Consider the following 57,671-nt stretch of genomic DNA (forward strand, 5'->3'; position numbering starts at 1 on the left):
CAACACTCGCGCGATCGCGGTGCGGAAGGATTAATGCTGAAGGCGATCGACAGTCCATATTTGGTGGGTCGCAAACGCGGGTATTGGTGGAAATATAAAGTCGATCCATTATCATTGGATGCGGTGTTGCTCTATGCTCAGGCGGGAAGCGGCAAGCGGGCGAATCTGTTTACAGACTATACCTTTGCCCTCTGGAACCAGGGTGAATTAGTACCCTTTGCTAAAGCCTACTCTGGGTTAGATAATCAAGAAATTGACGAACTCGACCGCTGGATTCGCAAACATACCATTGAGAAATTTGGCCCGGTGCGATCGGTTGAACCCGTTTATGTTTTTGAAATTGGCTTTGAAGGCATTGCTCAATCGACACGCCACAAATCTGGCATTTCGGTACGCTTTCCGCGCATTTTGCGCTGGCGGAAAGATAAACCCGTTGAAGAGGCTGACACGCTGCAAACGGCCTGTAACCTGCTCAATGCGGGAAATTGACGACTCCCTAGCGGTTAGGGCAGGAGGGCATATCGTCGCCCAGCAGCAGCCTGGCCAAACTGGGTAATGCTTCACCATAGGTTGGGTGAATGTGTACCGATTGTTCTAACACCTGCCAGGTCGCTTTCGTCTCCATCAGAGACAGAAAGACGTGAACCAGTTCGGCAGTTTCATAGCCGACCAGCGTTGCACCAAGAATGCGATCGCTGTCCTGGTCAATGACCATCCGGTAGAAGCCGAGATCGTGTCCCCATTCAATTGCACGCGCAATGCTGGACATGGGTAGCGTCACACAGCGAGCATTGATACCGTGCTGTTTGGCCTGGTCGAACGTCATGCCAACACGCCCAACTTGCGGTTCGGTGTAAACGGCATAGCCCAAGACGCGATCGTCGCGGGTTCGCTGTTCGCCACACAAAATGGCCTTTAAGCGGCGGTAGTCTTCCCAGGACACATGGGTAAATGCAGGCTGTTTGGCAACGTCCCCGATCGCGTAAACACCGGGACAGGTTGTTTGAAACTGCTCATCAATGGTGACGAATCCCTGCCGATCCAATTCCACCCCGGTGGCCGCTACATTCAACGCACTGGTGTTTGGTTTTCGGCCAGTGACAACGAGCAAAGCTTCACCCTGAAGGGATTCACCCGTGCTTAACTCTAGCGTAAACACGCCGCTGGCATGAGTGACCTGTTCGGTTGTGGCGTTGAAGTGAAGCGAGATGCCATCTTGCCCCAATGCCTCTGCCAGGGTTGCGCTAACATCGGGTTCTTCCTGAGACAGAAGGCGATCGCCCCTGACAATGAGATGCGTTTGGCTGCCCAATCGCGCTAACCCCTGCCCCAGCTCCAGCCCGATATAGCCCCCACCAATGACCAACAGGCGAGGCGGTAACTCCTGCAAATCAAAGAAATTTCGGTTCGTTAGATAAGGGGTTTCGGCTAAACCAGGAAGGTTGGGAATGAGTGATGATGTTCCTGTATTGATCACAACAATGGGCGCTTGTACGGTAACATCACCTCCTGTAACAGTATGGCGATCGCTGAACGAGGCTTCGGCACAGACCACCGTGACCCCTGCACCGTCCAACCGTTGTTTAATACCTTGATTAAACTGGTGACGAATGCCCCGAACTCGCTCCATTACAGCCGGAAAATCGACCTCAACCTGAGCATGAACACCAAGATTGGCGGCTCGATGTGCCCGTCCTGCGGCATGAGCGGCGGCTAAAAACGCCTTGGAGGGGGTACAGCCGTAGTTGATACAGCTTCCACCCAGCGCATCCCGCTCAAACAAAACAACCTTGCGTCCTTCTTTGGCAAAGTCAGCCGCTAATGGAATTCCACCCTGTCCGCTACCGATCACAATGACATCTGCTGTTTCCATTGGTCTCCTGATTTGAATGAGTGGGGTGTGGGCGATCGCACTATGACACGATTAGTGTATTGCTGAATAGCACAACTCAAGGATTGTAAATTAAATAACCTGCAAAATTAAGGGGCTGTGTTAAGAGGGTGTCTGAGAATGGCTCAACATTCTAAATTAGCCCCCTAAATCCCCCAATTTTGGGGGACTTTGAAACAGAATTGATTCGGAAGTTCCCGTTCGGCTGAGCGCTCACGTCGAAGCCAATTTTGGGGGATTAGGGGGCGGTTCGAGTTGGAGCTTAGCACTTTTAAGACATCCTCTAAAAGTGCTAAGCCCAAGCCGTGACCTTCAATTCATCTGTTTATTCTGCAACGCCACTTACAGCCATTTTCATTTGCATTCACCACACACCAAACCCCGTCCCAGCTTGGCGAGACTGTGGCTGACTCGATTGAGAACTGCTGTAAAACGCCTGAAGAACAAGCACTGCCATCTCTCTATATGGACTATCACATCGCAATCAATTAGCGGTCTCTGTACGTTTTTGGTGTCATGCCAGTTAACTGCCGAAACTGTTTGCTTAAATGGCTGTGGCTATTGAACCCACACATTAAGGCAATGTCCATAATTGATTGATCGGTTTGTTTCAACAACTGCTTTGCCCGTTCTATGCGTTGTTGAAGCAAATATTGATAAGGAGTCGTGCCGATCGACTGCTTAAACAGATGGCTGAAATGAAATTGACTAATCCCAATCAAGGCGGCTAAGTCGGCAAGCTTGATGTCTTGATGCAAGTACTCATTGATGTATTCCAGGACTTGCAGAACTTGACGCTGAGGCAGGCCACCTTCGTATATGGAAGGGCGAGATGAAGCCGCTGCATATTGTCTGAGCAAATGCACAGCCAACACGTTTGCAAGGGATTCAATGTAGAGCTTGCCGCCCAAGCTTTCGTGTTTTAGCTCAGCCAGAAGCAGCAGTCCAATCGATTCCAGGTGCGGATCGCGAATGCGAAACTCGGGCAGCAATTCGAGCTGATCGAGATTGACATCAATGGTTTCTCTGGCGACGTTCTGAATAAAACGAGAAGCAATGCGAATTTGCAAGTACTGGTCTTCTGCATCCCAACGGGCAAAAAGCGGCATCCTGGCAGGTGTGATAGAAATATGGCCTTTGCCGTATAGCCCGGTGTAAGTTTTACCGCCTTTCACCTGCAACAAACGAACGGGACGAGGTGCCAGCGATAAACAAATCGTGTGTTCATCGCTACAATGACAGTTGCCTTCGCCTGGAGGGTGTTGAAATTGTTCGACCAGGATATTTTCCCAACCCTGATTTTGGCTAGACAAGATGGGTAAGCCCGTTAGTTCTGTGGGCTGGGTAGCTGGATTCATCATGCAAACCCTATCGCTCTAGATCTGATTGTATTCACTTTTGGGTGACTCTTGCTGAGACGCTGGAAAAATTAACCGCAATTTTTTGACAGCGGCGCAGGAATTAGATAGCTGAGGGTTGGGAAGTTTTCTAGGCTGGAAGGGTAATGCAGCCGGAGGAACTATGGCACACATTCTGCATATTGATTCCAGTCCCAGAGGTGAGCGATCGCGCTCTCGTCGCATGACCAGGGAGTTTGTTGAACAGTGGAAGCAAACGCATCCGGATGATATGGTCACCTATCGCGATCTGGGTCGCCATCCTGTTCCCCATCTAGATGAACCGTGGATTGCAGCGGCTTTCACCCCACCAGAGCAGCATACCCCGGAAATGCAGGCAGCAATTCGCGTCAGCGATCAACTGGTGGATGAATTCCTGGCGGCGGATATATATGTCATTGGGCTTCCCATGTACAACTTCAGCGTTCCCACGATGTTTAAGGGGTACATTGACCAGATTGTGCGGATGGGGCGAACGGTGGCGTATGAACCGGAGGACGTGGAAAACCCTTATAAACCGCTGGTGTTGGGTAAAAAAATGTTTGTGATCACAGCACGATGGGATTCTGGTTTTGGCCCCGGTGAGCGCTATGGGTCAATGAACCATCAAGATCCCTACATCGTCTCAGTGTTTGGCTTTATTGGTATCACTGATATTACCTTTGTCCACGTTGAGAATGATCAGGTTGATAGTGAAAGTTTGGCGCGATCGATCGCAGCAGCTCGTACTAAAATTGCTCAACTGGTTTCAGCGTGACGTGATGCAACACCCGTAATTAAAGGGTATTGCTGAATACATGGATGAAGTTTGGAGATGCAATGCAATGTTTTTGGGGCAGGCATTGCATTGCTGCCCTGTCTCTGGTCTATCTCGATCGCCTCTAATAAAGCTTGGATCGCTTTGCCGCAACACTTAAAGCGTTGCGGCAATCATTATGCATAAAACGTTCGAACTAGAATACAGTAAAGAAAATTCTTGAGTTGGCAACCTACTAATCTGGCTGAATCATTAGTTGAATGGCACTGAAATAAGTGCGTTCATTCCGGGCTTCGACTACGCTCAGCCCTCGTTGGTGGGGGCTGAGCGTAGTCGAAGCCCAGTCTATACTAATAGCGCAGCTTTATTTCAGTGCCATTCAACCATTAGTTGGTTCGGCAGCGCGGAGGTTTCACCATGCAGGATGCACCACACAACTCGATTCATCCGCTATCACGGGCTGAATGGCGTGATTGGCTGGCAACACATCACACTCGCACCGAGGGAATCTGGTTGGTTAGCTACAAAAAAGCGACCGGAAAGCCCCGCTTTGATTACAATGATGCGGTTGAAGAAGCGCTTTGTTTTGGATGGGTAGACAGCAAGCCCAATACACTGGATGCAGAGCGATCGCTCCTATGGTTTGCGCCGCGAAAAGCTGGGTCTGGGTGGTCGAAACCGAACAAAGAACGCATTGAAAAGATGATGACTGCGGGATTAATGGCAGAAGCTGGATTGGCAAAGGTCGAAGCGGCGAAACAAGACGGCTCATGGAATGCCCTGGATGCGATCGAGGCATTGGAGATTCCGCCTGATCTGGAAGAGGCGCTGGCATCGTACCCATCAGCACGGATCAACTTTGAAGCCTTTCCCCGTTCGGTTAAACGCGGCATTCTGGAGTGGATTGCGATCGCCAAGAAGCCCGAAACCAGAGCAAAGCGAATTGACGAAACAGCACGGCTAGCCAACGATAATATTCGAGCGAATCAATGGCGACCCTATTAACCCGGCAATAAAAGATTTGGCATAAGGGATTGGGGTTCGACTCCGCTCACCCCACACGGAAGCGAGTGCTGAGCGGAGTCCAAACACGGTTTGCCCTAAGAACAATGGCTGCCAGGTTAATAGCTCACGGGCAATTCCCCCGATGCTGGATTCTGGGAGACAATAGAAGGGAGATTGCATATTACTGGCAGAGTACTGGTATGAATTTGCCTGCTGGCCCCAAACTTCCCCAGTCTTTGAGAATCATTCATTCTCTGTTTCGCCCGACCGAAGCCCTGGAAACCTATCGTCACCGTTTTGGCGATACATTTACCCTGACGGCACCGGGTAATGCGCCGCTGGTTGTGTGCAGCCATCCTGATGATCTTCAGGTCATTTTTGCTAATCCGGCGCGGTTCGATTCGGGTAAAGGGAATCAGATCTTGCGATTTTTGCTGGGAGAGCAGTCGCTCATTTTGCTGGATGGCGATCGCCATCAGCGCCAGCGCCAGTTGTTAACGCCTCCCTTTCATGGTGAGCGAATGCGAACGTATGGTCAGCTCATTGGTGATATCACGCAGCAGGTGATTGAACAATGGACAGTGGGTGAGTCCCTGGTGGTTCGGTTGCCGATGCAGGCAATTACCCTGACCGTGATTTTGCGAGCAGTGTTTGGTTTATCTGAAGGCGATCGCCTGGAGCAACTCAAAGGGCTGTTAACCCAGTTGCTAGATTCGATTAGTTCGCCGCTCAGTGCCAGTGTTCTGTTTTTCGCATCGTTGCAAAAGGACTGGGGGGAATGGAGTCCGTGGGGACGGTTTTTGCGGCTGAAACAGCAGGTCGATCAATTGCTCTATGCCGAAATTCGCGATCGCCGCAGATCTGCCGACCCTAACCGCACCGATATTCTCTCATTGCTGCTGTCTGCCCGGGATGAAGCAGGTCAGCCGATGAGCGATGAAGAGCTGCACGACGAGTTAATGACCCTGTTAGTCGCCGGACATGAGACAACGGCATCGTCCTTAAGCTGGGCACTGTACTGGGTTTATACCCAGCCGGATAGGTACCATCGGCTGCGGCACGAACTGAAAACGGTGGCGGCAGGTGACCCAATGGCAATTACACAACTGCCCTATTTAACAGCCATTTGTCAGGAAACGCTGCGAATTTATCCGATCGCCATGTTTTCGTTTCCACGCATTCTGAAAGCACCAATGCAGTTCAGCACGTATAGCTTAGAGGCTGGAACATGGCTGCTCCCCTGCATTTATCTGACCCATCAACGCCCTGATGTGTACCCCAACCCCAAAGAGTTTCGGCCAGAGCGCTTCCTGGAGCGGCAGTTTTCACCCTATGAATATTTGCCGTTTGGCGGCAGCAACCGTCGCTGCATTGGCATGGCCTTTGCTCAATTTGAAATGAAGCTGGTGTTGGCTACCATTGTTTCGCAGGTTGAGTTAGCACTCAGCCACCCTCGTTCTGTTCGTCCCGTCCGCCGGGGGTTAACCCTTGCCCCTGCTGCCGGATTACGTATGACCGTTGTTAACTCTACCCGGAGTGACACTTAATATACGGTCATCCCGATGATGGAATACAGCATCATGACCTGACCTCATAGAGTTCCCTGATGCAAACCACCATCGACTTGCAGCATCACGCCATTCACATAAGCGGCTGCCGGAGAGCAGAGAAACACAGCAACATTGGCAAATTCGTCTGGGGTTCCCATTCGCCCCAGCGGAATTGCGGCAGAGGCCGCCGCTAACTCGGCATCGAGCGATCGCCCGCTTTTAGCCATTCGTGACTGAATCAACTCTTCTACCCGTTGGGTGTAAGTCCAGCCGGGTAAGATGCTGTTCACCCGAATCCGATCGCTGGCCAGTTCCTGGCTCAATGTTTTGGTTAGCCCCACAACGGCTAAACGGATCGAGTTGGATAAAATCAGGTTTTGAATGGGTTGCTTGGTTGATGATGATGTAATCGTCAAAATGGCCGGAGCAGTAGATTGACGCAGGTAAGGTAGGGCAGCTTGAATCGATCGCACCGTACTCATGAGGAGTAAGTTCACAGCCGACTCCCAGGCCGCCATTGGCAACTCTTCAAACTGCCCGGAGGGAGGGCCGCCGGAGTTGGTCACTAAAATATCTAACCCGCCAAATCGATCGACCGTGGATTGAACCACCCGATCGATATCATTACAATCGGTAACATCTGCTCGTAATGATATTACTTCTGCTCCAGTTTCAGCCACAATTTGAGTTGCAGTGGTTTCAATGAGTTCACTGCGAGCGCAAATGGCAACGTTTGCACCCTCACGGGCAAACTGTAAAGCGGTTGCTCTGCCTAATCCTTTGCTGGCAGCCAGCACAAGCACAACCTTACCTTGAAGCTGTAGATCCATATTGGTAGCAATTGGTGTGATCAATGAGAGCGTTTTAGACTATCGTGAAATGAATCGAATTTTGCTGACTCCATTCAAACCAATCTGACTTAAATTAAATCATTGTTCTGTTCTTTCATTAGAATCAACGATTAAATCATCGTTCAGTTGTGAGGAAATTTAACCATGAGCAACAGCGATCGCACTCAACCCTCTGCCAAGGTATCTGATCCGACCCTTGCCAAACTGTTAGAAATAGAGGCTACTCTTGCGGCTCATGCGGCTGAGCTGCAAGGGCAATTAGAATCCATTCAACAGAAACGAAAAAGCCTTGGGTCGGTGATTACCATGTTCAATGGAAACCATAATCCCGCTGCAATGACATCGGCTGCAGCCGTACTCGGTCACAGTGAAGCACCCACTTCGCCAGCCACCACTACTCCGTCTGCCCTTGCGAGCCCCCCTGCAGACACGGCTGCTACTGAGTCATCCAGTGCGGGAAAATCCAAAGCAGGGAAATCCACCGCCACAGCCACTCCATCACAGAAGTCGCAATCATCTGGTGGCACATCCAGTGCAGCGAAGAAGCCCCGCACGACCAGAGCAGCCAAAAAAGACGAGAATTGGCAGAAATATGTTCGAGAGGAATTTGCTCAAACCTCTCTTCCAGCAGCCGTTTCCACTATTTTGCAAAACCAGCCGAAGGAGATCTTTGGCATTCCTGATTTCTTGGAGACTATTTTTCTGGATGAGATGCCCAAGGAAGCGCGCAATAAAGCTAGCAACCGGATATCAAACATTTTGTCCACTGGCCTAAAAGACAACAAATGGTATCGCGGCAGAATGGGACACTATAGCGCCTCATCTACAGCAGCCATGTCTGACCTGGCATCGTAACGGCTGAACGGCGGCTGTTCGATGTCCTGATCCTCTAAGACAGGTGAGGAATACGAGGTTCAGGTTGTGCGAATGAGTTGAGCAATAGCCATAATCAACGTATCGGGTTCAATGGGTTTGGGCAAATGCTGCTGAAACCCTGCCGAAAGCGCCTGCCGTTGATTGTATTCTCCGGCATAGGCGGTAAGCGCGATCGCCGGAATGTTACCACCCTGGGCGATCGGCAACTTTCTAATTTGTCGCATCAAGGTATAGCCATCCATCATTGGCATACCAATATCGCTGAGTAACAAATCCGGCGTGTGGTTCACCAAAAGCTGCAACGCGTCATGGGCAGAGGTGGCTGTCATCACCGTTGCACCTGCCTGTTGCAGCACAAACGTGGCAAATTCGCGCATATCGGGTTCATCATCAACGACCAATACACACGTTCCCCGTAATGGCTGAACCGCAGCAACTTGAGCAGTGGATGGGGTTTCCTCTAAAGAGTAGGACGTTTGGTTTAACAGCGGTAGCTTAACGGTAAAGGTGGCTCCTAACCCTTCCCCTGGACTGTCAGCCTGAACGGTGCCGCCGTGTAATTCAACCAGATACCGCACAATGGCAAGCCCCAAGCCCAGGCCACCAAATCGGCGGGTAATGGTGCTGTCTGCCTGTCGAAAGTAATCAAACACGTAGGGTAAAAAATCGCGGTGAATGCCCTTGCCCGTATCGGTTACGGTGATCTGCGCGTATCCCGGATGTGGTGCAGCGGCCAGGTCTGCCGTTGGACACTTCTCGTCTGGCTGGATGTCTAGCCGTACCGTAACCGAATCCCCCGCAGACGTGAACTTTACCGCGTTAGATACCAAATTCCAAACGATCTGCTGGAGACGGGTGGGGTCACCTGCCACTCGCCCCACCTGTGGATCAAATACAGTTTGAATTTGGATAGACTTAGCCTCTGCGGCTAACCGAACTGTTTCAATGGCCGACTCAATGACGGGTATTAAGTGAACAGGGCCAATGCTGAGGCTGAGCTTGCCTTGCAAAATGCGAGAGATATCCAACAGATCCTCAATTAATTGGGTTTGCAGTTTGGCATTGCGCTCGATTGTTTCCAGGGCACGATCGGTTGTGGCTTTATCTAACTGGCGCGATCGCAGCAGCCGTGACCAGCCCAAAATGGGGTTTAGGGGCGATCGCAGCTCGTGGGACAACACCGCCAAAAACTCATCTTTCACGCGGTTTGCCGATTCAGCCAGCTCGCGGGCGACTCGTTCTGCCTTGTAGAGCCGCAGCCGTTCTTCGTCTTGCTGTTGTTGGCGGGTCACATCCACGGTCACGCCGTCAAATCGAATAGGCTTACCTTTCTCGTCATAAAAGGCAGAGCCAATTGCTCGAATCCAGCGCACTTGCTGATCGGGAGTGATGACGCGATAGATGGTGTCGAAACTGTTGTGGTTGAGAATCGATTGCTCGATCGCCTGTTGCGTTGTCTCTCGATCATCCGGGTGGAGACATTGATAGAACTGCTCAATAGTGACCTCTAGATCAAGCGGTAGGCCAAAGTGTTCCTTGCAGGTGTTACTCCACTCCAAGTGATCGAACGGCAAATCGCAAAACCAGATTCCCAGCTCAGACGCTCCCAACACCAGTTCCAGCCGCTCACGGCTCGTTTGCAGCGTGTTTTCCATGCGCTTGCGGCTGGTGATGTCCTGGAAATATACGCAAATGCCACCCCCGTCTAACGGATAGGCATGACAATCTAACCAGATATTGAGGGGACGGTAATGCTCTTCCAAGTGAACCGCAACCTGATCATGCATGGCACGATTGAATTCGTTGTAAAACGAGAGAGAGACGGTATCTGGAAATACGTCCCAAATGCTACGGCCTATAATTTCGTCTCGCTTCACTCCTAAAATGGTTTCGCCTCGAAGATTCAAATAGGTGTAGCGCCACTGGTCGTCAAAGGCGCTAAAGCCTTCAGTCATGCTTTCTAAAATATCCAGAGTTCGCTGATTGGCTGCCTGAAGGTTAGCATCTGCCTGCTTCCGCTCGGTTACATCCAGCACCAGACACAGCGCAGACTCAAAGTTTCCCTGCTCATTAAACAGGGCAGAGGTGTACCACTCACAGTGAATCACCGCACCAGATTTCGTAAAGTTACGGGTTTCCAGACGGTTACGCTGGTTCTGTCCACACAGGAGTTGGGCGATCGCCTGATGCACCTGGGGGCGATCGGCAGGATAGACAAAATTCCAGTCGTCAGGACGTTTCCCCAACACCTCCTCAGCCGTCCAGCCAAAAATAGCTTCCGCTTGCGACGACCAGCGCGATACGCGGTATTGGCAGTCCCATTCCACCACGCCTAGCGGTGTATTTTCCACATGAAAGACCAGCCGTTGCATTGCAGCCTGCAACGCTTTTTCCATTTGCCGACGCTGTGTAATGCTTTCGAAGGCTACCCCGACGCAGTGGTTTGGCAACGGAAACGCTTTGATCGAAAACACTCCACTGATCCGTTCGTCATCATAATGCACTTCGTCGATGTCTTTGGTTTGCCCTGTTTTGATGACTTCGGCATACTCTCGCACAAGATTGGAGCCTGCCAGCGATGGAAAGCTTTCCGCGATTGTGCTGCCAACCAACGCTTCAAAATCGGTACCAAGGATTTGATTGGATGCCGGGTTCGCCAGCAGCAATTGTAGTGAATCGGGGTTGTCTAAATCCTGCAACTGCCAAACGGCCAAACCAAGTTGGGTGCTTTTAACGATGTCAGCGTAGCGTTGAATTTGCTCCTCAGCTTGCTTTTGTTCTGTAATATCCAGAAAGTAAATCGACATGCCCTGAGGTGATGGATACAGCCGGACTGAAATCCATTTGTTGAACGTGAGATAAAATTCCTCGTAGGCGATCGCCTTCTGCTCTGCCATCGCCTGTTGAATCAGCGTGTGGCCGCGAGTGCCCACCAGTTCAGGAAATATATCCCAGGCATTGTTACCCAGCAGTTCCGCTTTGGGCTTACCCAGCAAATATTCCGCTTGAGAATTGACGTAGGTATAGCGCCACTGGCGATCTAAACTGACAAAGCCATCGCTAATGCTCTCTAAAATAGTATTGGTTGGTGGCGGCAATGGGTGAGGGTGCTGCTGTGATAAAGCCTGAGCGGTGGCCGTTTCCAAACGAGCCACTTGCTGGCGCAATGCGTTAACTTCGGCTAGAAGCTCTTCCCTAGTCGGTTGCGCCTGTTGTCTATCAGGATTCTCACGTTCCACTCCTGGTGTCTCCGCTGCCACTGCTTGAGGTTATTAGTCCAGTTGTCTAACCTTTACCGCTGCCTCAAGATTGCATAATAGGCTCTCGCTTTAGATCTTTCAAACCTTACACCGAACCATGCTGCTTGCCACTCATCTTCAGGGAGATTATAGAAGGCGATTGCCGCATGGGATGCGAAGAAAGAATAGTCTCCCCGCTTGAAGCAGTATTGCTGGAGATCATGGATACTGAGTTCAAAACAAATGGCAGCGCAGATCAGTTTATAGCGAGTATGAGTCAGTATTTTGCAACGGTTGCTCGGGGATTAGAATCACTTGCGGCTCAGGAATTAGAGCAACTGGGTGCTCGTTCTGTAGAGCCAGGATTTTGCGGTGCCGCTTTTGAGGGCGATCGCACCCTACTGTATCGGGTCAACCTGTGGGCCAGGTTACCGTTCCGCATTCTGATGAAACTTCATCAGTTTCCCTGCCACGATGCCAACGATCTCTATAGCGGCATTCAAACCCTCGACTGGTCGAATTATGTAACCCCCGACCTGACGCTGGCCGTCAATGCGACAGGTAAAAATGAACACCTCAACCACACTCACTTCACGGCGCTCCAGGTAAAAAAGGCGATCGTTGACCAGCAGCAAGACAGGTTGGGCGATCGCTCCAACGTAGAACTGCAAGACCCGGATGTGCGGATTACGGTTCACATCGATCGCGATTTGTGTACGGTGAGCCTCGACAGTTCTGGTAATAGCCTGCACCGCCGAGGGTATCGTCCTGCTGTGGGTTCTGCTCCTTTAAAGGAATCGCTGGCAGCAGCGCTGATTCAACTGGCTGGCTGGCAACCAGAGCAAATGTTTTATGACCCGCTCTGTGGTTCCGGCACATTACCCCTGGAAGCCAGCTTAAAAGCGCTCAACATTGCACCGGGGCTGTTTCGTGAGCGTTTTGGGTTTGAAACCTGGCTCGACTTCGATCTGGATCTGCTAGAACACCTGATTCGAGAGGCAGAAGACAGCCAGCGAGAAACCCTACCCGCCCCCATTTGGGGAAGCGATCGCGATGAAGGCGTGATTGAGCAGGCGATCGCCAATGCCACAAGCTGCGGCGTATTGGATCATGTCTGGTTCTCGCAAATCGACCTGAACGATGTTGTTGCCCCCACCGACAGCGGCGTGTTATTCTGCAACCCACCCTATGGCGAACGGCTGGGGCGAGACAGCGACCTGGGAGCCTTTTACAAGCAGTTAGGCGACGTGCTAAAACAACGCTTCAAAGGCTGGACGGCATTTGTGCTGAGTGGCAACAAGGAACTGTCTCAATTCATTGGACTTAAATCTTCGCAGCGGATTGCAGTCTACAACGGATCGTTGCCCTGTCAGTTAATGAAATATGAGCTGTACTAGAGAATGATGCTGCTATTTTGTTTGCAACCCAGCCCGATTTGAGTATGTTACGACTAACCGAAGTAAAGCTCCCGCTCGATCATCCTGAAGAGGCCATCAAAGCGGCCATTCTCAAAAAGCTGCACCTCGCTCCAGACGATTTGATTGGCTATTCCATCTTCAAGCGCAGCTACGATGCTCGCAAAAAGGACGATATTACCCTGGTTTACATTCTGGATGTAGAAACAACTCAGGATAAGCGTCTGCTTCAGCGCTGCAAAAAAGACCCGCATGTGATGGTTACACCAGACCTGCGCTATCGCCCGGTGGCGCAGGCTCCCAGCCAGTTACCCAGCCGACCCATTGTGATTGGCATGGGGCCTTGCGGCATGTTTGCCGGGTTGTTGCTGGCTCAAATGGGGTTCCGTCCGATCATTTTGGAACGCGGCAAACGGGTGCGCGATCGCACCGCCGATACCTTCGCTTTCTGGCGCAAAAGAGACGAACTTAACCTGGAATCGAACGTCCAGTTTGGTGAAGGCGGTGCGGGTACCTTTTCGGATGGCAAGCTCTACAGCCAGGTGCGAGATCCAAAGCACTATGGGCGTAAGGTACTCGAAGAGCTGGTGAATGCCGGAGCGTCACCTGAGATTTTGTATGTCAACAAACCGCATATTGGCACCTTTAAGCTGGTTGGTATTGTTCAAAGTATCCGCGCCCGGATTGAAGCGCTGGGTGGCGAAATTCGCTTTCAAAGTCGGGTTGAAGACATCCAGATCGAAAACGGACGGGTGCAGGGAGTCATTCTGGACAGTGGAGAACAAATGGACAGCCAGCATGTGATTCTGGCGGTGGGTCACAGTGCCCGTGATACCTTCGAAATGCTGTTCGACCGGGGGGTATACATCGAAGCGAAGCCGTTTTCGATCGGCTTTCGGGTGGAACATCCGCAAACCCTGATCGATCGCTGTCGGTTTGGCGACTATGCAGGGCATCGGCTCCTGGGAGCTGCGGATTACAAACTGGTTCACCATTGCCAAAACGGTCGCTCTGTTTATAGCTTCTGCATGTGTCCGGGTGGACTGGTGGTTGCCGCCGCTTCGGAGCCAGGGCGAGTTGTAACCAACGGCATGAGCCAATATTCGCGCAATGAGCGCAATGCCAACAGCGCGATCGTCGTTGGTATCACGCCAGATGACTACCCAGGCCATGCATTAGCCGGAATGGCTCTGCAACGCCAGCTAGAATCACGGGCGTTTGAGTTGGGTGGCGGCACCTATGAGGCACCGGGGCAACTGGTGGGCGATTTTCTGGCCGATCGCCCCTCTACAGCGCTAGGCAGCGTTAAACCGTCCTACGAACCGGGGGTGCGTCTGGGTGATTTGAGCCAGAGCCTACCAGATTATGCGATCGCCGCCATTCGGGAAGCGCTTCCGGCTTTTGACAAACAAATCAACGGATTCGCCATGAACGATGCCGTTCTCACTGGAGTAGAAACCCGTACCTCATCACCGATTCGGATTAAGCGCAGGGACGATTACCAGAGCCTCAATACAGCAGGTCTTTACCCGGCGGGCGAAGGAGCCGGATACGCAGGGGGCATTCTATCGGCAGGCATTGACGGCATTAAGGTGGCGGAAGCCGTTGCCCTCAGCATTCTGCAAACGGTACCTCAGCCCGTTTGAGGCAGGTTCAATAGAGCTGGTTCACAGTTCAAGTTCGCCAAATTCCACCACAAAGAGTTGACCAGAGACAGAAACTCGATCGCCATCTACTAATTTGCGTCCGCGTCGAGTTTCCGTCTCGCCATTCACTTCTACTTCACCAAACTGAATGAGTACTTTGGCATCGCCTCCCGATTGCACAGCGCCAACAAATTTGAGGAATTGGTCGAGCTTAATGGTTTCTGCTTCTGTCATAATGGGCGATCGCCTAATCTAAGCCGCTAGCTTGCCGCTGATACGTTGCAATAACGCTAAACTCATCGACTAGATCATTGTAAAGGCGACGATAGCTTTCAAACAGGGAGTGATAGGTTTGCGTCAGCTTTAAATCAGGCTGGTGGCGATCGGTAATGCGAATCAACCCCTGCACATCCAACAGGTTGGGCAACGCTCCCACGGCGTGCATAGCCAGGGCAGCGGCTCCAAACCCGCTGCCTTCATACACTTCTGGCGCGAGAACTTCGTAACCAAACAGATCGGCCATCATTTGCCGCCACGCTTTAGATCGAGCAAACCCGCCAGAGGCGCGAATGGTATGGCTGTCGCCGCCTAACTCCTGTAGAATCACCGTGACATCGTAAACCGCATAGAGAATCCCTTCCAGCACGGCACGAATAAAGTGTGCCCGTTCGTGGTGCAGTGCCACCCCAAAGAACACCCCTCTGGCATCCGTATTCCAGTGAGGCGCACGTTCTCCCGACAAGAAGGGTAAACACAATAACCCAGCCGACCCAGCCGGAACGGTAGCCGCTTCTTGAATGATGATGTCGTAGGGATCGAGGTGTTCTCGCTCGGCACGTTGTACCTCAACCTGGCAGAAGCGATCGCGGAACCAGCGCAGCACAATACCCGCACTGTTGGTTGCGCCGCCAATCACCCAGTGGTTTTCCGTCAGGGCATAGCAGAATGTACGTCCCTGGCGATCGGTAACAGGCTGGGGAACAACCATCCGCACCGCCCCACTGGTGCCAATGGTGATGGCAACTTGATCCGGGGAAATGGCACCAACGCCCAGGTTCGCTAAAACGCCATCGCTGGCTCCCACCACAAACGGCGTGTCAGGATCTAAGCCAGTCATTTCAGCGCATCGTGCCTTCATGCCACGCAGGATGTAGGTCGTTGGCACCAATTCGCTGAGCTGACCGGGATGAATTCCAGCGATCGCCAGCGCTTCTGCATCCCAATCCAGCGTGGTGAGGTTAAACAATCCCGTGGCTGAGGCGATCGAGTAATCCACCACATAGCGGCCAAAGAGCTGATAAAGAACGTATTCTTTAACCGAAATGAACTTCGCCGCTTGACGAAACAGCTCCGGTTCATTGTCGCGCAGCCACATGAGCTTGGTCAGCGGTGACATGGGATGAATTGGCGTTCCGGTGCGCTGGTAGATCTTGAAACCCGTATCGTCTTGCTTCAGCCGCTCCGCCTGGGCAAAACTGCGGCTATCCGCCCAAATGATGCTGTTGGTCAGCGGATAGTTGTCGGCATCCACGGCAATTAAGCTGTGCATGGCCGAACTAACGCCAATGGCTCCGATCTCTTGAGCAGAACAATTGGTCGTTTGAATAGCATCGCGAATCGTTGTCACGACCGCCTTAAACAGCTCCTCCGGATCTTGTTCCGACCAACCCGGTTTGGGAGCGAGCAAATCATACTTGTAGTTTGCGATGCCTTTCATCACTCCGGTTTCAGAGAAGACGATCGCTTTTGTACTGGTTGTTCCGATGTCAATGCCAATAAAGTAGGCCATTCTCTCGGTTCCTCACACAAAGAAACTAATGATCAAGACAACAATGAACCCGGTTAACCCAATCAGGGTTTCCATTACTGTCCATGATTTAAGGGTATTACTTTCGCTCATGCCTAAGTAACGGCTAACCAGCCAGAAACCAGAATCGTTCACATGGGAAAGAACAGTGGCACCGGAGGCAATGGCGATCGTCACCAGTCCCACCAGAGGCGCTGAGTAGGTACCAGTTTGTAGAATGGGGGCAACCAGGCCAGCCGCCGTTACCATTGAAACGGTTGCCGAACCCTGGGAAACGCGCACTGCCGTTGCCAGCAGAAACGCCAATACGATGATCGGTAGATTGAAGGTGGCCATAGCACCCGCCAATGCTTCCCCCACACCACTTTCTACCAGAACTCGACCCAGAACCCCACCAGCGCCAGTGACCAGGATAATCAACCCAACTGGTTCTAGCGATTTAGTAGCAATTCGCTGAATCTCGCTGGATGTCATACCGCGTTGCGTACCCAAGAAGTAGAACGAGAGCAGTGCAGCAACAATCAGCGCCACAAACGGGTGTCCAATGAAACCCAGCAGATTGCGAACAACATTCCCTTCTGGCAGCAAAATGCCCGAAATGGTATTGAGCAGGATAAGCACCAGGGGAACGGCAATGAGCGTCACCAACAGCCCAAAACTGGGTGGTTCGATGGCGGCTTGTTTTGCCATAACGGCATCTTCTGCCCCTTCATCTCGCTCCTGTTCAATTTTCATGTACTCAGGAACCGTGAGATGAATTTGACCGCCGATGTATTTGCCAAAGAGGACACCACCAATGATCATGGCGGGTATGCCAGCGATGATACCAAACAAAATGACCCAGCCTAAGTCGGCACCCAATAAGGAGGCAACGGCAACCGGGCCGGGCGTTGGAGGAATATAACTGTGGGCGATCGCCAACCCTGCCGCCAGCGGAATTGCATAATACAGAAGAGACTTCTTCGTCCGTTCTGCCAAGCCATAAATTAGCGGGATTAGAATAATCAAGCCCACGTCGAAAAACACAGGAATGGCGACCAAAAATCCGGTTAAGCCCAATGCCCACTGCGCTCGATCTTCACCAAACTTAGCGACCAGCGTTCGAGCCAGTTGTTCTGCTCCACCCGAAACTCGCAGCATCTCGCCAAACATGGTACCCAAGCCCACCACAATGGCGATAAATCCCAGGGTGTTTCCCATCCCGGTTTGGATCACCCCTGTGATTTCGTTGAGCGGAATTCCCCCTGCTAAGGCCACGAAAAAACTGGCAATTAATAGTGAAACAAATGCTTGTAGTCGCAAACCAATAACGAGAAATAGCAGCAATGCAATACCCAGCACCGCCACAAGAATCAATACTCCTGGTGACATGACTTTTATCGTCAAAAGCTCTACATTTTTCCATTTTGGAACGAATACAGCGGCAGAAAAATAAATTAATTTGTAGTGTAGAGAAAATATGTCTTTAGGCTTATTCCTTCTGACGCGAATTCAATCAAAAAGCCAGTTTTTTAAGCAAAATTCACCTGCTTGGGGCAGGGCTATAAACAAAGATGACATGAAAGTTAACAGGAAGAATCAACAATCAATTAGTAGAAACCAGCGTTGTGTTAACGCTAAGTTCATCTCAATTGAAGGCATTATTTTTTCGTTCCACTCTATTTTTAGTGGAGAAATAGGCGATCGTTCAATTGTGACAATATGATGACTTTCTTCTCATCAAGCGACCGTATTACCTCTGGCATCTACCGCTTTTGCAATGACCCCAATTCAATTTCGTCTGCGTTTTTTTCGATTGGCTCTGGTCAATATCCTGGCTAATTTATTAGTTCCCCTGGCCGGATTAGTAGACACGGCGTTCCTCGGTCACTTAGCCGATATTCGGCATCTGGCTGGTGTGGCACTGGCAACGGTGCTATTTAACTATATTTATTGGACGTTTGGCTTTTTACGCATGGCGACCACGGGAACTACTGCTCAAGCGCAAGGACGGCAAGACGACTGGCTGGTGATGCTAATTGGGGTACGAAATGCCAGCATTGCCATCGTCCTGGGAGGAATTATTTTACTGTTGCAATACCCGATTAGAGAGCTGGGGTTTGTGCTGTTGAGTGCGACTCCAGAGGTGAAAGCGTCGGGTCAGGCGTATTATGACGCAATGATCTGGGGGGCACCCGCCACGTTGCTCAACTTTGTGCTAATCGGTTGGTTTTTAGGCCGCGAGCAGGGCGGGAAAGTGTTCGTTTTGTCTGCTGTTTCTAGCGGTGCCAATGTGGGATTAGACTACTGGTTCATTACTCAGTTGGGCTGGGCGAGTGCGGGTGCGGGTGCGGCTACAGCCATGAGCCAGTATTTGGCGGTGTGGGTGGGTTTAGGGTTTATCTGGTATGAACTGCCCCAACTGCGATCGCGTCTGGCACCCACTGCGGTATTCGCCCCATCTTCCTCTCTGATGCAGCAGATTATTGACCCGGTGGCATTAAAGGCTGCCTTTACGCTTAACCGCGATATCTTAATCCGCACCTTTGCGTTGGTGTCAACCTTTGCCCTGTTTACCAACATTAGCGCCACGTTGGGCACCGTGATATTAGCCGCTAACACCGTGCTAATGCAGGTTGTATCGTTAGCCGCCTATTTTGTTGATGGGTTAGCCTTTGCCACAGAGAGCTTTGCTGGCACCTTTCGCGGGCAACGATCGATCGCGCAGTTATCGTCGTTGGTGCGGCTAGCAGGAAGCATTAGCTTACTGTTGGGACTGGCCTTTGCTGTTGGGTTTATTCTGCTGCCGGAGTCACTGTTTGGTCTGCTGACCAGCCATGCGGATGTGTTGGCTCAAATTCGTCGTTCGGTGTGGTGGTTGCTGCCAGTGTTGGGGTTTGGTTCCCTGGCCTATATGCTCGACGGCTATTTTCTGGGGCTAACCGAAGGGCGAGCGTTGCGGCAATCGACCCTGGCAGCCGCTATTGTGGGCTGTGTCCCGATGGCGATCGCGGCCTGGCAGTTTCCCAGCACTCAGTTATTGTGGTTTGCCCTGACCCTATTTATGGCAACACGGGCAATTACGCTAGGCTGGCGCGTCCCTCGAACCCTGGTTGATGACACATATTCTAATCCAGATTAAACCAGCGCTGGTTTGAGCGGTACGATGGGCGATCGCCTCGCATAGTTTTTCAAACACCACCCTATTGATCCTCAGATGTTTCTGGCGTTTGAGGATTATGATGAGCCGCAACCTTACTGCTAGTCTGCTGCTGGCTCTGCTGCAACTAGGACTCTTCAGCCCGGTGTTATCCCCGGCTCTGGCTCTGGTTGATTTGGATCAGCCCACGATCGTATCCCCTTCGCTGGCAGGGGCGATCGCGGCTGACTTTGTGCCACCCAATCGGGGCATTCCAGAACGGCGGCAAGGGGGCGGCACTCGCTGAGATCTTAACCCGATAATGACCCACTACCCGATAACGACCCACTCTTACAGCCATTTTCATTTGCATTCACCACGCCTCAAACCCTACACTCCGCACCCATCCTGGCGAGACTGTGGCTGACTCGATTGAGAACTGCTGTAATGGGTGTTCTCTGCCCTGCATTCAGCAATGGCTTAAAATTTGAGCCGTTTGCGGTAATTGTAGACCGATTCGACTAACCCAATGGCAATGAAATTAGTTAACAGTGCCGATCGCCCATAACTGAGCCAGGGTAACGGAATACCCGCCACTGGAGCCAACCCTACCGTCATGCCAATGTTGACCAAAACCTGAAACACAAGCATCGACAAAACACCGATCGCCAACAGCGACCCAAAATTATCTTTGGCATTTTGGGCAATAATCACCAACCGCAAGCAAACGAGCCAAAAGATGAGCAAAACGACCAGGGCTCCTACAAACCCCAATTCTTCGCCAATGGCTGAAAAAATAAAATCGGTATGCTGCTCTGGAATGAAATTGAGCTGGGTTTGGGTTCCTTGATTTAAACCTTGACCAAACAGCTGACCTGCCCCAATCGCAATGCGAGATTGAATCAGGTGATATCCTCCACCCAGCGGATCGCGGTGTGGATCAAGAAAGAGAATCAGGCGATCGCGCTGATAATCGTGCAGCAACTCCCACAGCAAGTGACCGATTCCACCTGCGATCAAGTTAATCGTGGTTGCACTAATGGTGCCAACCAACCGCCAGGGCAGCGATCGCCATGCCACAATGCCGACAATGCCAACCCAGACAAACCAGACATGGAGGCTGGCGCTAAACAATATGGCAGAGATTAACGGAGAAAAAAGGAGAACTAGCCAACCTGGGTTCATATTGCCCCAGTAGAGCATACCGAAGGTTATGGCACCAAAGACCAGAGAAGTGCCCAGATCCGGCTGAAGAAACACCAGTACCCAGGGAACCGCTGCAACCGCTAGAATTCGAGCAACCTGAGCAACTGAGGAAATTAACCGTTTCTGAATCAGTGAGGCCAGGGTAATAATTAGCCCAACCTTGGCAAACTCAGACGGTTGAATGTTAAAGCCGCCAATTGTAATCCAGCGTTGGGCACCCAGTTCAGTGGTGCCCACCACCATCACTGCCAACAGCAACAGGTTAGTGATGCCATAGATCAGCCAATGCCATCTCAGCATGACTTCGTAGCGCCATTGAGCGATCGCCAGCGCCAGGAGCACCCCAACGACACCGATGATCCAGTGCTGTCTCCAATCGATCCAGTCCTGGTTTAGCCCAACACTGCGAATCATCAAGCTACCCAGCACCGTTAAACCCAGCACCAACAGCAACAGAAACCAATCGGCTTCTTGCCAGGGAGCAGTGAGAAACCTCCAACGAATACGGCTGACGTTTTGTTTCAGCATGGTATCAATATGATGTACTAACTGCTGATCGTCAGCCTACCGTGTCTCGTCCCTTTTCATCACCTCCGGTTGCTAATTCAGGTGTGTCTTGATTCAATCTTTGTGATTGCGGCGATCGCCTAATCTGGAATAATACCTACGTTCACTCTGTTGTCTCGTTGGCAGAACTGGGTCATTCTTTGTTGCGATGCCTATAGACGCGGGTGCCTGATACACGCTGAACGCGGCTAACCAGCCTACTGATTCTTAAAAATGGGAGATCCTGTGAATCAATCGATCGCTAACCAAGTTGTTATTGTCACTGGAGCCGCACAGGGCATTGGGGAATGTGTTGCGCGGCATCTAGCCAGGCAGGGCGCAACCCTGGCGTTAGCAGATATTCAGGGAGATAAGGTGGCATCTGTGCAAACCAGCCTGTCCCAAACTGGCGTAAACGCTAAGTCGTATTATGTTGATATTGCCGATACGACAGTGGTAAAAGCGGCGATCGCCTCAATTCTGCACGATTTTGGCCGTATCGATGCCCTGGTAAATGTGGCGGGTCTTGATGCTCCTCCTGGCTTGGCCTGGGAAATCACAGAGGACGACTGGCGCCGAGTCATTGATGTAGACCTCAACGGCCAATGGTGGATGATTCAAGCGGTTTTGCCTCACATGATGGCACAGCGCAGCGGCAAAATTGTGACCATTAGCTCGATCTCGGCGCGGCGACCGTTTCCTGACCATACTCCGGCCTATGCGGCCGCTAAGGCGGGTTTAATTGGGCTAACCAACAGCCTTGCAACACAGCTTGAGGCTTACGGCATTTTGGTTAACTGCATTCTACCCGGCATGATCGGCACGGGTACCGACATCAATATGACCCAGGAAGAGAAAGACCAGTACCAGCAAACCTTTCCGCTGGGAATTGTGGGGCCAGAACCCGTAGCCAGTGCGGTGAGCTACCTGTTGGCCGAGTCGGGCGATTGGATCAGCGGCACAGCGATGAACGTGAGCGGTGGCGGCATCAGAGGCATTTAGCCGATATCATCTTGCCCTAATGTTTGCATGGACGGCAGGGTGCCAGCGTGCCTGAAGCGTACGGTGGGGAATTACTGCAACAGCAGCATCGTGGTTGGTCATACTCGTTCAGAGCCGCGATCAAACACTCTGCGTAGTAGTGCATCCAGTTCACCTGGCAATCCTTAACGTTTAGCCAGAATCACTTGAGCTGCTGCTTCATCGGTGATTAGACCTGTAATCAGCTTGCCTCGCAGAGCCGCCAGAATCGCTTCGGCTTTTTTGGCACTGCCTGCAACCCCCACAATCAGACGTTGGGCTGGTTGCTCTAGCGGAACACTGGCAACACGGGTATTGGTGCCCTCTTGAAGCAACACACCCTGCTGGTCGTAGGCCCATCCTGCAATCTCGCCGATCGCACCCAGTTCCATCAGTTCAGTAACCTCCTGATCATTAATGAAACCATCTTGATGTAAGGGGCCATTCCACGCCACCTGGCCAATGCCGATAAACGTAGACTTGGCTTGCTCTGCTAAAGTCTTGACGGTCAGGAACGATCGCTGCGTTTGCAACAGTTCCCGTTCTTCAACACTGGTTGCCACCACAGGCGTCGGCACTGGATACACCTGGGAACCGACTCGATCCGCCAGATGGATCACCACTTCATGCCGTCCGGCACGCCCATACTGAGACATGTTGCCAATGATTGACACAATTTTGTGCTGCGGTTGGTGCATGGATGGAATCTGCTCTACCACGGCTCGCAAGGTGCGCCCAGAGGAAAACGCAATAATGCTGGGGGTCTTGTTCACCAAATAGGATTCCAGATGCGTGGCGGCACAAACGCCAATTCCGTTCAAAGCCTCGCCGCTGCCTGCATCGGTGGGTACGACTTCACATAGCGAGAGGTCGAATTTGTCGCGCAGTAGTTCCGCCAGGGCAATACAGTCGCTGAGGGGGTGATCGAGCCGAAACTTGATCAGTTTTTCACTCACTGCCAATGCCACCAGGCGTTGTGCCGCCTGACGAGACAGGTTGAGCTTAGCTGCAATTTCCTCCTGGGTATTGCCAGCAATGTAGTAAAGCCAGGCCGCATGGGCAGCCTGATCTAATTTGCGATCGCGCCGTTCCATTCAGGTTCTCTCATTGCAGTTGAGGAAAAGGCGTGTTAAACACGATTTACCGATTGGGCATACATCTAAAGGCAGATTTTTTGCCCACGAAATATGTAACTTTTGTTACGGTTGCACTCCTAAAACGTTGATTTGAAGAAACCCTGCTGTAAGCAGCCCGTGCTGCATCAGAGCGAGACCCGAATACAAGTGTATAGCGTCAAGGTTGAACCATTGGCTGTCTCTGGTTTCCACCTACTGTCCACCTGTAATCTCCAGGTTAAACCCAGTCACATAGCTGGATTCATCGCTTATCAAAAAAGCAACTCCATTCGCTACATCGTCGAGACTGCCCAAACGGCGCATTGGCACTGAACCAATCATCTGCTGCTCTACCACCTTAGGGTCTGCATCGAAGTACTGCGAGCCAACTGCGGCCTGCAATTCAGTTTGCCGTGTCCACATCACACCCGGCCCAATGAGCGAGGGCGATAGTGCATTGACCCGAATACCATAGGGAGCCAGGTCTTTAGCAGCGGTTTGAGTGATGCCAATGACCGCAAACTTGGAGGCCGCATACGCCACCATGTTAGGAGGGCCAACGACTCCAGCGTAACTTGCCATGTTGACGATCGCTCCACCTCCTGCGTCTCGCATGTGTTGTGCTGCTGCCTTCAGCACGTGAAACACACCGCGCACGTTAATATCCATCACGGTTTGAAAGTCATCTTCAGGATACTCATCGGTTTTGGCAAACACCCCCTGATACCCGGCATTGTTGAAGACGTAATCAATTCGCCCCACCTGCTCGGCTGCGCTAGCAACCGCTTGCCTCACCTCGCCAGAATGAGTGACATCGCAACAGAAGGTTACAACTGGTACCTGGAATCGTGATAATTCGTGAACAACGTTTGCCATCTTTTCCGTGTTTAAATCCAGCAGAACAACGCCAGCACCATTGGCAGCAAAGCGTTGTGCCGTAGCGCGTCCAATATCTCCAGCCCCTCCTGTAATCAGGATGGTTTTGCCAGCAAACTCATAGGTTGCCTTCATTATTGCCTCTGTTTCTCATAAATATATGTTGCAAATGTCCTGGAACTGCTCAGTCCGCAGGGGAAGGACGGTATGATTTCAATTATTGAGCAAATGCTCAAGCAAAGGGCATAGTATCAACAACTGTTAATTTACTTTTTGATAATAAAAGGAGTCATCCGATGCGTACATTTCGCTTCACCAGAATGATCGCTGCTTTTCTGGCGGGAATTTTGCTGGTGCAGCTTCATGCCTGTGCAACCGGGTCTCAACAGGGCGGAACCACTACGCTGACGATCGCCACGGTCAATAACAACGACATGGTCATCATGCAGGATCTCTCAAGTCAGTTCGAAGAAGCCCATCCTGACATCAATTTGCAGTGGGTTGTCTTAGAGGAAAACGTGTTGCGCCAGCGTGTGACCAACGACATTGCTAACCGTGGTGGTCAATTCGACATCCTCACCATTGGCACCTACGAGACACCCATTTGGGCGAAACAAGGTTGGCTATTGCCCTTGGAGAATCTGCCAGAGGACTACAACGTAGAAGACATCTTGCCGCCGGTGCGTGAAGCGTTGTCCTATGAAGATCAACTCTTCGCGCTACCCTTCTACGCCGAGAGTTCCATGCTGTATTACCGCACCGATTTATTTGAGGAAGCCGGTATCACGATGCCAGAGCAGCCCACCTACACCCAGGTCAGGCAGTGGGCAGAGCAAATTCACGACCCATCTAATGGAGTGTATGGGATTTGTCTACGTGGCAAACCCGGTTGGGGCGAGAACATGGCGTTCTTCACCACGCTGGTTAATACCTTTGGTGGCAAGTGGTTTGATACAAATTGGCAGCCCGATTTAAGCAGCCCTGAGTGGAATGAAGCGTTAACCTATTATGTTGATCTGCTCGGACAGTATGGCCCACCAGGAGCCAGTTCCAATGGTTTCAATGAAAATCTAGCGTTGTTCTCGACGGGTAATTGCGGTATGTGGATTGATGCCACCGTGGCAGCGGGTAAGCTCGCCGATCCGGATGAGTCACAAGTGGCTGATACGGTTGGCTTTGCTCGTGCCCCAGTTGCAGACTATCCGAATGGTTCAAACTGGCTATGGGCATGGTCTCTCGCCATTCCCTCCTCTACGCGATCGCCAGAAGCCGCGCAGCAATTTATCACATGGGCCACCTCACAGGAATACGTTCAACTGGTGGCAGAAGAACGGGGTTGGGTGGCAGCACCTCCGGGAACACGGCAATCCACTTACGATAATCCGAGCTATCAAGAAGCGGCTCCATTTGCTGAGATCGTGCTGAACTCGATTCAGGCTGCCGATCCCAGCAAACCAACGGTTGATCCAGTGCCGTATCAGGGCATTCAATTTGTCGCTATTCCAGAGTTTCAAGCGTTGGGTACCCAGGTTGGGCAAACGGTTGCTGCCGCATTGACGAAGCAGGTGTCTGTGGATCAGGCGTTGCAGCAAGCGCAAACCACCACTGAGCAGACTATGCAACGAGCCGGATATATCCAGTAAAGCGTTTATGATGTAGGGCTTATTCTGGTAAGTCCCTGACGTTAACGGGGCAGGCTCCATGTCTGCCCTTCCTCCCAAACTAATGAGGGCTGTCGCTAGAACCAGGATCTGCACCTCTAGTCAGTTAGCCCTACCCGTATCACGGTCGCCACTATTCTATTACTCCTGACGCTATGTCTTCTACCCTGGCAGTTAAGCCTCACAACAAAGCGACTTCAACGCGACAGGTAGCCACTCTGCCCCTGGTTGGGCCTTCGGTCATTGTTCTGCTGATCTGGATGATTGTGCCATTGGTAATGACGCTGTGGTTTTCGCTACAGCGGTATAACCTCCTCAATCCAGATGCCAGCGGCTTCGCAGGGTTGGCAAACTATACCTCTTTGCTCTCCACCTCCTCGTTGTGGATTTCTATCTACAATACGCTGGTGCTGGTTGGTTCTGTACTGGTTATCACGATCGCGCTAGGCACCTTGCTGGCAGTGTTGTTTAATGAGGAATTTTGGGGGCGCAGTATTGCCCGGTTACTGGCGATCGCTCCTTTCTTCGTGATGCCAACCGTGAGCGCCTTGATCTGGAAAAACCTGCTGATGCATCCAGTCAACGGCCTGTTTGCCTATGTTACTCGCTCCCTGGGATTAGGGGCGATCGACTGGTTTTCCCAGTACCCGATGCTGTCGGTTATTTTAATTGTGTCCTGGGAATGGCTCCCGTTTGCCTTATTGATTCTGCTAACCGCTATTCAATCGTTGGATCACGAACAGGTTGAAGCGGCACGGATGGATGGAGCCAAAGCAACCGACATTTTCCGGTATATCACGTTGCCCCATCTGGGTCGGGCGATCGCCGTTCTCGCCATGATCGAGACGATTTTCTTTCTAACCATTTTCGCCGAAATTTTTGTTACTACATCAGGTGGCCCAGGATTGGCAACCACCAACCTGGCCTATTTCATCTTTGTCAGAGCGCTATTTGAGTTTGATGTGGGTGGGGCTTCTGCTGCCGGGTTAATTGCGGTCGTCCTTGCCAACATTGTGGCAATTTTCTTGATGCGTCTCGTTGCCCGCAATCTGGATGTTTAGCTGGATATTTAATCATGGCACCAACGTCACCACAGGCTTCTAAGCTTTATCGTCGCTTATTCGTTACCCTATTGGGCTGGTTAGCAGCGGGTATCCTGTTTTTCCCGATCTTCTGGATGTTTCTAACGAGCTTAAAAACAGAAGCCGCAGCCATTTCCCTACCGCCTCAGATCTTCTTCCAGCCGACGCTAGAGAACTACGTCAACATTCAAGAACGGGCAGACTATTTCGCGTTTGCTATGAACAGCGTTGTGATCTCTGTCGGCTCTACCCTGCTAGCGCTGCTGCTGGCGATTCCTGCCGCCTATGCCATGGCATTCTTTCCCACTAAACGCACGAAAGGAACCTTGCTGTGGATGCTATCAACCAAGATGTTGCCTCCGGTTGGCGTGCTGGTACCCATTTATATTCTGTTTCGTGATTCTGGCCTTTTAGATACGCGTATCGGCCTTGCCCTCATTTACACCCTGATCAATTTGCCGATTGTGGTCTGGATGATCTACACCTTCTTCAAAGATGTGCCCAAAGACATTTTGGAAGCGGGACGCATGGATGGTGCTTCTACCCAGCAAGAAGTCTTTCATGTTTTGTTACCTCTGGCCTTGCCCGGAATTGCGTCAACGGCGTTGCTTGCCATCATTCTGTCCTGGAATGAAGCGTTTTGGAGTCTGAATTTAACGACGGCTCGTTCTGCTCCACTGACAACCTTCATTGCGTCCTTTTCCAGTCCTCAGGGGTTGTTTTGGGCGCAGCTTTCCGCCGCTTCATCCATGGCGATCGCCCCCATTCTCATTTTTGGCTGGCTCAGCCAGCGACAATTGGTTCGTGGTCTCACCTTTGGTGCTGTGAAATAGTCATCTGCTCATTTTGAATGCATGGTAGGAGTCTTTCATGTCCACTGTTACGTTACGCGATATTCGCAAGCAATACACCGATGTTGATGTGATTAAAGGGGTCAACCTGGACATCAATGACCGCGAGTTTGTAGTGTTTGTGGGGCCATCGGGTTGTGGTAAATCGACCCTGCTCCGCATGATTGCCGGGTTGGAAGAAATTACCTCTGGTGATTTGTTGATCGACGGAGAACGGATGAATGATGTGCCGCCCGATAAGCGGGGGTTGGCAATGGTGTTTCAAACCTATGCGCTGTATCCGCATATGACAGTGGCAGAAAACATGGCGTTTAGTCTGCGATTGGCAGGAGTGCCCAAGGCTAAACGCCATGAACGAGCGCGAGAAGTGGGTCGTATTTTACAACTCGAACCGCTGCTCGATCGAAAACCGAGAGCGCTATCCGGAGGGCAACGACAGCGGGTGGCGATCGGTCGGGCACTGGTTCGTAATCCGAAGGTCTTTCTGTTTGATGAACCCCTCTCCAACCTGGATGCCGCGTTGCGGGTGCAAATGCGAATTGAACTCGCCAGCCTGCATGACAGCCTGCAATCCACCATGATCTATGTGACGCACGACCAGGTGGAGGCGATGACGCTTGCCAGCAAAATTGTGGTCTTGCAAAGCGGCGTAATTGAACAGGTCGGCTCACCGCTGGAACTCTATCACCACCCTCGCAACCTATTTGTGGCCGGATTCATTGGTTCCCCCCGGATGAACTTTTTATCGGTCACGGTTACAGATGTGAGCCAACGAACCACGACCGTCCAACTCCCTGGAGGCGAAACCGTTACGGTTCCCGTTCAGCCGAACCGTCTGGCCGTGGGTGATAGAGCAACGTTGGGTATTCGTCCCGAACATTTACGGCTCGATCAAACTCAAGCCAACCTCAAGGGTGAGGTGATGGTGGTGGAGCGGCTTGGGGGAGAAACCTATGCCTATGTCAAGCTTCCTGGCGGCGATGGCGATACCCTGGTGGTGCAAACCGAGGGAGACAGCGCTATTCAGATGCATGAACTGATTCCGATCTACATCAAAGGCGATCGCTGCCATTTATTTGATGCTCAGGGTGAAGCTATCCCTAAAGCCGAACTGCATCCGCTCGCCCATTTATGAGGGGTTGTACCGCTGTTTAGGAACTGGATTTTACAACTCAGCTATCAATTCTTGTAGATATTGATTGACGATCATGAATAGCTATACCCGCACAGGTTCAGCCATCAAGCTGAACGAGACATCTCTGTCGCGCTTGTCCGATTCCGTTCATATTCCCCAGTACGATCGCCATCAACTCACCAATGGCATTGTCCATATTGGGGTGGGTGGATTTCATCGAGCGCATCAAGCCTTGTATCTAGATCAGTATTTTCATCAAACCGCCGATCGGCAGTGGGGCATTTGTGGGGTGGGCTTGCTGGAGTATGACCAGCGAATGCGAGAGGCGCTGCAATCCCAGGACTGTTTGTATACGCTGGTTGAGCGGTCACCCGAGGGCGATCGCGCTCGCATCATTGGTGCCATTACCCAATACCTGTTTGCCCCAGACAATCGGCAGGCGGTAATTGATGTGATGGCTAACCCGGCCTGTAAGATTGTTACTCTGACGATTACAGAAGGGGGCTATTACTACATTGAGGGCACGGGTGAATTTGATGCCCAGCATCCTACAATTCAGCACGACCTCCAGCACCCCGATCAGCCCATTGGCGTGTTTGGCTATTTGACGGCCGCCCTCAAACAGCGTCGCCAGAGAGGACTACCGCCGTTTACCGTTTTGTCCTGCGACAACTTACAGGGCAATGGCAACATTGCGCGAAACATGCTGACGGCCTTTGCCAACCTGCACGAGCCAGATCTGGGACAATGGGTTGCCGAGCAGGTTTCATTTCCCAATAGTATGGTCGATCGGATCACGCCTGCGACTACCAGCGCTGATATTGCAATGGTGGCCGAACAGTTTGGTATTGATGATGCTTTCCCTGTAGTGGCAGAACCGTTTATTCAGTGGGTAATTGAAGACAATTTTTGTGCAGGTAGACCCGATTTAGAAGCGGTTGGGGTACAGATGACCCAGGATGTTCATCCCTATGAGATGATGAAGATCCGCCTGCTCAATGCCAGTCATCTGCTCATTGGTTACCTTGGCTCATTGATGGGTTATACCTATGTGCATGAAGTTATGGCCGATCCATTGATTCGGCAAGCGGTCGATCGCTTGATGGACGAAGTGACATCAACACTCCAACCCGTTTCTGGTATTGATCTGGATGAATACAAACAGACGTTAGTAGAGCGCTTTGCCAATCCCAAGATTCGCGATCAATTGCCGCGCCTTTGCCTCAATAGCTCTGCTAAAATGCCCAAATTTGTGCTGGGTTCACTGCGAGATAAACTGCGGCAGGATGGGGCGATCGACTACATGAGCCTGACGATCGCTGCCTGGTTTCGTTACCTCAAGGGACAGGATGATCGGGGCAACGCTATCCCCATAGATGACCCAATGGCAGATGTTCTCACGCAACAGGCGCAATCGGGCGGCTCTGATCCTCAACCTTTGTTCGGCCTGTCCGAAATTTTTGGTGACTTACCGCAGTCGGCACGGTTAGTTGAAACCGTTGCTCATCAACTTCACAGTTTATATGAAGTGGGTACTAAAGAAACCCTCTCAAAACTCATGCAGGTACATTAGCAAATGGGGCGGAATGTGGGGTGAGGGGTATGGTGACATTGCTGGGTTAGCCAGGGTTTTGCTACGTTGAAATCTGCCGATTAACATTGCTTGAGGCTCTATATACCTGGAACGTTAGAGACATCAAAAATTGCTGTCTAAGCGTGGGATGTTTTTACCCAAAACGGGCAATGTAGACCTAGCAATGTTGTTTGGGCAACCGAACGTTGCCGTGTTCTGCATCTTTTATGAGGCGGAACACGTACTTGAATGGCTCTAGTCAATACCCTCTGATGTCACGACCAAGATATTCTGTTTACATCAATACTCCCTACCGTGTGGATGAGCATCGTACGTCTGAAAACTACTGGCAAATGGTAGCTTTATGTTACCTGGAGAACGCCAAAAATGAATCGATTGGGTATGGCCTGGTTTGTAACCTGACATGAATACCATTGCTGTGGGCGAGCAAAGAGCCAGCAGAGAGCCAGTAGAGATGGTATTGCTGTACCAATAGGCGGCGATGCCCGTCAAACAAAAGCCCCAGCCGGAGCTGGGGCTAAATAAGTAGGAGAAAACCTAAGCTTTGTCATTGTAGTGAGAGGAGAGTTAACTCAACGAAGCGAGCTAGCTCACTGCAACGACAATTAACGAGATACAGATGCTAGAAGTGTTGCGATCGCACCGTTAAGGTAAGCGATCGTTACTCTTCAAAAGCATGATTTACATCATACAAACCTTGAGTTCGGCAGCATCGCCATAAAGGATGATGCGTTCATCGCTGGTAAAGCGTCTGAAATTACTTGCTTGCTTGCAACCGTATGTAAACAAAGGTAACAAGTTTGTTGCAATAAGTCAATAGAACTTGACGCAAAAGAATCTGCGGTCACGGGCAGTTCGAGTGACAATCAGCACGTTTAAGCTATCCTCTAACGGTCGGCTAGAAAGCCATCACGTTAATTGCCGTTGCGCCATTTGGGTAAGCTGCTGAATGGTTGCCAAATCGGGCGTTGGGCGATCGCTCTCCATGTTCAACCACAGCAAATATTCAATATTGCCAGCAGGCCCTACCAGGGGTGACCAGGTCAGATCGCCATAGTTCCAGCCGAGCGCTTGGGCAGACTGCAACACCTGAGCGATCGCCCACGCCTGATCTTTTGCCTCGCGTACCACTCCCTTTTTACCCACTTTCTCTTTGCCTACTTCAAACTGGGGCTTTACCAACAGCACCACTTCACGCGGCGGTTGCAGCAATTGCCACAGCGCAGGCAGGATTTTGGTCAACGAAATAAAGGACACATCGGCCACCCCAAAATCGGGGTATGGCTGGTCGGCGGCGTACAAATCGGCAGGCGTGAGATGACGAATATTGGTTCTTTCTTTTAGAACCACACGCGGATCTTGGCGCAATGTCCAGGCGACCTGTCCATACCCCACATCCACGCCATACACCTGTTTTGCTTCGGCTTGCAGCAAACAGTCGGTGAAGCCCCCGGTTGAAATACCCGCATCTAAACAAATCCGTCCTGCAACCGTAATCTGAAACGCCTGCAAGGCTTTAATCAACTTCTCGCCGCCTCTAGACACATAGGGCGATCGCGCCTTCACTTCAACGGATGCGGTGGTTTCGACCTCTGTGCCCGGTTTGTCAATCACCTGATGATTGACCTTTACTTCGCCTGCCCGAATTAGCCGTTGGGCTTGCTGCCGGGAATCGCACAGTTCAAGCTCTACTAAAAGGGTATCCAATCGCTGCTTAGCCAAGGTTTTAGTCGGGTTAGTCATTTATAAGGTCAATTGGGTCAATGCCTGCGGCTTTAAGGCGGTCTGCCAGGGCTTGCGATCGCCGCTGTTCTTCAGCCAGGGCAGCTTCTGCTGCTTCTGCCCGTTGCCGTTCGGCAGCGGCTTGCTGAGCAATTTCGCTATAGCTCAGGAATCTTGCGCCATCGGGACGATACAGTTGTAACGGTTCAACAGACGGCTCAAAGCGAATACCGAGCCTGGGGCTGACCCAACCAGCGATTGGTTCAATGGCATCCAACAGACCATCCGTTCGCTGCCATCCGGTCAATTCATTTGTGTCTGGATTGTAGATGTAATACTCTTCTACACCATGACGGTCATAAAACAACAGCTTTTTATCCATTTCAACGGCTGTGTTGCTGGGTGACAGGATTTCGAACACCACTTGTGGCGGCATGTTATTTTCCTCCCACTGCTTGTAGGAACCGCGATCGCCTTTTGGTCTACCCAAGGCCACCATCACATCGGGTGCCGTACACAGTTTGTTGTTGCCTTCCACCGGATACCACAGCAAATCCCCTGCCACAAACACCTCTGGATAGTCGGCAAATAGCCATTCTAAGTTCTGTTGAATGACAACAATCCACCGAAACTGCCGGGTATTATCTGCCACGGGTTTACCGTCACTGTCTGGATAGGTGATGCCTGACGATTCTAGTTGGGAAACCATAATTGGGATCTCCGCGACGCTCTAGCCCTAGCTTACTGCGATCGATTCAGTGGTGCTGAATGCAGGTTATAACTCTTTGAGAGGTCATGCCGTGTTGCCACGCCCCCAATCCTGCGGCACCTTGAAGGGTTGGAAGTTTCCGGGCTGAGGACGAATTCATACCGTGGCCGCAACGCACAAGAATCTACAGCCAGGAGCGATCGCCCGATCTGATTCGGAATGCTTTAGGAGTCATTCCTGTATGCTGGCGAAACCATTTACCCAGGTGGCTATGGCTACTAAATCCAGACAACAACGCAATGTCTACCACGGGCAAATCTGTTGTTTGAAGTAGCTGTTTTGCACGTTCTACTCGTTGCTGAAGCACATATCGGTAAGGTGATACTCCCGTTGATTGCTTGAAGAGCCGACTAAAATGAAACTGGCTGAGTCCCACTAATTTAGCTAAATCAAACAGTTGAATATCATCTGCTAACCGATCGCTGATGTAATCCGTGACTTGAAGCAGTTGATAATGACTCAACCCTCCTTGATATCCAGCAATACAGGGTTGTTCAGCAGAATAATGTCTGAGCAGGTGGACGGCTAGCACATTGGTCAGCGATTCGACATAAAGCTGCCCTGCCGCTCCACCATTACGGAGTTCGCTTAAGAGCATCATCCCAATCTGTTCAATCTCTAGATTTCTGGCTCTAAATTCTGGTAACAGTTCGATGCAATTCGAGCTAACTTCACTTTGAGCAACCTGGTTTAGAAATTCAGATCTCACCCGAATTCGCAAATATCGATCGTCCTGATTCCATTGGCTAATGAGCAATGACTCAGCCGGGGCAATGGTTAGATCGCCTTTGGTGAAGAGGCCAATGTGACGGCGATCGCCCATCTTTTGCGATAACTGAGATGAACGCTGATTCAGCGATAAACAAAGCGTGTGTTCCGTTGCACTTTGATAGATCTCCTCACCTGGCGGTTGATGAAACTCCTCAACCAGAATGTTCTTCCAACCATACTCTCGACTAGAAACGAGCGGGGGTTGAAGCCCGTTTTGGGGCGATCGCACTGTTTTCGTGGAGGAGGGTAGGGCTGATGGCATCGCAGAAACCTTTCTACACACGTCGCTAACTGGAGTTTAGCGTCACAACGGCGTGCTGTAAAAAACTCGCAGCAAGATCGTGTTAGTGAAGCAACGTTTGAGTAGTCTGCCGCTGTTGGTTTCTTTAAATTGTAGGTCGTGAATCACGGGAAGAAGACACGGCAATGGGCTCTAAAGCAGGCATTCGATCAAACAGCGGAATAGAAGTCCGAGCATTTTTCCAGCTTGCTATCCCGCTCGCTAGTGCTCAAGTTGCCCAAGCCGCTGTTGGGTTTGTCGATACGATCATGATGGGACAGTTGGGAACAGAGAGTTTGGCCGCTGGGGGGCTTGCTTCAACAACCTTTCAGCTTCTATTGAATACGGCAAGCGGCATTGTCATGGCTGTGAGTCCATTAGTGGCTGAGGCATATGGAGCTGGGCGAAAAGCGCAGATCGAGCAAATTGCCCGCCAGGGAGTGTGGCTATCGCTGTTTCTCGGTATTGCCATGATGGTGGTCGTTAGCCATCTAGATGCCTTGCTGCTGTTGCTAGGGCAGCCAGCCGCGATCGCCACCCTTGCAGATCCCTATTTCAACTTCATTTTGTGGGGAATCGTTCCAGCGTTAGGGTTTGCCATGCTACGAGGCTATGTTTCGGCACTCTCTCAAGCCCATATTGTGACCGCGATCGTCATGGTTGGAACGCTATTCAACATCACAGGCAATTATGTTTTGGGATTCGGTAAGTTTGGCTTTCCACGAATGGAGTTAGCAGGGTTGGGATTAGCTAGTGGCCTCAGTTTCTGGCTGATGTTTCTGCTGTTCCTGATGTATACGCTTCACCATCCGCAGTTGAAGGAGTACCGATTCTTACAACATGTACGTCAATTGAACCCCCAAATTATTCGACAATTATTTGCCATTGGAATAGCGATCGCGGTCACTATTGCCCTGGAATATGGCTTGTTTGCGGTTGTCACATTTCTAATGGGTCTCCTGGGAACCGAAATGTTGGCAGCCCATCAAACGGTTTATCAAACCATGTACATCATTTTTATGGTGCCGTTGGGAATGTCTTACGCCGTCACGGCTCGTGTGGGTCAATGGTTTGGGCAGCAGGATGTTCAAGGGGCACGACGAGCCGGGTATGTTGGCATCACCATTGCCGCCATATTTATGCTCTTTACGGCGATCGCGCTAGTGGCCTATCGTCGGCAAGTCATCGGAATGTATCTCGACATTCACGATCCAGCTAATGCCAGTGTCCTGGCTCTGGCGGTGCCAATGCTGATGATCTCAGCCCTGGCACAACTGCTAGACGGTGTGCAACGAGTTGCAATGGGTGCATTATATGGACTTCAAGATACGCGTGTACCCATGCTGCTGAGCGGCTTTGCATTTTGGGGCATCGGGCTGACTAGCGGATATGGGTTGGGATTTCCTCTGGGGCTGGAAGGTGTAGGCTTGTGGATGGGGCAATCGATCGGAGTTGCTGTCGCTGGAGTGCTGTTTGTGTGGCGTTTTCATCAGTTGACGAGTCGAGGAATCTACATTCGCTCTAAGAGGATGCTTTAACCATCCATTTTTTGCGTCATCTGGCGCGATCGCACAGCGTCAGAGCAAGGAAATATCTACAATAAAGGGGTAAAGGTATCTTAACGATCGAGCATTAACAGCCATGGTTCTATTTGGATTTGGGAAGAAGAAGCTCACCCTACCAACGCCGGAAGAAGCCCTGCCGGGGCGGGCAGAACCGATGAAGGTTCCCGCTGCTCACCACGTCAACGGCAATCCGCTGAAACCTCCCTTTCCCGACGGTATGGACGTTGCAATGTTTGGGATGGGCTGTTTTTGGGGAGCCGAGCGCAAGTTTTGGCAGCAAGATGGAGTGTTTACAACGGCAGTTGGTTATGCCGCTGGCACTACACCAAACCCCACCTACGATGAAGTTTGCTCTGGTATGACCGGACATAACGAAGTGGTTTATGTGGTGTACGACCCCAAGCAAGTGAGCTATGAAACTCTGCTGAAGGTCTTCTGGGAAAACCATAACCCAACCCAGGGAATGCGTCAGGGCAACGATACAGGAACTCAGTATCGCTCTGGAATCTATACCTATTCGGAGGAACAGCGCCAATTAGCCGAAGCGTCGCATGAGGCATACCAGGCGGCACTGAGCAAAGCAGGCTACGGCACCATCACCACCGAAATTTTGGACGCGCCTGAGTTTTACTATGCCGAAGGCTATCACCAGCAATATCTGGCGAAGAATCCGGGTGGCTACTGTGGCTTGGGCGGCACCAGCGTCGCCTGTCCGGTGGGGCTGTTCTCAGAAGCATAGAGCATTGTATTAGCCGCATCGTGTTAGCCGTCTGAGTGGCAACCCATAGCGAAAGCAAAGCATTCCACTGGAATGCTTTTTTTTGAGATGTCTTCTGGTGGAAGATCAGGCGTACCCCAGGAAATGGTTGGCATAGCGAAATTTGGAAAATGGTTGCGATCGCGCCCGGAGTGGATTCACCAAACAGCTTGATAAAAGATGGGTGAGCTTGCTTGCTGGCAGTGGTTGACTAAAAAAGAAGCCCTGGGCGCTATCGCACTCAATTGTTTGCAGAAAGTCGAGCTGCTCTTTGGTTTCAACCCCTTCGGCTAGTACCTTGAGCTGCAATCCTTTCCCCAAAGCAACCACCGCTTTGGCGATCGCTGCGTCGCTGGAGCTATGCACCAAATCGCGCACAAACGATTGGTCGATCTTCAACGTCTGTAGAGGAAAATGCTTAATCGAATTGAGCGACGAATACCCTGTGCCAAAATCATCCATTGTGATTTGCAATCCAATCTGCCGCAATTGCTTTAGCACCGAGATTGAAAATGGCACATCTTGCATTGCCACACTCTCAGTCACCTCTACCTCTAGATAATTGGGATCGGCTTTTGTCTGCTCGATGGTTTGCATCATGCTGTTAATCAGGTTGGGTTGCTGAAACTGCCGTGCCGAGAGATTAATGGCCACCCGAATGGGCGGCAACCCGGCCAAGCGCCAGAGCCGCTGTTGCTGACAGGCGGCTCGCAACACCCACTCGCCAATTTCGCAAATCAACCCGGTTTCTTCAGCCAGCGGAATAAAGTTTCCTGGCGACACAAAGCCCAATCGGGGATGATGCCACCGAATCAGCGCTTCTAATCCGGTAATTTCCTGACTGGTAATATCCACTTGCGGCTGGTAATACAGCTCAAACTCTTCTTTTAGCAGTGCCTTACGCAAATCGGCTTCCAGCGCCAGCTTGGCTAGCGCCTGGTGATTCATTTCCCTTGAAAAGAGTTGATAGTTGTTTTTGCCCTGTTGTTTAGCTTGATACATGGCGGCATCTGCATGTTTCAACAGGGTTTCGGCATCATCGCCATCGTAGGGGCTGAGCGCAATTCCTAAACTGGCCGTAATATACAGCTCTTGCTCTTCTACCCAGAAGGGCGTGTTAAGACGACTCAGGATGCGTTGTGAGATTCGCGTCACGTCTTCAGCAGACTTCAAATGCGGCAATAGCAGAGTGAACTCGTCGCCACCCCAACGGGCGATCGCATCCCCTTCGCGGAGACAGTGCTGCACTCGTTCGGCCACTTGCCGCAGAAGCTGGTCACCTGTAGCGTGCCCCAAGGTATCGTTGACAGCCTTGAACCGATCGAGATCGAGAAAAGCCACCCCCACCATTTCATCCCGTTGTTTAGCATTGACAAGCGCCAGGGAGAGCTGTTCGTCGAACAAGAGCCGATTGGGCAAATTGGTCAGGGCATCGTGCGATGCCTGATAGCGAATCATCGATTCGACCCGCTTTTGCGTCACAGACATATAAAGGTGCAGCCCAATAGATTGCGCTAGCTTGATTTCATCTACTTGCCACACCGGAGATTGGTCGGCTTTTAGCTCTCGCCATGCTTCAAATGAGGCTCTTGGCCTCTGGTTGCGCTCGTCGCGATCGCGACGACCTGCCCAAACAATTTCGGTATCATAGCCGTTCCGAAAAATGCTTAAACAGCCAACAAACTGGTTGTGAAAATGCAGCGGGATAATAGCGATCGCCCGAATCGGAGTCGTTTCAAAGGCGGCGGCAATTGGATAAAGCTGAGGGTGCTGGCGCAGAAAAGGAAGCGTATAAAGACAGGGTGACCCGTGCAAATTCCAGTCGGTCTGGTGCTGCATCAGCAATGTTTCTCGGAGCGATCGCGTCTCTTGTTCAAACAAAACCGCAACCGAATTGGGCGGTGCCGTTTCCTCCAATTCCGTTTGCATCAACTCAACGGCATCTGTACTCGCGTACCAGCGTGCCATTTGCCGCCATAAATGCTGTTCTTCAATGAGCGACTGAGTCGGTTGTTCACCGACCACGTACAGTTGAGCGGGTTCTCCAGTGGGTTCGGCCACGATATAAAGCCTGCCGCCAGAACCACGTAGTGCTGTAACGGCTGCATCCAGTACCCCCTGCCGAATTTGGGCAATGTTCAGCGGGCAGTGCAGCAAACTGCTGATTTGATTGACGGTAGCCTCGTGGTGGGCTTGCTGCCACGCCTGAGACAACAGATTGGCTTGAGCGATCGCGATTGAAACTTGATCAATCAGCAGTTGCACAATTTGAAGTTCCCGTTCCGAAAAGGGATGCGTTTCGGAGTGATGAGCCACCAACAGCCCCCAGAGCTGGTTTTGATGCAAAATCGGCACAGTAAGCGAAGCAACGACTCCCATTGCGGTCAAGTATTGAGCATGGCATGGGTCAACGGCAGCGTAGCGAACGTCGTTAACCAGCAAACTTTCTCCCGTTTCGGGGCAGTCCAACAAATGAAGTGTTCTGCGTTGAATGCCTACGTCAACAATCACCCGTTGGCGAGCCTTGAGAAACAGCTCTCTTGCATGAAGCGGAATATCCTCTGCTGGAAATCTTAAATTGAGCAGAGACGGCAGGCGGGTGCCGTCGATCGACTCTGCAATTACTTCTCCGCTGCTATCGGTGTCAAATCGGTAGATTTTAACGCGATCGATCTCTAAAAAAGACCGAATTTCTTGTACAGCCGTTGCCAAAATTTCTGGCAATTCTAACGATTGACGAATACGATTGGTGAGCTGGTGAAGCAAATGCTCGCGATAGGACATATAGGTGACACTGACTAGCGATTGGAAGGAAGTAATGAAAGTAAAATCAATATTTAATTTGTATGCTTCCCTTGTTTTGTCACATTGCCGTAGATTTAACGGTATCGTGCAGCTAAAATTAATACTTCTTCGTTGCTGCAATTGCGGTAGACGGCAGCAAAATCCCTGTTTTTTCGTTCTTCTAAAGCTTTGCTACCCAACGTACGGGTATCGTATGGCAGTGTAGCGATGGTAGAGATGGGATCATGTGCGCTTGAACAAGCTGCTGCGATCGGCTGATGTTGCGGCAACTGCGCTTCTCTCGAATCGTTGCTGAAGTGAGCCAGAACCGTTGCAGCCGATTGATGTGCTGCTGAAGTAGAAACAGGGAAGCCTATCCGGTAGGGCTGAAAAATACACAACGTTTGTAGGGGCAATGCATTGCATTGCCCCTACAGCAGTCGCTCAGATGTCTTTATACCTCTGTTTAGTTGCCCTGGCTGACCGTAACACCTGCGGCAACTGCCAGGGGATCGATCGCAACCCAGCCATTGCTGGTTAGCACCTGCGTTTCAAAGTGGAGGTGAGGCCCGGTCGAGTTGCCCGTGCTGCCCACAAAGCCAAGCACAGTCCCTTGTTGCAATACCATTCCGGGTTGCACGGCAATTCCAGACAGGTGGGCATAGACATTGCGCTGAGCGGTTTCGCTGTTTTCAACAATTACAGCCAGACCATATCCACCCATGTAGTCTGCCGCAACGACCCGACCGGGCAGAGCCGCCAGCACAGGGGTTCCGGTAGGAGCGCCAATGTCAATCCCGGCATGGAAGCGGCGATCGCCCGAAATGGGGTGAATGCGCCAACCAAAGGCAGAGGTAATGGCCGCCGGAATTGCTAAGGGGAAGCTAATTCTACCCCAGCGCGAATGTTGCAACGCTGCGGTATCAACGCTGAAGGCCGGATTGTAATAAATCGGCTGCACTCCAGCGCAGCCTTCCGGTGCCGCTTTATCTGGGGTGGCGGATTGTGCCAGCGCCACCGTTTGAGCTTTCGCCACTCCCGCTTTATTAGCGGCCTTGGGCAGGTGTTGTTCCAGGGCAGAGACGAGGGAGCGATCGCCAAGAACGGTGTCATCAAGGGCGATCGCTTCAGACTCGGCACTGGTTTCCTTGGCAATTGCGTATAGCTGCTGAGAAACCTCTTCCCCTTTTGCCAGATAAGTCCACCAGTCAAATGCAGATTGAACCGCAATGGGTACGCCCACTGAGGATGCAACGCCTACCTTGTTCAAAGATTTACTTAACGCTGAGCCAACGGCGCGATCGAGCTTAAAGTCCACCGATGGTGCGGATGCGGTCTTCTCTATATTTGACGCATCGGACTGTGACGCATCGGATTTAAGGTCACGACGATCAGTGGCTTCGACAGCCGCCACCAACGCCGACTCATTCTCACCTGCCGCTTGGGTCAGGCTGACTGTTTGAGCTAGTGTATCAGGCTCTCCTGGGGCAGTGGAGCCAACCAGCATCGCGGCAAACTGCTTGCCAATGTTAATTGGCTGCACTGCCGTTGCCACCGCAGGTTTGGCGATCGCTTCATCCGACGATGAGCGGTCAACCAGCACGCGCGGCAGGCAGCGATCGCTTAACACCGGGCTAACAAAGGTAGGGGTGCGAGAGGCTGTCCATTGTCTGGGAACGACAATTGGCTGAGTTGAGTTAAGGGCGACCGCTTCACCAGTAGAATCAACGGTTGGATCAACCTCTGGTACCGTTTCCTGCTGCTTTGCCTCAATCTTGTCAATCTTGGCTAGCGTTTCAGCCTGCGTTTCGGGTGGTAATGCTGGATGCTGAGCTGTCTGCCGTGCCACATCAAACTGGCCGAGTTGAGCATAGAGCAGCGCCGATACCACCAAATTGCGTCTGAGCTGTTCCTCGCGGGCAGGGCGATCGCGCTCTACCAGGGTTGCCAGTTCATTCGCTACCACTTGCCTTGCTGCGGCTAGCGCCTCGTCTGAGAGCGGCACTTCACCGGCTGCAGGCACAGCGGGTGATGGCGCAACCGTTGGAGCTGTTCTTGCCGCATCAGGATTCGTTGCGCCAACCGCATTCTCTGAAGCAGCGGGACTGGCCGCAGGGGAAGGAGTAACCCTGGTTAATGGCGTGGATGACTCGACATCAGGCTGAGGCTGGGAGGGAGCGATCGCGGTGGAGGGGGTCGTCAGCGGTGCCAAAATCGATAAGGCGGCTGAACTTGCCTCTGAAGAGGGAACCCCTCCAGCCTGGGGTTGGTTAGTCTTGGGTTGTGGTTTGTCGGGTGTGGCAGCGAGAGGAGTGCTAACACTGGCCGATGCCGCAACTGAAGCAGTCGTCTCAGGGGATGCAATCGGCGCAGGTGTGGGGGTCGATTGAGCGGGTGTTGCAGCCTGACTATCTAACTCGTTGCTGTCTGCGGCCTGGGAGGAAGAAGGCGGGTCGGAGGTTGGCAGAGCCGGTAGAGTAAACGCTTCGAGAATCGCAGAGGTAACAACGGCAGTCGTGAGACAATGCCCGATGGGTCTAAGAAAGTGCTTCATCGGAGACTAAATTGATGCAGTAGGGGTGGGCGTGCCTGGGAAAACAACCTGGTTAAGGCGTATGATCCAGTTCAAGAAGGCCAGGTGAATGGATTGAATGTGCCGGATAGACTCTAAACAGCGATCGCATGGGTGATCACAAAAAATACCAACAAATTGATACTCGATCCCCTGTTGATATCATCTGAATCAGCCAGAATGATCAATTCATGCATCTGCTCAATCATTGGCAACCGTTAGCAAACGACTGAGCAACTCAGTATGAAGAGAGTCATCCAGAGAATAAGAGTTCCCTGATGCAGGCTGTTGGGTTTGGTCTTTATCACAGTTCATTCAAAAGGGATTACTCTGATACGTGTTTTCTCTAGCCGTTTCGATAAAGAATGGGAAAAGTATCGTCCAGATTGTGCCATGTCGGCAGAACTGGCGGCTAGAATTTGACTCCAGCTTTATGCAGACTTCATTTGCTAATCCACTGTCGTGGTTGCCGAATCCGGATGGAGTACCAGATTTCATCAAGCGTTCATGCTTTGAGGCAAGTTCGTCTTTGTTTAAAGATTTGATACGGTTTTACCAAGCTGATCTCAGTACCGATTGGGTTAGATCGTCGAAACTATCCGCTTCTTTTACTTAAGCGGATGAATTGTAGTGTGTTATTTGTTGCTTGATTTTCGCTGCAAATTACCCAGGTGCAAGCATTTGAAGGGCGAATTCGTACGAGGCTTCAGCAACACTGGACAAAACTCGTTTCAGGATTGTGCTAGGGAATAGTTCCGTGGGGCAAGACTCAACTGGTGATGATTGCCCCCCAGTGTTCCAGACAGCGAAATAACTGCTGATCATCGGGCGCTTGTTTGGGGCTTCTATGCTATTCGCGTCGTCAGTTTGTGATGCAGCATGGATGGTAAAGCCTCTTCAAGGCCGTGGGGCGATCGCCCACTCATCTTGATACAAATCTGCTGATCATCCTCCAGCTCTCGCTGGATCAAGTCTTGCAACCACTTCCGCTGCTGCTGAGAGTAGGTCTGCTGGCAGGTGTGCATTTGAGCCGGGATTGGCAGCGCAAAGGGACAGGTATAGATCTGGCCGTGGGCGGTGTAGCGTTATGCCCACTTCTACCCCTTTATCTCCTTTAGCTACGGTTGCGGTTCAATTACGTCAGGGAGTTAGCTGATGGCCACGTACTCCTTCACCACTGAAGAACTGGGTGAGCTACCGTTTTGGTACTCTTCCAGGGTAAACGCATCAACTTGAATCGCATCGTTGCGTGCGAACTCTGCGGCGCGAGCTAGTGTTGCCTCTTCCTGGGTGATGATTCCAGCGGTCAAGGCAACTTCAATCAGTTGATCGGGTTTGGCCTGGGGTAATTGCCCGGTACGGCTGGCTGCTTTAATCGTTTTAAGGATGCTCTCTGCCTGAACAGACAAATTTAGCGCGTGTTCTAACCGTCCCAGTGCTTCATCGGGATGGGAGGGAAGGTAAATGCCAGCCGTCAGGCGATCGCGTCCTGCTCCAGGTACCTGAATCAGTTGAGCAATGTGACTGCCTAACTCGTCGGACGGGAGAGTGCCAATGGGATTGAGCCGCCACCATGCCGCCACCGGCCCGCGCAGGATGGCACCTAACAGTGGAACGGAAAAATTGTTGAAAATCCCTTCAAACGCTTGCTGAATTTGGGCAAAGGCATATTGCATTGCCCAGTGAACCAGGGGTAAGTCCTGCGGATTGCGTCCTTCTGCCTCAAACCGCCGCAGGGTTGCTGTGCCCAAATACATCCACGACAACGCATCTGCAAATCGTCCGGTGAGGGTTTCTCGGCGTTTTAAGCTGCCGCCAAAGCCAAGCAAAGCCAGATCCGTCAAAACGGCAAAGGTTGCAGAAGCCCAGGCCAGTTTGCGGTGATATTGCGCGGTGGAACCGGAGCGCGGACGGGCAAAATAGCCGCGAGACAGACTGAGCAAGACGGCTCGAAATCCATTTCGCACCGTTAACCCCAGGTGATGCCAGAAGGCATGGTCAAAGGCGATCGCGTCTCCCTGGCTTAACGCCTGAACTTCTTGATAAACATAGGGATGGCAGCGAATTACCCCCTGTCCAAAAATCATCATGGTGCGGGTGAGGATATTGGCTCCTTCGACGGTGATGGTAATGGGCATTGCGGTATAGATATTTGCCAGCAGGTTTCTTGGCCCACGACAGATTCCCGATCCGCCCAGGATGTCCATGCCGTCTGTCGTCAGTTTGCGGGTGAGTTCCGTGAAGTGATATTTGGCGATCGCCGAGACCACAGACGGCTTCTCACCGTTATCCACGGCACCACAGGTGTAGATGCGCGCCGCTTCCATCAGGTACGTTAGCCCAGCAATGCGAGCCAGTGGTTCTTCAACCCCTTCAAATCGCCCAATGGAAAGGCCAAACTGTCGTCGTACAGTGGCATGGGCACCCGTTACCCGCGCAACGAGTTTGGCAACACCAGTGCAGGTGGCCGGGAAACTGATACCCCGACCAGCGGCCAGCGCTTGCATCAGCATCTTCCATCCCTGGCCGGCCTGTTCTGCACCACCGATGATTTGCTCAACCGAAATGATGACATCGTGGCCTTCAATCGGAGAATTGTAGAACGGTACGCCCATTGGATCATGCCGTTTTCCCAGCACCACACCAGGAGTACTGGCTGGAATCAGGGCACAGGTAATCCCCAGGTTGGTACCGTGACCCAGCAGGTTATCGGGGTCGCGAAGCTTGAAGGCCAGCCCAATTAATGTGGCGATCGCACCCAGGGTAATGTAACGTTTGCGGAAATTTAAGCGCAGGTAAAGCTGGCCATCGTTTCCTTGAAACACTACGCCCTCTGAGGTGATACTGGCGGCATCGGAGCCAGCGTTGGGTTCGGTGAGCGCAAAGCAGGGAATTTCCTCTCCACGCGCCAGTCGCGGCAAGTAGTAGTCCTTTTGAGCCTGGGTGCCATAGCTCAACAGCAGTTTGGCGGGGCCAAGGGAGTTGGTTACACCCACCGTTGCCGTATGGGTGAACGATCGCGAGGCTAACTTCACCATCACCGCACTGTAGGCCAGGTTAGAGAACTCCAGTCCGCCATAGGCTTTGGGAATCATCATGCCAAAAAAGCGTTCTTGCTTAAGATACGCCCAAACCTCTGGCGGCAGATCTTTGCGACGCTGGATCTCCCAGTCGGTTGCCATGCGGCAAACCTGTTCCACTGGCCCGTCCAGAAAGGCTTGAATTTCAGGATTCACCTCAGGGTAGGGTTCGTTGATCAGGCGGTTCAGGTTAGGCGCACCCGAAAAGAATTCCCCATCTACCCACACGGTTCCTGCATCGATCGCCGCCCGCTCTGTTTCGGAAATGCTGGGCAGCAGCTTGAGGGCTTGAATTCCTTTCATGATCGGTGCTGTGAGCAGTGAGCGCCGCAGCGGTGGAACATTCAAGATGAGCGCCAGAATGGCAAAGACAATCCATCCCCCCAGGGGACAATTGATCGCCCACAGCACAGCCGCCAAATATAATGACCACAACCATAGCGGCACGCCGAGATAGCCAAACAACAGCAGGAAGAGGAGCAGACTCGGAAGCGCGATCGCAACTGGAACAGAAATCATGATAGTTCACCAAACCCATGCAAGTGTTATGTAAGGGAGCGCCCCTCGCCGTTGGGGTAAGCGTCAATGATGGCTAACGCATCAAATTCTCGAACACTCCGGCTGCACCCATGCCGCCCCCAACACACATGGTGACTAGCCCATAGCGGATGCCGCGCCGTTTCATTTCGTGTAATAAAGTGGCCGTCAGTTTTGCCCCTGTCATTCCCAGAGGATGCCCCAGAGCGATCGCGCCTCCGTTGACATTGACAATGTCTTGATTGAGGTTGAGTTTGCGGATGACCGCCAATGACTGAGCCGCAAAGGCTTCATTTAGTTCAATCAGTCCAATATCATCCAAGGTTAAACCCACCTGATGCAGTACCTTGGGGATGGCGGCTACGGGGCCAATCCCCATGATTTCGGGCGGCACTCCTGCAACCGCAAACCCCAGCAACCGTCCCATTGGCTGCACCCCAAGCTCCTCCACCATGCGCTTGCTGACCACGACCGTTGCCGCTGCTCCATCCGACATTTGGGAGGAGTTGCCAGCCGTGACGGTGCCCCCCAACCGAAAGACCGCCGGTAGCTTAGCCAGCGCTTCCAGGCTGGTATCAGAACGGGGGCCTTCATCCGCTTGCAGCATCGTTTCATGGGTCTGAGTTTTGCCATCCCTATACAGCGTTTCGTGAACCGGGATAGGAACCGTCTCTTCTGCAAATCGTCCTGCCTGAATCGCATCCAGTGCCCGTTGGTGCGATCGCAGCGCAAAGGCATCCTGGTCTTCCCGCGACACCTGATACTGCTGCGCTACGTTTTCGGCGGTTAGGCCCATGGTGCAATACACCTGGGGAACGGCTGCAACTAAATCGGGGTTAGGCGCGATCGCATGTCCGCCCATTGGAATCAAGCTCATGGATTCGGCTCCTCCCGCCACCATCACCTCCGCCTGTCCTGTTTCAATTGCCTGGGATGCCATTGCGATCGTTTGCAATCCAGAGGCGCAGAAGCGATTCACAGTGCTGCCTGCCACCGAGTCGGGTAAGCCTGCCCGTTGAGCAATGATCCGGCCTAAATTAAAGCCCTGTTCTGCTTCTGGAAAGGCACAGCCCATAATAATGTCATCAATCTGCTCTGGCTCCAGACCGTTTACCCGACCAATGGCTTCCTTAACGGCGATCGCTCCCATGTCATCAGGACGCATGGTGTGCAGGGTGCCGCGTGGCGCTTTTCCAACCGCCGTTCGAATGCTGCTAACAATGTACGCATCTTTCATGGGTGTCTTCCTCAATGCCAATTTTGAAGGTTGAATTGTAGAGATAGATGCCTGAACCGATTTAAAATCCGTTCCGACTCGATGAGGTTTGAAAAGCAAATGTCTTCTGTAAGGGCGTAGCATTCGGCGATAGCCTTTGAAATAGACCCAAAAGTATTGGCCGAATGCTACGCCCCTACGGGTGTTGGGTACAAACTAGACCTTTAAAACATCCTCTAAACTTCAACCGCTACAGCCTGAATTTAATTTCGTAATGGCTTTTTGGTTTTCAGCATGTGAATAATTCGTTCCTGCGTTTTGGGCTGGCTCAAGAGAGGCAAGAAGGTTTCTCGCTCCAGTTGCAGCAGGTAATCTTCGTGAACCAACGCCGGTGCGGTTAACTCGCCTCCGGTCATGACATAGGCCAGCTTGCCTGCCAGGTAGCGATCGTACTCACTGGCAAAACCGCCCTGCTGGAAGACATTAGCAACGTTCTCTAACACGGCTCTGGCCGGACGACCCAGCACCATAATGGCGGTTTGCTCTGGGGGTGGAGTGTAGCCCACCCGATCGAGGTGCAGCACCTCCGCTTTGGCAACGGCTAGGCGGCGATCGCCATTCATCAAAATCCGGGTGGTGCAGGGCAGAAATCCAATGGTCTGCGCTTCGTGAGCGCTGCTCGACACCTTCGCCATAGCAATGGTTTCAAATGCCGATTGTAGAAGGGGCTGCACCTGACTGGGTGTTTCATTGGCCGCTCGTTCAGCGACTCGCGCCACCATTCGCATAATGCCGCCTGCACCGGGAATTAAGCCAACCCCCACTTCAACCAAACCAATGTAGGTTTCTGCGGCGGCTACAACCTGGGGACAGGCCATCACCAGTTCGCAGCCGCCCCCCAAAGCGCGTCCTTGAATCGCTGCCACGATGGGTTTAGAGGCGTAGCGAATCCGCTGGAGCAACGATTGAAAGGTGACAATTAAATCAGCCAGACCCTCAAAATTGCCGGACTGCGCCATTGCCCCCATTTCAGCCAGGTTTGCTCCTCCAGAGAAATGGGCGCTGCCGTTGCCAATCACCAATCCCTTGAAGTCCTGAGTGTCTAGCATATCCAGAACTTCAACCAACCCATCCACCACATTGAGGCTCAGGGTATTGCCTTTGGAGCGAAACTCGTACAGCACAACCCCATCCCCCAGATCCAGCAGAGCCGCTTCTGAGTTTTGCCATAGGGTGCGGTGCGGGTCTGCTTTTAGTTCGGCCAGGTTAATTTCTTGGTCGGAAACGGCAACAGACGCATAGCCCCGATTGGGCTGATAAACATGGCGATCGCTCAGGTAAAAATGGGTTGCCCCATTCTGCTGCATCGCCTCTATCCAAACGGGCACTGCAACCCCTGCCGCTTTCATATCATCCAATACCCTGCCAAACCCCAACGCATCCCACAGTTCAAAGGGGCCTAAATCCCAGCCAAAGCCCCAGCGCATAGCGCGATCGATATCAGCAGGGCTATCTGCAATTTCGGGAAGGCGACGGGCGCTGTAGTTGAGTAGATCTAACGTGGTTTGGCGGAAGAAGGCTCCGGCGCGACCAGAATCATGGTACAGAGCATGGAGGCGATCGCGCAGATCGGGGAATTTGCCGATCGCTTCGATGTCTCCCAGATTCATTGGTTTGGCGGGTTCATAGTCCAATGTTTCAGGATTAAGAGAGAGAATCTGTCCCTTTTGTTTTTTGTAAAATCCTTGCCCCGTTTTGGCTCCCAGCGTTCCGGTTGCCACCAACTTACCCAGCACATCCGGCACTCGGAACATCTCTCGACCGTCATCCTCAGGAATAGCCGGATAGAGGTTCTTTGCTACATACATCAAGGTATCCAGCCCTACCAGATCGGCCGTGCGAAAGGTGGCCGATTTGGGTCGTCCTGCCAGGGTTCCGGTCAGGGTATCAATTTCCTCAATGGTGTAGCCCTGCTCTGTCCAGGCTCGCAGCCCCAGCATCGTGGCATACATGCCAATCCGGTTGCCAATGAAATTGGGAGTATCTTTGGCAATGACAACCCCCTTGCCTAGATGTATCGCTCCAAACCACCGCATCCGTTCCACAACTCCCGGATCGGTATCAGGGGTGGGAATGAGTTCCAGTAACTTGAGATAGCGGGGAGGGTTGAAAAAGTGAGTTCCCAAAAACCGTTTACGGAACGAGTCTGGCTGACCCTGAGCGATCGCATGGATGGGCAACCCGCTGGTATTAGTGGAGACGATCGCATCCTCACGAATGACCTCCGCCAACTGCTGCATGAGCTGCTGCTTAATCTCTAAATTTTCAACGATCGCTTCAATGACCCAATCTACATGGGCAAGGCGATCAAAATGCTCGTCAAAGTTCCCCAGAATCACGCGACGGGCTATCTTTTCTGTAAAAAAGATGGGTGGAGACATCTTTAGCGCCTTTTTAAAGGACGCTTCTACCAGACCGTTTTTGTTGCCCGACCTGGCTGGTAAATCTAGCAAATGAACCGTTAGACCTGCATTAGCCAGGTGGGCGGCAATCTGGGTTCCCATAACCCCAGCCCCAAGAACAGCGGCGGTTCGGAACGGTTTAAACATGGTTCTAAAACCCTCCCAGGAGTTAGTTGGTTAAGCGTGGATTGAGGGATTGGGCAAAGGCTGGACAGGATGACTCTGGTGTTGGCGGACAAATCACAGCGGAGGAGACGCTAGAAACAGGATGGTCTGCCCCTAGATTCGTTTCCCTACTCTCTCCAACTCGTCGAGTTCCAGCGTCCTGATATAGGGCATCAATTTCATTGGCAAACGTCTTGAGGACATTGGCGCGATTGATCTGGTGATTTGATATCAGTAGCCCGTTGTCCACCGTGAAAGGGGCATCCAGTAGCCGAAATCGTTTAACTGTCGCCCAATACGGTAAACGACAATTGGCGGCGGTGACCAATGATTGATACAGGGCAATGATGCAGGGGTGTTTGAGCAGTGCCTCGTTGGGCAAATCTAGCCCGATTCCCAGGGCATAGGTGTGTAGAGCGCTCATATTTGGAATGATTAACAGGGCGCAAAACTTGCGTTCTGAACCCACGGCGATCGCCTGGGATACAAAGCTAGATTGTTTCAGCCGTGCCTCAATCGGTTGGGGCACGATGTACTTTCCGGTGGAAAGTTTGAACAACGCTTTTTTTAAGCCCGTGATTTTGAGAAACCCATCGGCTGTGAAGGCACCTAAATCGCCCGTATGAAACCAGCCCTGCTGATCAATAGCCTCGCGCGTGGCTTCGGGGTTTTTGTAGTAACCAGGGGTGATGTATGGCCCTCGTACCAGAATTTCATCATCCGCTGCGATCGCCACTTCAACGCCTGCGATTGGCACTCCCACCGTTCCGGCTCGGTTAAAGCGACCCCGATTGCACGCAACCACCGCACTGGCCTGGGTTAAGCCATACCCTTGTAGAATCGTGACTCCTGCCGCTGCAAACACATTGGCAAGTTCAGCGTTCAAAGCGGCACCTCCACAGATCAGGTACTTGAGGCGACCGCCAAAAACAGCACGCCACTTAGATAGCACCAACCAATCTGCTACCTTGAGCCGCAGGGCATACAGTCCTTTGGGTTGTCGTCCCAGTTCATACTGCTTCGCTAACTTTAATGCCCATTGAAACACCATGTGAGTCAGGGCAATTTGCGGTAGTTGAAACAAGGAACGCGGAAACAGCAGCCCTGCAACCACCGGAGCAGAGAAAGACAAACTGGGGGATGGTTTGTTTCCTTTTTCTAGAATTTTGCTATAGACCTTCTCTACCAGGAGCGGCACCGTTACCAGAATTGTAGGCTGCACGTCCTGCAAGTGTTTCATGACCCGGTTGGGTGTCGAAAAGTAAATGCTATGACCATAGTTAATATGTCCATACAGCAGGCAACGAGCCAGAACATGATTTAACGGCAGAAACGACAGCACCGCATCTTGTGATCCTCGCTGCAAATCTGGTAGACCCGAAAACGCGGTGAGGGCATTGGCCGAGAGATTTTCGTGGGTCAGCATGACCCCCTCCAGTTGTCCATTGGGGTCAGGAATATAGATAATGGTTGCCAGTTGACTGGGTGCCAGGGAGGTTCGCAGGTGTTGTAAGCGTGTGTCTGACCGTTGAGATTCTCCCTTGGTTTGGATCTCTTTTAGTGAAAAAACCTGAACGCACTGAGGGACATGGGACTGAAAAGGTTCTGCATGGGCTGGATGGAGAACCATCGGGATGTCTAAACAGGCTGATTCAGGAATGGCTTCGCTATAGCTCGGCTCCTGTCCTGTACTATGCAATGGAGACACCAGCCGTTGCGATTGGGATACTGCTGCTTCAGGGACGTGCGTTTGTCGCCAGTCGGCTGGCACATTAATGACAATAATGTGATGCAGATCGGGACTATCCCCAATGTAGGGAGTGATTTGGGTTAGCAAGTCTAAGTTGGAAACAATCAGCGCTTTGGCTTCGCTATGTTTGAGGACAAAAATGATATGCTCAAGCGTTTGGGTTAAGTCAATGGGCACATCAATCAGGTGCGCGAAGAGGCACCCCATATCAGCTATACAAAAATTTAGATCGCTATGCATCAGGAGGGCAGCGCGATCGCCCTTCTCTAACCCGATGGCTAATAGCCCCAATGCGGTGGCTTCAACGGCAGTCTGAAACGCTTGATTCGAGAGAGTTTGCCAACCCGTTTCTGTCCATTGATGAAAGGCGCGATCGTTTTGGGTGCGATCGCACGCTTCGTCTAGCAATGAAGGTAATGTCCGTCCCAAAAACATCTCTCCAGAGTTTAAGGGAGCCTGGTGAATTTTTTTAACATGCAACATCTTTCTAATAGGGCGAAAGGTGCGTTAACAAAGCTTTTGTAGATGGATCTGAATAACGTTTCTACAAACCATTGGCCTGCAAACCATTGGTCTATAAACTGCTGGTTTCCAAACTGCTGATTTATAGAAAGGACAACCTCTTCAACTCTTCAACACATGCTTGCTGACAAAGAGAGCGAACTCTCTATTATCATGAGCAGTTGATTTTCAGTTCTTTGAAGCAATCATGATTGAAAATGTTGACCCCTTGAGAGAGTAATATTACTCAAGGACTAACATTGATGAGATTGCTTTCAAATGCCAGATAGTTGCTCTGGGTTGGCTGAGGTCAGATGCGAATTTAACTCTCAGAGAACTGAACTGCAAGTATCAGTAGATAACGTAGATATTGTCTTCTGATACTGGAACCTTGATGAGTGGTTAGTATCTCCAACGGAGTAGCGATTAACAGAAGTTTCTATACGCTTCAAGACAGAGGCATCGTGATGCTGAACTGTCTTTGTAATTGTTTTTCAGATAATAATTAGTATAACTAGCCAAACCGAAACCTGTTGATTTTTATACATTTCTTGAACAATCTGAGAAGTTGCTCGCGGCACCCGCCATTTTTCATGAGAAGTGGCAGTAGATTGATAACTATTTCGCAGGTAGAGAGCTTTTCATGTAACGTTTATTAACCGAATGCTCTTGAACACTGCCTCATTCGTTCAGCCCCTGGGGCGCTCAATATTAAACAGCCGAGTGCTATGAATAGAACAATAGCAAGAGGACGACAAGTGAAATGATCTCACCGTTCCCGGTTTGCTCGCTCTATTTCTACTGCAATGGCTGTCGCTTTGAAGGATAAAATCTGCTTTGTGATGGCAGCTCGTCACCCCAGTTTGGTCGAGGTTACGGTATGCAAAATGTAGAAGATTGGCTCGTGGTTGCTGATTGCGAATGCCGCTCAAACCAGTCTTCCATGTCTGCTAAAATCCCTTGATATTCCAGGTCAATATATAGATCGTGATAGTGTCCTGGGTACTCACGATGCTCTTTGTCTGGAAACATGATTTGTTGAAAGAAGACGCGGCTCTCCTCTGGAAAGGTGACTTGATCTGCACTGCCGTGAAGCAGCAGCAACGGAATTTGCAAGTCAGAGGCGTGTTTGTAGATCCAATCGACTGTGGCAAAGAACTCGGTTGCCAGTCGGGCACTGCCATATTCATGGCGCAACGCATCTTTGAGGTATAGAGCGCATATTTCTGGATCGCGGGAACACAAATCGTTGCGAATACCTAACTTGAGGCTAAATCGCGGCAACGTGCGTGAAAGCAGCCGTCCCACTGCCAATTTGACTGGCGAGATGCATACTTTTCCTAATGCTGGAGCTGACACAATCAAGCCTTGCAGGCATTGAGGCGATCGCAACGCATAGTCCAGGGCGATCGTCCCTCCCAAACTGTGCCCCCACAAGAAGCAGGGATATCCCGATCGCTGTTGATAAATTTGCTGCAAAAATGCGCGTAAATCTTCCCGAAACTCTGCCCATGTGTTGATGTGACCTCGTTGACCCGGAGAGCGTCCATGCCCCCGCAAATCAAAGGTGTGAACTTCATAACCCTGGACAACCAGGTAGTCCACCGCAGGATTGAACAGATCACTGTGCCCCCCCAGGCCGTGAACCATGACTACGGATGCCTGCGTTTGATTAGTGGGATACCAGCTTTGACAGTAAAGGTTGAGATCTCCAAACCCTTTAAAGGTTCCTTCAACGTGTTTCATTGTGTTTCTCTCCAAATAGGTTCTATCCTGCTGTGGGATTGAGTCATTACAAAAGACGTGGCTGTAGTTTGAAACCCTGATAGGCAACGTTTTATTTGGCACTACGATTGGGCGGACTACAAGAGTTGTAGTCCTGTGGTGATGTGGGGAGCGGTGTAATGCTTAAAAACGTATCGTGCTTACTTAGTAGTATATCTAACCTGGTGTGTTGCTGCCTTAGTGTGGACGATAGGACTGTTCATTTAGCTTCTACCGTCATTAAGAGGACTGAGAAGTACTAAGCCCAACTCGAACCGCCTCCTACAGCAGTTCTCAATCGAGTAAGCCACAGTCTCGTCAAGATGGGTTTGGGATATAGGATTTGGGGTGTGGTGAATGAAAATGGCTGTAGGAGGCGAATGCAGACGATTGAATCCGTCTCAGACATCCTCTCAAAGAGAAGACTAAACTGATGCTCAAGCCTCACGCTGAAACTTGAATCCTGCAATATGGCGGGATACATACTAAGACAATGAGTTCACTTGCTGTGGAACCATCACGGAAATTCCCGATCTATGCAAAATGTAAGTCGGGAACTATACCATGTTTAAGTTCATTACTCAGCGGCCATTGATGACCATAGGCTTGCAGCGATGATTTTATAGTTCTATTTTGAATTGAATAAATTGGAGTGTTGGGAATTTGATAAAAAACTTACGCTTTTTCCTGATAGTTCTGTTGAGGTTGAGGAGAGATCAGTCAATTAGAGGATAAACGGCCTTTCAGACTTCTGGGATCAGGGGTTAGACACTTTGGCTGAATTGTTTTTGTATCTCAATGCAGATGTCAAATGCGTTCTTGCAATGCCAGGTCATATAGTATGTCGCACAATATATTGCACAGTATGCGGCTAAACCATGAAGCGAAAGAATTAGCTATAGTGGATGAAAACACACATGGGCGATCGCGCCACCGTTTGGGTTAATTGCCTTTCTCTGCAAGGGGCTAAGTATACCTGGACGATAGTTAATGATCAAACAATGGTTAGATAGTCGGCATCCTGGCTAGGAGCCGTTGCTTTTGTATTTTCTACTAATCCTATCGAGATACACTGATTTCTGCGTTCAAAGTGAGCGATCAGAAAGGTGACTTAACACGTCGATTTAAAGCAGTGAACGTTACAGCTTTTTAGCTGGGATGGGTCAAGAATAGACAGGAAAACGCCATCTATCTCGGTCTGGGTTGTTGTTGCGTTAAGGAATGAGGCAACCATTATGCTGGCCTTATCAAAATCTCAAGAATTTAATTGCACGATTGATTATGTGCTTGAACGGCTTAACTCCGTTACTGTTTCCAACTGCATTCCTTTCTTCAGTCATCTGCCAGCCGATCCTTATTTAGAAGGAAACTATCGATTTCGGCGGTTTTCTCATTTTCAAATTTCTAACGGCCATCTAGTACAGCTTCCTCATGCAGCCTTTTTTCAAAGCAAAGCTCACAATCCGCTGCTGGGTGATGTGACGCGAGAGTATCTTGAATTAGAGGATGAGCTAATTCAACTTTCAGACTTTCAGATGCTCGTTCTGGAGTTTTTTGAATTCTGTCAGCGCTGTTCATCGTCTAATGAAGTGGGCGTTCATCAAATTCGCATCACAGCCGATCACCATCTGGGAAATCCGGCTCCTGAAGGAATTCACCGCGATGGGGTTGACCTGGTGGGCATCGTTTGCGTTAACCGAGACAACATTGATGGTGGAGAAACTCACCTGTATCAAGCGTCGGATCGCAGTCTGGTATTTGCCAAAGTGCTTAATCCGGGTGAGCTGCTGTTGGTGAACGATCGCCAGTTTTTTCACTTCACGACTCCCATTCAAGCGCGATCGCCCCAGGAAGGCGTTCGAGATGTCTTTGTGTTCACCTGTCCAGGATTACCTCAGGTGAATCATTGATCATTAAATTGAACACATGCTGAGTTCTTCAAGCAGGAACCTGACTTTATAATTCATGTGGTGCGGATATGAACGTATCAATACCATGTTCATCACAGCAGGATGGCGTTATGGCATCTCTCAACTTGAATTGGATTCGCGATCGGTTTCCAGCCCTCTCGCAGACTGTCAACGGTCTGCCCGTTACGTTCTTTGATGGCCCTGGTGGAACTCAGGTACCCCAGTCGGTGATCGATGCGATCGCGGATTATTTAACCACGTCAAACGCTAACACGCACGGTGCCTTTGCTACCAGCGCCCGGACGGATGAACTGCTAGTGGCAGCACGGGAAGCGATCGCCGATTTCTTGGGCTGTGATGGAGATGAAGTGGTGTTTGGTGCCAACATGACCACGCTCACCTTTGCCCTAAGTCGGGCGATTGGGCGTGAACTGCAACCCGGTGATGAAATTGTGGTCACTCGCCTGGATCACGATGCCAACGTTACGCCCTGGTCGGTGCTGGAGGAACAAGGCGTTGTCATTCGCGTGGTTGATATCAACGTGGAAGATTGCACTCTGGATATGGCTGATCTGGAGCGACAGATCAATAACCGAACCCGGCTCGTTGCTGTGGGCTATGCCTCCAATGCGGTCGGTAGCATCAATGATGTGGCGAAGGTAATACAGCTTGCCCGTGCGGTGGGGGCGATGGTGTTTGTGGATGCGGTTCACTATGCGCCCCATCTGCCCATTGACGTGAGAACTCTCGATTGCGATTTTTTGGCCTGTTCTGCATACAAATTTTTTGGCCCCCATGTAGGCGTGCTGTATGGCAAGCGGCAGCATCTAACTCGTTTGCGGCCTTATAAGGTGCGTCCGGCTTCGGATGAAAGTCCGTCGCGCTGGGAAAGCGGCACCCAAAATCATGAAGGGTTGGCAGGGGTGGTCGCCGCGATCGACTATCTAGCAGACCTGGGACGTTCTGTTTTGCCGGACGCTTACAGCCGTCGTGCGGCGCTGGTGGCAGCGATGCAAGCCATCCAGGACTATGAGCGATCGCTGTTCGAGCAGTTGCTGCCCCAGTTATTGCAGATTTCGGGGTTAACCGTCTATGGCATCACCGATCCGGATCGGTTCGCCTGGCGTACGCCCACGGCGGCGATTCGGTTCGCTGGACAGTCGCCTGAGCGATTGGCTCACATGTTGGGCGATCGCGGTATCTTCACCTGGAACGGTCATTTTTATGCGTTAAATCTAACGGAGCGATTAGGAGTCGAGTCGAGCGGTGGCCTGCTCAGGATTGGGTTGGCGCACTACAACACCCTGGAAGAAGTTCATCGGTTGTTGAATGCGTTGGATGAAATCACGTCCCCCTCTGCTGCTGTGCTTTAAAGTTGAGGCGTTTGGCGTAGTGGATTTGTCGCGATCGCTGCTGAGTGCAGGAGCCTCAAGTGTGGCCGTCTCTTGATGGAAATTATGGAAAGTGCTTGATGGATTCGACTGAAGTGCTCTAACACCCGGCTGACAACTATGCACTCAACCTCTGATGCAGGAGCAATGTCGGACAAGAGAAGCCTTGACCAAGCCCCAATCCAGATCATCAACGGGTGTATTTACTGTGATGATGCCCTGGGTGGTTCGCTCGTTGTGGTTTATTCATCTGAGAACCGCTGCAAATAAACACAAAAGAACCATTCCGTTAACAAAACATAACATCCTTCTTAAGGTTTGCCAGAAGGTAGATGCCTAAAGGAACAATACTGAGGCAATATTTTGCTAGCAACTTAAAAGACTAGACATAGTGGTTCCTATTACTCACTCATCAACTCGTTCTACTTGCCAACAGAGCGAGTTATCCATTGCTGACGTTTCTGTTCGAGGGGCTGAGGTTGCTGAGTTTTGTGCAGCAAACGCCAGTACGATCGACCACAACGGAGCTTTTCCAGTCAAGGAATTTGAGCTAATTGCTGCATCGGGCTTGTTAGCAGCACCGCTAAAACCGGAACTGGGAGGGCTAGGATTAGGCATCAACGCGGAGGTAACACACGACCTGCTGCTGCTGCTGAAGCAAATTGGGCGCGGTAATTTAGCCGTGGGGCGAGTGTACGAAGGACATGTCAACGCGTTGCAGCTTGTTCAAACCTTCGGCACACCTGATCAAATTGCAGCCTACGCCAGCGATGCTCGCGATCGCCACAGGATTTTTGGTGTGTGGAACGCGGAGGCCGAAGATGGCGTAACGGTTCATCCCCTGGGGGATGGACGGTACCGTTTGAACGGATCAAAAACGTTTTGTTCTGGGTCTGGTTTTGTCGATCGTCCCTTTGTGAATGGGCCATTGGCTGACGGTGCCTGGCAGATGTGCATTGTGCCAATGGAAGACGTTGCGACGGTTAGCGATCCGTCATGGTGGCAACCTGCGGGCATGAGGGCAACCGCCAGCTTTA

The 57,671-nt window shown here is 51.4% G+C and carries 42 protein-coding genes and 1 pseudogene (2 of these 43 cut by a window edge); 20 read left to right on the forward strand and 23 right to left on the reverse strand.

All coding sequences use genetic code 11. The annotated features are described in order from the left end of the window. Positions 1-489, forward strand: the final stretch of a protein-coding gene (locus tag IQ268_RS13275; RefSeq protein ID WP_193879455.1) for an ATP-dependent DNA ligase. The gene continues 1,143 nt to the left of window position 1, outside the view; only the last 489 of its 1,632 coding nucleotides appear in the window; its start codon lies beyond the left edge, outside the window; it ends in the stop codon at positions 487-489. A gap of 7 nt (positions 490-496) precedes the next feature. On the opposite strand, the gene IQ268_RS13280 is transcribed toward IQ268_RS13275, so the two are convergent. Further along, the gene (locus IQ268_RS13280; RefSeq protein ID WP_193879458.1) at positions 497-1,873 is read right to left on the reverse strand and encodes an NAD(P)/FAD-dependent oxidoreductase; all 1,377 of its coding nucleotides are present in this window, start codon (positions 1,871-1,873) and stop codon (positions 497-499) included. A 506-nt stretch (positions 1,874-2,379) separates the two neighbouring features. Further along, complete coding sequence (locus tag IQ268_RS13285; protein ID WP_193879461.1) at positions 2,380-3,252, reverse strand: AraC family transcriptional regulator; 873 nt, start codon at positions 3,250-3,252, stop codon at positions 2,380-2,382. A gap of 160 nt (positions 3,253-3,412) precedes the next feature. Between IQ268_RS13285 and IQ268_RS13290 the strand changes: the two genes are divergently transcribed. The 3 genes from IQ268_RS13290 (at position 3,413) to IQ268_RS13300 (ending at position 6,597) form a co-directional block, all read left to right on the forward strand. Further along, positions 3,413-4,045, forward strand: coding sequence for an FMN-dependent NADH-azoreductase (locus tag IQ268_RS13290; protein WP_193879463.1), 633 nt, complete (start codon positions 3,413-3,415; stop codon positions 4,043-4,045). A gap of 417 nt (positions 4,046-4,462) precedes the next feature. Next, positions 4,463-5,050: a YdeI family protein gene (locus tag IQ268_RS13295; RefSeq protein ID WP_193879466.1), complete on the forward strand. Its 588-nt coding sequence runs from the start codon at positions 4,463-4,465 to the stop codon at positions 5,048-5,050. A gap of 200 nt (positions 5,051-5,250) precedes the next feature. Continuing rightward, the gene (locus tag IQ268_RS13300) at positions 5,251-6,597 is read left to right on the forward strand and encodes a cytochrome P450 (RefSeq protein WP_193879469.1); all 1,347 of its coding nucleotides are present in this window, start codon (positions 5,251-5,253) and stop codon (positions 6,595-6,597) included. Between the two features lie 44 nt (positions 6,598-6,641). On the opposite strand, the gene IQ268_RS13305 is transcribed toward IQ268_RS13300, so the two are convergent. Next, a complete protein-coding gene (locus IQ268_RS13305) occupies positions 6,642-7,430 on the reverse strand; it encodes an SDR family oxidoreductase (RefSeq protein ID WP_193879472.1) in 789 nt (262 codons plus the stop codon). 165 nt (positions 7,431-7,595) lie between these two features. Between IQ268_RS13305 and IQ268_RS13310 the strand changes: the two genes are divergently transcribed. Next, positions 7,596-8,306 (forward strand): hypothetical protein, encoded by a 711-nt coding sequence (locus IQ268_RS13310; RefSeq protein WP_193879475.1) that lies wholly within the window; start codon positions 7,596-7,598, stop codon positions 8,304-8,306. Positions 8,307-8,365: 59 nt separating this feature from the next. Here the strand turns inward: IQ268_RS13310 and IQ268_RS33390 are convergent, their stop codons facing one another. Further along, on the reverse strand, positions 8,366-9,982 hold the full coding sequence (locus tag IQ268_RS33390; protein WP_370584661.1) for an ATP-binding protein: 1,617 nt from the start codon (positions 9,980-9,982) through the stop codon (positions 8,366-8,368). Further along, positions 9,980-11,587: pseudogene (locus IQ268_RS33395) on the reverse strand (PAS domain-containing protein); the annotation flags it as partial. The pseudogene IQ268_RS33395 and the gene IQ268_RS33390, both read right to left, overlap by 3 nt. A gap of 251 nt (positions 11,588-11,838) precedes the next feature. Here IQ268_RS33395 and IQ268_RS13320 point away from each other — a divergent pair. Both IQ268_RS13320 and IQ268_RS13325 read left to right on the forward strand, forming a co-directional pair. Continuing rightward, positions 11,839-12,963, forward strand: coding sequence for a class I SAM-dependent RNA methyltransferase (locus IQ268_RS13320; protein WP_193879554.1), 1,125 nt, complete (start codon positions 11,839-11,841; stop codon positions 12,961-12,963). Positions 12,964-13,007: 44 nt separating this feature from the next. Continuing rightward, positions 13,008-14,627 (forward strand): NAD(P)/FAD-dependent oxidoreductase, encoded by a 1,620-nt coding sequence (locus tag IQ268_RS13325; protein WP_193879480.1) that lies wholly within the window; start codon positions 13,008-13,010, stop codon positions 14,625-14,627. A 21-nt stretch (positions 14,628-14,648) separates the two neighbouring features. Here IQ268_RS13325 and IQ268_RS13330 read toward each other — a convergent pair whose 3' ends face one another. The 3 genes from IQ268_RS13330 to IQ268_RS13340 are packed head-to-tail and all read right to left on the reverse strand — an operon-like array spanning position 14,649 to position 17,805. Continuing rightward, positions 14,649-14,861 (reverse strand): RNA-binding S4 domain-containing protein, encoded by a 213-nt coding sequence (locus IQ268_RS13330; RefSeq protein WP_193879483.1) that lies wholly within the window; start codon positions 14,859-14,861, stop codon positions 14,649-14,651. A 13-nt stretch (positions 14,862-14,874) separates the two neighbouring features. Next, positions 14,875-16,416: a gluconokinase gene (locus IQ268_RS13335; RefSeq protein ID WP_193879486.1), complete on the reverse strand. Its 1,542-nt coding sequence runs from the start codon at positions 16,414-16,416 to the stop codon at positions 14,875-14,877. A gap of 12 nt (positions 16,417-16,428) precedes the next feature. Beyond that, positions 16,429-17,805: a GntP family permease gene (locus IQ268_RS13340; RefSeq protein ID WP_193879487.1), complete on the reverse strand. Its 1,377-nt coding sequence runs from the start codon at positions 17,803-17,805 to the stop codon at positions 16,429-16,431. Positions 17,806-18,193: 388 nt separating this feature from the next. Here IQ268_RS13340 and gntT point away from each other — a divergent pair, with 388 nt between their 5' ends. After that, on the forward strand, positions 18,194-19,555 hold the full coding sequence (gntT, locus tag IQ268_RS13345; RefSeq protein WP_193879488.1) for a guanitoxin biosynthesis MATE family efflux transporter GntT: 1,362 nt from the start codon (positions 18,194-18,196) through the stop codon (positions 19,553-19,555). A 97-nt stretch (positions 19,556-19,652) separates the two neighbouring features. Next, positions 19,653-19,859, forward strand: a complete 207-nt coding sequence (locus IQ268_RS13350) for a hypothetical protein (RefSeq protein ID WP_193879489.1) — start codon at positions 19,653-19,655, stop codon at positions 19,857-19,859. A gap of 173 nt (positions 19,860-20,032) precedes the next feature. Here IQ268_RS13350 and rodA read toward each other — a convergent pair whose 3' ends face one another. Then, positions 20,033-21,286 (reverse strand): rod shape-determining protein RodA, encoded by a 1,254-nt coding sequence (gene rodA / locus IQ268_RS13355; protein WP_193879490.1) that lies wholly within the window; start codon positions 21,284-21,286, stop codon positions 20,033-20,035. A gap of 264 nt (positions 21,287-21,550) precedes the next feature. Here rodA and IQ268_RS13360 point away from each other — a divergent pair, with 264 nt between their 5' ends. Next, a complete protein-coding gene (locus IQ268_RS13360; protein WP_193879491.1) occupies positions 21,551-22,306 on the forward strand; it encodes an SDR family NAD(P)-dependent oxidoreductase in 756 nt (251 codons plus the stop codon). 164 nt (positions 22,307-22,470) lie between these two features. On the opposite strand, the gene IQ268_RS13365 is transcribed toward IQ268_RS13360, so the two are convergent. Next, the gene (locus tag IQ268_RS13365; RefSeq protein WP_193879492.1) at positions 22,471-23,418 is read right to left on the reverse strand and encodes a sugar-binding transcriptional regulator; all 948 of its coding nucleotides are present in this window, start codon (positions 23,416-23,418) and stop codon (positions 22,471-22,473) included. Between the two features lie 234 nt (positions 23,419-23,652). After that, entirely contained in the window at positions 23,653-24,450 is a 798-nt protein-coding gene (locus IQ268_RS13370; RefSeq protein ID WP_193879493.1) for an SDR family NAD(P)-dependent oxidoreductase, read from the reverse strand. A 161-nt stretch (positions 24,451-24,611) separates the two neighbouring features. On the opposite strand from IQ268_RS13370, the gene IQ268_RS13375 reads away from it, so the two are divergent. From IQ268_RS13375 to IQ268_RS13395, 5 genes are all read left to right on the forward strand, one after another. Continuing rightward, entirely contained in the window at positions 24,612-25,958 is a 1,347-nt protein-coding gene (locus IQ268_RS13375; RefSeq protein ID WP_193879494.1) for a sugar ABC transporter substrate-binding protein, read from the forward strand. Positions 25,959-26,131: 173 nt separating this feature from the next. After that, a complete protein-coding gene (locus tag IQ268_RS13380) occupies positions 26,132-27,037 on the forward strand; it encodes a carbohydrate ABC transporter permease (RefSeq protein ID WP_193879495.1) in 906 nt (301 codons plus the stop codon). A gap of 14 nt (positions 27,038-27,051) precedes the next feature. Continuing rightward, positions 27,052-27,891 carry a carbohydrate ABC transporter permease gene (locus IQ268_RS13385; protein ID WP_193879496.1) on the forward strand — a complete coding sequence of 280 codons (840 nt, stop codon included), beginning with the start codon at positions 27,052-27,054 and terminating at the stop codon, positions 27,889-27,891. A gap of 37 nt (positions 27,892-27,928) precedes the next feature. Further along, entirely contained in the window at positions 27,929-29,044 is a 1,116-nt protein-coding gene (locus IQ268_RS13390) for an ABC transporter ATP-binding protein (protein WP_193879497.1), read from the forward strand. Positions 29,045-29,117: 73 nt separating this feature from the next. Next, positions 29,118-30,617 (forward strand): mannitol dehydrogenase family protein, encoded by a 1,500-nt coding sequence (locus IQ268_RS13395; protein ID WP_193879499.1) that lies wholly within the window; start codon positions 29,118-29,120, stop codon positions 30,615-30,617. Between the two features lie 930 nt (positions 30,618-31,547). Here the strand turns inward: IQ268_RS13395 and IQ268_RS13400 are convergent. The 3 genes from IQ268_RS13400 to IQ268_RS13410 all read right to left on the reverse strand — a co-directional run bounded on the left by IQ268_RS13400 (position 31,548) and on the right by IQ268_RS13410 (position 34,162). Next, on the reverse strand, positions 31,548-32,360 hold the full coding sequence (locus IQ268_RS13400; RefSeq protein WP_370584662.1) for a TlyA family RNA methyltransferase: 813 nt from the start codon (positions 32,358-32,360) through the stop codon (positions 31,548-31,550). Positions 32,361-32,373: 13 nt separating this feature from the next. Further along, the gene (locus tag IQ268_RS13405; protein WP_193879503.1) at positions 32,374-33,069 is read right to left on the reverse strand and encodes a Uma2 family endonuclease; all 696 of its coding nucleotides are present in this window, start codon (positions 33,067-33,069) and stop codon (positions 32,374-32,376) included. Between the two features lie 184 nt (positions 33,070-33,253). Further along, entirely contained in the window at positions 33,254-34,162 is a 909-nt protein-coding gene (locus tag IQ268_RS13410; protein WP_193879505.1) for a helix-turn-helix domain-containing protein, read from the reverse strand. A 164-nt stretch (positions 34,163-34,326) separates the two neighbouring features. Between IQ268_RS13410 and IQ268_RS13415 the strand changes: the two genes are divergently transcribed. Together IQ268_RS13415 and msrA are read left to right on the forward strand one after the other, a co-directional pair. After that, positions 34,327-35,718 carry an MATE family efflux transporter gene (locus tag IQ268_RS13415; RefSeq protein ID WP_193879507.1) on the forward strand — a complete coding sequence of 464 codons (1,392 nt, stop codon included), beginning with the start codon at positions 34,327-34,329 and terminating at the stop codon, positions 35,716-35,718. 103 nt (positions 35,719-35,821) lie between these two features. Then, the gene (msrA, locus tag IQ268_RS13420; RefSeq protein WP_193879508.1) at positions 35,822-36,484 is read left to right on the forward strand and encodes a peptide-methionine (S)-S-oxide reductase MsrA; all 663 of its coding nucleotides are present in this window, start codon (positions 35,822-35,824) and stop codon (positions 36,482-36,484) included. 105 nt (positions 36,485-36,589) lie between these two features. On the opposite strand, the gene IQ268_RS13425 is transcribed toward msrA, so the two are convergent. The 9 genes from IQ268_RS13425 to IQ268_RS13460 all read right to left on the reverse strand — a co-directional run bounded on the left by IQ268_RS13425 (position 36,590) and on the right by IQ268_RS13460 (position 53,315). Then, complete coding sequence (locus tag IQ268_RS13425; protein ID WP_193879510.1) at positions 36,590-39,286, reverse strand: EAL domain-containing protein; 2,697 nt, start codon at positions 39,284-39,286, stop codon at positions 36,590-36,592. A gap of 95 nt (positions 39,287-39,381) precedes the next feature. Continuing rightward, the gene (locus IQ268_RS32250; RefSeq protein ID WP_228035335.1) at positions 39,382-39,702 is read right to left on the reverse strand and encodes a hypothetical protein; all 321 of its coding nucleotides are present in this window, start codon (positions 39,700-39,702) and stop codon (positions 39,382-39,384) included. A gap of 50 nt (positions 39,703-39,752) precedes the next feature. After that, positions 39,753-41,840, reverse strand: a complete 2,088-nt coding sequence (locus IQ268_RS32255; RefSeq protein ID WP_228035336.1) for a peptidoglycan DD-metalloendopeptidase family protein — start codon at positions 41,838-41,840, stop codon at positions 39,753-39,755. Positions 41,841-42,703: 863 nt separating this feature from the next. Continuing rightward, positions 42,704-42,883 (reverse strand): hypothetical protein, encoded by a 180-nt coding sequence (locus tag IQ268_RS13435; protein ID WP_193879512.1) that lies wholly within the window; start codon positions 42,881-42,883, stop codon positions 42,704-42,706. A gap of 123 nt (positions 42,884-43,006) precedes the next feature. Further along, positions 43,007-45,457: an acyl-CoA dehydrogenase gene (locus IQ268_RS13440; protein ID WP_193879514.1), complete on the reverse strand. Its 2,451-nt coding sequence runs from the start codon at positions 45,455-45,457 to the stop codon at positions 43,007-43,009. A 73-nt stretch (positions 45,458-45,530) separates the two neighbouring features. Then, positions 45,531-46,712, reverse strand: a complete 1,182-nt coding sequence (locus IQ268_RS13445) for an acetyl-CoA C-acyltransferase (RefSeq protein ID WP_193879515.1) — start codon at positions 46,710-46,712, stop codon at positions 45,531-45,533. A gap of 242 nt (positions 46,713-46,954) precedes the next feature. Then, complete coding sequence (locus tag IQ268_RS13450; RefSeq protein WP_193879516.1) at positions 46,955-49,300, reverse strand: 3-hydroxyacyl-CoA dehydrogenase/enoyl-CoA hydratase family protein; 2,346 nt, start codon at positions 49,298-49,300, stop codon at positions 46,955-46,957. 22 nt (positions 49,301-49,322) lie between these two features. Next, the gene (locus IQ268_RS13455) at positions 49,323-51,551 is read right to left on the reverse strand and encodes a long-chain fatty acid--CoA ligase (RefSeq protein ID WP_193879517.1); all 2,229 of its coding nucleotides are present in this window, start codon (positions 51,549-51,551) and stop codon (positions 49,323-49,325) included. 891 nt (positions 51,552-52,442) lie between these two features. Further along, positions 52,443-53,315 (reverse strand): alpha/beta hydrolase, encoded by an 873-nt coding sequence (locus IQ268_RS13460; RefSeq protein WP_193879519.1) that lies wholly within the window; start codon positions 53,313-53,315, stop codon positions 52,443-52,445. Between the two features lie 1,253 nt (positions 53,316-54,568). Between IQ268_RS13460 and IQ268_RS13465 the strand changes: the two genes are divergently transcribed. From IQ268_RS13465 to IQ268_RS33400, 3 genes are all read left to right on the forward strand, one after another. Beyond that, positions 54,569-55,243, forward strand: coding sequence for a 2OG-Fe dioxygenase family protein (locus tag IQ268_RS13465; protein WP_193879521.1), 675 nt, complete (start codon positions 54,569-54,571; stop codon positions 55,241-55,243). A 110-nt stretch (positions 55,244-55,353) separates the two neighbouring features. Beyond that, the gene (locus tag IQ268_RS13470; protein ID WP_193879524.1) at positions 55,354-56,616 is read left to right on the forward strand and encodes a cysteine desulfurase-like protein; all 1,263 of its coding nucleotides are present in this window, start codon (positions 55,354-55,356) and stop codon (positions 56,614-56,616) included. Positions 56,617-57,025: 409 nt separating this feature from the next. Further along, positions 57,026-57,671, forward strand: partial view of an acyl-CoA dehydrogenase family protein gene (locus IQ268_RS33400; protein ID WP_339383292.1) — the 5' portion only. Its footprint extends 578 nt past the window's final position; only the first 646 of its 1,224 coding nucleotides appear in the window; the start codon lies at positions 57,026-57,028; its stop codon lies off the right edge, out of view.

Source organism: Oculatella sp. LEGE 06141 (genome assembly GCF_015207605.1).
Lineage (GTDB): Bacteria > Cyanobacteriota > Cyanobacteriia > Elainellales > Elainellaceae > Oculatella.

Coding starts and splice junctions, on each gene's coding strand:
- IQ268_RS13380 (WP_193879495.1), top strand. CDS start 26,132: ATGTCTTCTACCCTGGCAGTTAAGCCTCACAACAAAGCGACTTCAACG.
- IQ268_RS13320 (WP_193879554.1), top strand. CDS start 11,839: ATGAGTCAGTATTTTGCAACGGTTGCTCGGGGATTAGAATCACTTGCG.
- rodA (WP_193879490.1), bottom strand. CDS start 21,286: ATGCTGAAACAAAACGTCAGCCGTATTCGTTGGAGGTTTCTCACTGCT.
- IQ268_RS13310 (WP_193879475.1), top strand. CDS start 7,596: ATGAGCAACAGCGATCGCACTCAACCCTCTGCCAAGGTATCTGATCCG.
- IQ268_RS13300 (WP_193879469.1), top strand. CDS start 5,251: ATGAATTTGCCTGCTGGCCCCAAACTTCCCCAGTCTTTGAGAATCATT.
- IQ268_RS13425 (WP_193879510.1), bottom strand. CDS start 39,286: ATGTCCTATCGCGAGCATTTGCTTCACCAGCTCACCAATCGTATTCGT.
- IQ268_RS13280 (WP_193879458.1), bottom strand. CDS start 1,873: ATGGAAACAGCAGATGTCATTGTGATCGGTAGCGGACAGGGTGGAATT.
- IQ268_RS13305 (WP_193879472.1), bottom strand. CDS start 7,430: ATGGATCTACAGCTTCAAGGTAAGGTTGTGCTTGTGCTGGCTGCCAGC.
- IQ268_RS13460 (WP_193879519.1), bottom strand. CDS start 53,315: ATGAAACACGTTGAAGGAACCTTTAAAGGGTTTGGAGATCTCAACCTT.
- IQ268_RS13335 (WP_193879486.1), bottom strand. CDS start 16,416: ATGGCCTACTTTATTGGCATTGACATCGGAACAACCAGTACAAAAGCG.
- gntT (WP_193879488.1), top strand. CDS start 18,194: ATGACCCCAATTCAATTTCGTCTGCGTTTTTTTCGATTGGCTCTGGTC.
- IQ268_RS13290 (WP_193879463.1), top strand. CDS start 3,413: ATGGCACACATTCTGCATATTGATTCCAGTCCCAGAGGTGAGCGATCG.
- IQ268_RS32255 (WP_228035336.1), bottom strand. CDS start 41,840: ATGAAGCACTTTCTTAGACCCATCGGGCATTGTCTCACGACTGCCGTT.
- IQ268_RS13340 (WP_193879487.1), bottom strand. CDS start 17,805: ATGTCACCAGGAGTATTGATTCTTGTGGCGGTGCTGGGTATTGCATTG.
- IQ268_RS13435 (WP_193879512.1), bottom strand. CDS start 42,883: ATGCACACCTGCCAGCAGACCTACTCTCAGCAGCAGCGGAAGTGGTTG.
- IQ268_RS13410 (WP_193879505.1), bottom strand. CDS start 34,162: ATGCCATCAGCCCTACCCTCCTCCACGAAAACAGTGCGATCGCCCCAA.
- IQ268_RS13415 (WP_193879507.1), top strand. CDS start 34,327: ATGGGCTCTAAAGCAGGCATTCGATCAAACAGCGGAATAGAAGTCCGA.
- IQ268_RS13375 (WP_193879494.1), top strand. CDS start 24,612: ATGCGTACATTTCGCTTCACCAGAATGATCGCTGCTTTTCTGGCGGGA.
- IQ268_RS13330 (WP_193879483.1), bottom strand. CDS start 14,861: ATGACAGAAGCAGAAACCATTAAGCTCGACCAATTCCTCAAATTTGTT.
- IQ268_RS13455 (WP_193879517.1), bottom strand. CDS start 51,551: ATGTTGCATGTTAAAAAAATTCACCAGGCTCCCTTAAACTCTGGAGAG.
- IQ268_RS13390 (WP_193879497.1), top strand. CDS start 27,929: ATGTCCACTGTTACGTTACGCGATATTCGCAAGCAATACACCGATGTT.
- IQ268_RS13325 (WP_193879480.1), top strand. CDS start 13,008: ATGTTACGACTAACCGAAGTAAAGCTCCCGCTCGATCATCCTGAAGAG.
- IQ268_RS13445 (WP_193879515.1), bottom strand. CDS start 46,712: ATGAAAGATGCGTACATTGTTAGCAGCATTCGAACGGCGGTTGGAAAA.
- IQ268_RS13385 (WP_193879496.1), top strand. CDS start 27,052: ATGGCACCAACGTCACCACAGGCTTCTAAGCTTTATCGTCGCTTATTC.
- msrA (WP_193879508.1), top strand. CDS start 35,822: ATGGTTCTATTTGGATTTGGGAAGAAGAAGCTCACCCTACCAACGCCG.
- IQ268_RS13370 (WP_193879493.1), bottom strand. CDS start 24,450: ATGAAGGCAACCTATGAGTTTGCTGGCAAAACCATCCTGATTACAGGA.
- IQ268_RS13350 (WP_193879489.1), top strand. CDS start 19,653: ATGATGAGCCGCAACCTTACTGCTAGTCTGCTGCTGGCTCTGCTGCAA.
- IQ268_RS13365 (WP_193879492.1), bottom strand. CDS start 23,418: ATGGAACGGCGCGATCGCAAATTAGATCAGGCTGCCCATGCGGCCTGG.
- IQ268_RS13450 (WP_193879516.1), bottom strand. CDS start 49,300: ATGTTTAAACCGTTCCGAACCGCCGCTGTTCTTGGGGCTGGGGTTATG.
- IQ268_RS13470 (WP_193879524.1), top strand. CDS start 55,354: ATGGCATCTCTCAACTTGAATTGGATTCGCGATCGGTTTCCAGCCCTC.
- IQ268_RS13465 (WP_193879521.1), top strand. CDS start 54,569: ATGCTGGCCTTATCAAAATCTCAAGAATTTAATTGCACGATTGATTAT.
- IQ268_RS13295 (WP_193879466.1), top strand. CDS start 4,463: ATGCAGGATGCACCACACAACTCGATTCATCCGCTATCACGGGCTGAA.
- IQ268_RS13285 (WP_193879461.1), bottom strand. CDS start 3,252: ATGATGAATCCAGCTACCCAGCCCACAGAACTAACGGGCTTACCCATC.
- IQ268_RS13395 (WP_193879499.1), top strand. CDS start 29,118: ATGAATAGCTATACCCGCACAGGTTCAGCCATCAAGCTGAACGAGACA.
- IQ268_RS13405 (WP_193879503.1), bottom strand. CDS start 33,069: ATGGTTTCCCAACTAGAATCGTCAGGCATCACCTATCCAGACAGTGAC.
- IQ268_RS13440 (WP_193879514.1), bottom strand. CDS start 45,457: ATGATTTCTGTTCCAGTTGCGATCGCGCTTCCGAGTCTGCTCCTCTTC.
- IQ268_RS33390 (WP_370584661.1), bottom strand. CDS start 9,982: ATGGAAAACACGCTGCAAACGAGCCGTGAGCGGCTGGAACTGGTGTTG.